This is a genomic window from Pseudoalteromonas sp. BSi20495, assembly GCF_000241185.1.
Taxonomy (GTDB): domain Bacteria; phylum Pseudomonadota; class Gammaproteobacteria; order Enterobacterales; family Alteromonadaceae; genus Pseudoalteromonas; species Pseudoalteromonas fuliginea.
In genome coordinates, this window is the sequence record NZ_BADY01000117.1 from 1 (window position 1) to 57,671 (window position 57,671).

A 57,671-nucleotide genomic window follows, 5' to 3' on the forward strand; every position below is an offset into this window, starting at 1 on the left:
ACGGTATAGATTTACTGCATATAGCTTTCTGGCAAATCAATTTGTGCCACACCCGACTCAACAGCAGCAAGAGCAACCGCTCTTGCTATACGTGGTAATAAACGTGGATCCATCGGTTTTGGAATAATATATTGAGCACCAAATTCCAGCTTATCAACACCGGCAGCTTTTAGGACCTCTGCTGGTACAGGCTCTTTTGCAATACTACGAATCGCTTCTACTGCTGCTATTTTCATTTCATCGTTAATTGCACTTGCGCGCACATCTAGTGCACCACGAAAAATAAACGGGAAACACAAAACATTATTCACTTGGTTTGGATAATCAGAACGCCCTGTCGCCATAATTAAATCGTTGCGTGCGCTGTGTGCAAGTGCGGGATCAATTTCAGGGTCGGGGTTTGAGCACGCAAAAACAACCGGCTTATCAGCCATCAGTTTTAAATCATCGGCTGCTAACAAATTAGGCCCAGATACACCAACAAATACATCAGCATCAGCAATAACATCTTGCAACGTACGCTTATCCGTATTGTTAGCGAATAGTTGTTTGTACTCGTTTAAATCATCACGACGAGTATGAATAACGCCTTTACGGTCAAGCATGTAAATGTGTTCACGCAGTGCACCACACTTAATTAACAGTTCCATACAGGCAACTGCAGCCGCACCAGCACCTAAACATACTATAATAGCCTCTTCTATCGATTTCTCTTGCACTTCAAGTGCATTCAACATACCAGCGGCTGTTACAATTGCAGTGCCGTGTTGATCGTCATGAAAAACCGGAATACTACAGCGCTCAATCAATGCCTTTTCAATTTCAAAACACTCTGGGGCTTTAATATCTTCAAGATTAATACCACCAAATGTATCGGCAATATTAGCAACCGTGTTAATAAAGTCTTCTGTTGTTTTATGCTTCACTTCGATATCAATAGAATCAAGGCCTGCAAAGCGCTTAAATAACAGCGCCTTGCCTTCCATTACAGGCTTTGATGCCAAAGGGCCTAAATTACCCAAGCCCAAAATTGCAGTACCATTAGTGATAACTGCAACCATATTACCTTTACCGGTATATTTATAAGCATTTGCAGGATCAGCAGCAATTTCACGCACAGGTTCAGCAACACCTGGGCTATATGCTAAAGCTAAATCTTGAACCGTTTCGGCAGGCTTGGTTAGCTCAATGCTGATTTTTCCTGGAACGGGATGAGAATGGTAATGTAGTGCTTGTTCACGAAAGTCTGACATAACGCGATTGTATCCTGCAATTTAAGTTAAAGTGAGAGGTGTTGTCTGGGTTACGATACCCTTATTATTTTTAAATTCCAAGCAATATCAGGTCTATCCTGTTATATGCTAGATTCATTAATTTTAAGAGGTTTTTCAGTAACTTTGCGAAGATATAGCGACATTTCATAAATAGAAATTCATATAAAAAGCATTTTTAGAGGTACTTTTAGCCGCGAGCCATTTTCTCTAAAAACGACTATCAAATTTTTAGTATAAATAACTATAAACAGCTTAATAGTCTACTTTAAAAACATTTATCTTCACGTTAGCTACATTTAACAACTTAGTTAAAAAATGAACACTTCAAAATATAGAGACTATTACGTACTTTGTCTGCAAAGGTTTATGCATACTCAGAATAAGAACAAGAAATAGTTATGCAAAGGAGATAACGTATAAATAGGCAGGAAAAGCACGTAAAGATAAATTTCAGGCACAAAAAAAGCACCCTAAGGTGCTTCTTTTAACTAAATAGCAAAAATTACTTCTTGCTACCAAGTGCACCGAAACGCTTGTTGAAACGATCAACACGTCCGCCAGTGTCTAAAACTTTTTGCTTACCAGTGTAAAACGGGTGACACGCAGAACATACGTCTAAGTGAATGTTTTTACAAAGAGTAGAGCTTGTTTCGAATTCATTTCCGCATGAACATGTTGCTGAAATTACTTCGTACTTAGGGTGAATACCTTCTTTCATAGAAACCTCTAGTTAAGGCCGCATCGCTCTCCAAACCCGTAGTTTGGTACCATACGTCGTTAAAACAAATTTGTTGGTGGCGGATTTTATCCAACAACTACCGAGCACACAAGGTTTAATTATAATTTTTTGCTAAAAAAGTAACCAAATAATAAAATGACTATAATTTGCTAGTAGGTTTTTAACTGTATATTTAGTACATTACACCATTAATTTTATTGGTTGAGTTGTTATGCGTTTTGTTGAAGTTGCTATTAAAGTCCCATTACCGCGCACCTTTGATTATAAAGTAGATGAACAGCTCTCAGGCTTGGTTTCTGATCTGAAGCCCGGAATGCGCGTTTTGGTACCCTTTGGTAATCAGCGTAAAGTGGCTGTTATATTAGCAGTAAAAAAGAGTACTGAAGTACCCGAGAGTAAAATTAAAAGCATTTTTGAAGTTATCGACGATACCCCAATATTATCTAGCGAACATTTAGATCTCCTTAGTTTTACAGCGCGTTATTATTGTTACCCACTCGGCGAAACGATTCATATAGCTCTGCCTAGTGCACTACGCCAAGGTGAATCACCAGACAAAACAAGCATTAACATGGTAATGCTTACCGAAAAAGGCGCTAAAGTACCGTCATTAAAAGCTAAAACTCAACTCAACTTATTAAAACAGTTATCACAATCAGGTAAGTCATCGTTAACCGAACTAAAAGCACTTGGCTTTAGTAAAAAAACAATAGATAGCCTCATTGCTAAAGAACTCATCACACAAACTATCGAACACGATAACCAATGGCAAAGCGTTGCGCCAACCGTCGGTAGTAAACCGGTACTTAATAAAGAACAAGCAGTGGCCTGTACAGCAATCAATCAAAGTACCGGTTTTAGCAGCTTTTTATTAGAAGGCGTAACGGGCAGTGGTAAAACTGAAGTGTATTTACAGTGCTTAGAAGAAGTATTAAAACGTGGCGAGCAAGCCCTCGTACTCGTGCCCGAAATCGGCCTAACACCGCAAACGGTAAACCGTTTTCGTCGCCGCTTCCCAGATACACCTGTTATGCTTTGGCACTCAGCACTTACCGACAACGAACGCCTACAAACATGGCGATTTTGTGAAAAAGGCAGTTGTGCGATAGTTATTGGCACACGTTCGAGTATTTTTCTGCCATTTTTAAAACTCGGTATGATTGTTGTTGATGAAGAACACGACTCGTCATTTAAACAACAAGATACCCTTCGTTACCATGCTCGTGATTTAGCCGCTTATAGAGCTTTTCAGCATAAAATTCCGCTTATATTGGGCAGCGCCACACCAGCTTTGGAAACGCTCCACAAAGCACTTAATAACAAATATCAGTTATTAAGCTTAACCGAGCGCGCGCAAACAGCCACCGACAACCAGTTCAAATTACTCGATATGAAAGGTCAACCCGATCAAGCCGGTATAGCCCATGCTAGCCTTGCCACTATGCGACAACATTTAAACCGCGGTAAACAGGTTATGGTGTTTTTAAATCGTCGAGGTTTCTCACCCACTCTTATTTGCCATGAGTGTGGCTGGCTAAGTGAATGTAAACGCTGCAGTACCAGCGCCACTTTTCACAAAGCGATTGGGCAAATGATCTGCCATCACTGTGGCGACCAGTACCCTGTTCCTCACCAATGCCCTGATTGTGGCAGCACGCAAATATTTCCTAACGGCAAAGGCACAGAGCAAATTGAAGAGTTTTTATCAACCGAATTCCCTGATACACCCGTTACTCGCATAGACCGCGATTCAACTCGCCGTAAAGGTAGCCTTGAAAAAGCACTAGATGAAATAAACCTAGGCGGCGCACGCATTTTAGTGGGCACACAAATGCTTGCCAAAGGCCATCACTTTGCAGATGTGAGCCTTGTTATAATTTTAGATGTAGATAGCGGCTTATACTCATGCGACTTTAGAGCAACAGAACATTTAGCGCAATTAGTCACCCAAGTAGCGGGGCGTGCTGGACGTTCAGGAGAGCCTGGTCAAGTGTTATTACAAACACACTTTCCAGAACACCCTCTTTTGCAAGACTTAGTTAATAATGGTTACCAAGACTTTGCCCGCTTTGCACTGAGTGAGCGCGATGATGCTGACTTACCGCCCATTACAAATATGGCCATTGTGCGTGCACAAGGACATAGTATTAAACTAGTAGTCGATTTTTTGACGGATTTGGTTCCTGTGAATGGGGTATCTGGTATACAATTGCTCGGTCCGATCCCTGCCCCACTTGAAAGAGTCGCAGGTATGTATCGTTTTCAATTGCATATTCAAGCGCAAGATCGTCGCATATTACATCAGTACCTTGCGCAAATGGTTGATTATTTAAGCTCAAGCAAACTTGCACAAAAAGTGCGTTGGAGCTTAGACGTAGACCCTATAGACATGATTTAGGTTAAGGCCAAAATAACGCTATGGCACAGCACGATTACATTAACAAAAAACCAGCAAATAGAAAAACACTAAAAAAGCACCCACTAAAAACCATTTCCAATTTTTTTAGTGAGCATTGCTATTTTACTTGTAGGTGGTTTCGTTTACGGATTATGGTTTATTAAAAGTAATGCCGATCCAAAACTTGTCGAAAAGCAAGCTCACCCAACTGCGCCTGAAAAAGTAGAAGTTGTTATTCCACGCACGCCGGAATTTATTAAAGAAATTAGAAACCACGAAATTCAAGTTGAAGTAAAAGAGCTTGAACAAAAAGGTCCTTATGTTATGCAATGCGGTTCGTTCAGAACTCATGCACAAGCTGAATCGTTAAAAGCTAAAATAGCATTCGCAGGGCTCATTTCTGAAATAAAACAGGCTGAGGGCAGTAATGGTACTTGGTATAAAGTGCGCCTAGGTCCTTATAAAACCAAACGCCAAGCTGAAAGTGATAAAAACAAACTTAAACGTGTAAAAATAGTCGGCTGCGGAATTTGGGGCTGGACTTGAAAATAAACCATTCACCCATATAACCTCTTCATAATCGTTTTTTACGAGTTGCCTCTGCAGCTCGATGATGAGGAATAACATGACTACTATCGTAAGTGTACGCCGTGGCGACAAAGTTGTAATTGGCGGGGATGGCCAAGTGTCTCTTGGTAACACCGTAATGAAGGGCAACGCCCGTAAAGTTCGACGTCTTTATAATGGCAAAGTAATCGCTGGTTTTGCCGGCGGTACTGCTGATGCCTTCACTCTTTTCGAACGCTTTGAAAGCAAATTAGAAATGCACCAAGGAAACCTAACTAAAGCCGCAGTAGAAATGGCTAAAGATTGGCGAAGTGACCGTGCACTTCGAAAACTCGAAGCACTGCTCGCTGTAGCAGACGAAACAGCCTCTTTAATTATTACCGGTAACGGTGATGTGGTTCAGCCAGAAAATGACCTAATTGCAATTGGCAGTGGTGGTAACTTTGCCCAATCAGCAGCAACAGCCTTATTAGAAAATACCGACTTAAGCGCTCGTGAAATAGTAGAAAAAAGTTTAACTATTGCAGGCAACATCTGCGTATTTACTAATAACTTCCAAACAATCGAAGAATTATAATAGGAACTATTATGTCTGATATGACCCCAAGAGAAATTGTTCACGAGCTAGATCAGCATATTATAGGTCAGGCTAAAGCTAAAAAAGCAGTAGCTATCGCGCTTCGTAATCGCTGGCGTCGTATGCAATTAAATGAAGATTTACGCAGCGAAGTAACACCAAAAAATATTTTAATGATTGGTCCAACCGGCGTAGGTAAAACAGAAATTGCACGCCGTTTAGCAAAATTAGCGAATGCGCCATTCATTAAAGTAGAAGCGACTAAGTTCACTGAAGTTGGCTATGTTGGTAAAGAAGTTGAGACAATCATCCGCGATTTAGTCGATGTATCAATTAAAATGACTCGCGAACAGCAGACTAAAAAGTTTAAACATCGCGCCGAAGAAGCAGCAGAAGAGCGCATTTTAGATGCCCTTTTACCTCCTGCAAAAGACCAATTTGGCGAAAGCCAACGCGACGATAATTCATCAACACGTCAAACATTCCGTAAAAAGCTACGTGAAGGTCAGTTAGATGATAAAGAAATTGAAATCGATTTAGCACAAGCACAACCAAATGTAGAAATTATGGCGCCTCCTGGTATGGAAGATATGACCAACCAGCTACAAAGCATGTTTCAAAACATGGGCGGCGATAAGCGTACTAAACGTAAACTAAAAATCAAAGAAGCCTTCAAACTATTAACGGAAGAAGAAGCCGCTAAATTAGTAAATCCTGAAGAGCTAAAAGAGCAAGCTATTTTTGCAGTAGAGCAAAACGGTATTGTGTTTATTGATGAAATAGACAAAATTTGTAAGCGCGGCGATTCGTCTGGTCCAGATGTGAGCCGAGAAGGTGTTCAGCGCGACTTGCTACCGCTAATTGAAGGCTCAACAGTAAACACTAAACACGGCATGGTTAAAACTGACCATATGTTGTTTATTGCCTCTGGTGCGTTTCAGATGGCAAAGCCATCAGATATGATCCCAGAGCTACAAGGTCGCTTACCGATTCGAGTAGAACTTGAAGCACTTACTGCAGATGACTTTAAACGCATCCTTACAGAGCCTCATGCATCGCTTACTGAGCAACAACGCGAGCTACTTAAAACTGAACAGGTATCAATTGAGTTTAGTGATGATGCAATTGAGCGTATTGCTAAAGCAGCTTGGCAAGTTAACGAAAAAACCGAAAACATCGGTGCTCGTCGTCTTCATACTGTAATGGAAAGATTGATGGAAGAGATTTCATACGATGCTTCTGAAAAAGCAGGTTCGTCTTTAGTAATCGATGCCGCTTATGTTGAAAAACACTTAGGTGCACTTGTTGAAGATGAAGACTTAAGCCGCTTTATTCTATAAAACGAATATAAACGTTATACTAAAAGCCTCCATATTGGAGGCTTTTTAATGGGATATATTAAATGAAACACGTAACAAAAGTGCATTACCACAGTGTGAGTAAAAATCTAGATGTTTACTTTGATGATGACAGCCAAGCCGTCTTTAGCTGTGAATTTTTACGTGTTCACTCCCCTTCTGCTGAAGTGCAAGGCCATGGCTCTGGTCCAATGAAGCTAGTACTTAATAAGCAAGATGTAGGAATAAAAAGTATTGTACCTGTTGGACACTATGCCTTGCGCTTAGATTTTGATGATGGCCATAATAGCGGGTTATTTAGCTGGCACTATTTTGCAAAACTGCAAGAGCAGCACGATACATTGTGGGCTGAATATTTAGAGCGTGTAATTGAGCTCAAGCAAAGTAAAGACAGTGTACCAATAAAGTTTATTCCTTAAACTTTATTGGTTATTTTTTACAAGCTTTATTTATACCTTAAACTTATCAATCGCGCTAAATAACACACGAGCCTGCTCAGATACTTCTTCACTTGTTTGTGCATTGTTCGCGGCATGCCCTGATGCATCTTGAGCAATATCACGAATACGCACTACATTTTTATTAACCTCTGACGCCACTTGGCTTTGCTCGTCAATTGCGACGGCTATTTGAGTACTCATTTCCATTATAGTTTGTACATCTTCCGTAATTGCACCTAATAATTCTCCAGCTTTAATCGCTTGCGAGGCACTTTCATCGCCTTGTGAACGACACTGATGCATAATACTCACAACTTCTTGAGTGCGCTGTTGTAATGTATTAATAATCCCTTCAATCTCGCTAGTAGACTCTTGTGTACGTTGTGCAAGTGAGCGGACTTCATCTGCTACTACGGCAAAACCACGACCATACTCACCAGCTCGAGCAGCTTCAATTGCAGCATTAAGTGCGAGTAAATTTGTTTGCTCAGCAATACCACGGATCACATCAAGCACAGAACCAATTGTCTCCCCATCTTTTTCGAGCTGTGATACCACACTCGATGCATTCCCAAGGGATTCAGATAGGTCTCTAATATGCTTAACCGTTGAATCCACTTCATTACGCCCTTGCTGTGCACTTAAGTTGGTCGATTCCGCTTTTTTGGCTGCTGCTTCGGTATTATGAGAAATATCTTGAATAGTCGCCTGCATTTCAGTTGCCGCGGTTGCTACCATATCTGCTTCATGAAGTTGCTCTTGCATACCTGAACTTGTTGCTGCAGTGCTTTCTGATAAATGCTCAGTGGCTACATTAAGCGTATTTAAAGCCGTGTTGACTTCATTTATTAAGTTTCTAAAGTCACCAATGAGGCTATTAAAATCGATTGTCATGGTGGTAATTTCATCTTTACCTGTTTGCTCTATCATCACACTTAAATCATTATTACGACGAATGTCGTTAATGGTGTGATAAACACGCTCTATAGGTACAATGATTGAGTGACTGGTAAAGTAAACAAGCGCTAGAACAATCACACCTGCAATTACAAAAACCAAAATGGCTAAAAATTGTGCTTGCTCTACACTCTTTTCAACTTGTAGTTTTGTTTCTTTAACAATTTGAGTAACAATTACATCGCTTTTATTGACGCTTTCTCGCATCACACCTAACGCACCAGAATTAAGGTCTAAGCCTAATGCTGTTTGCGCTTGTACAAGTGTTTCAAACTCATTTTGATACATATCAATCAAAGGGGTTATTTTTGCTTTGTAGCTGCTTAGCAGATCAGTCGATGCTATCTGTTGCTTAAACGTATTTATGCCTTCATTAAATCGCTCTAAGTATTTAATATCAAATCTCAGCATAAAATCTTTTTCTGAGCGCCTAAGTTGCAACATAGATGATAAAAGCTTGTAGTCTTGCTGCTCTTTCAGCAGTACTTCGACTTCATGCACAGCAGCTCTGAGCTTACCATATAAGCCATCTTTAGGATTCAGCCCAATCTCTTTTTGTAATTTAACAACAGTATTAAAATCATTGTTATAACTATTAATTAGTTGCTCAAAATGCTCAACCTGAGCAGCAGAAATATCTTGTTGGCTCATTGATTGCTTTAATTTTGTAATTTTACTACTTAACTGCTTAAAATCAGTTTCAAATTCAGTTAACGCTTCTTCGTGCTTATAAAATAGAAAATTTTTCTCATGTTTACGCAGTGCTAGTGCATGTACATTAAGTTCTTCTGCTAATTGAATAGTCTTATTTAAGTTTAAGGTTGTACGTGATTCAAAAATGATCACACATAAAAGAATCACCATAGCTAAACCAACAACAACTGCGTTTAATTGCAAACGTCGTTTAATAGTTAAGTTTTGTAAAAAAATCATCGCAAACGCCTTTATTAAATATGCTTTAATATTATAGCTTATTGAGTCAAAGCAACTAATTAAATTAATAGATTTTTATTTTATATAGTTATTTAGTGTTGTTAATTTTAGTTTTCATCATTATAAATTCACACTTCCCCATAAACCTTTATGTAATGAGTGTGTATTATTCCATTGTTTTTTAAGCAGCCAAAAAATTAAAGGTGCGGGATCACTGGGATAATTAATCTGTTTATTTTGTGGCGCAGTATTCCAATCATCAAGCGCTTGGGGATTTAAATAACTCATTACATGTGCCATACCCATTGCAAGTAGCGTTTGTGCATTAGCGCCTTGCTCAAACTGCCCGTCTAAAGGTTTTAATAATAATTTTTTTCCTAATTTTAATGCTTCACTAGCAAGCTCAAACCCTGCGTTTCCTATTACGCCACTTGTATTTGCTAAATCATTTAAAAAGCCAGTGCGTGAAGGGGAACGCAAATGTATATGTCCAATAGATTGATTACAGGCGTGCGGGTGATAACAATAAAACTCTTTTTCGGGGAAGTCTTTTAAATAATCTATAATGCTGTCTAAATTTTCGAAAGGTAAATACACCAATACTTTATTCATAACCGCCACTGGATTGCCATGTTGATGATTAGCGATAAAAGGGGGAATAATATTATGCGCGAAAGGCTGCCAATGAACACCTAAATACGTATTGGCTGGTGCGTAGTATTTAATAAGTGACTTACGTAAAATCCCGCGACTAAACATAGGCACACTACTGGACAAAAATGCGGCCTGATGGCTAATTCCAACAACCGGAATTCCAGCCCTTTTTGCAGCCCATGCAGAAACTGGCTCAAAGTCATTGAGTACAAAATCATACTGTTTTACATCGAGCGACTTTATATCTGCAAGCAATTTACAAGGGCGCGCGTTGCTAACTGTTCGATAGCTTTTTACTTGACCATTTTCTGTATCAAAAGATAACCCCCGAAAACTTTTATACTGCCCAAACTCTTGCATATCAAAGTAGTCTTTTTTAGCACGTCCTGAAAAAATATAATCAACATCAATTCCTAATTCCTTAAAACCACTTGCCATGACCCGAGCGCGAGTAATATGACCATTCCCAGTACCTTGAATACCATATAATATTTTCATTCAGGCACCACTAATGCTAAAGAAAATATCGCACATGAACTACCAACCACAGCACCTAGAATAATATCCGCGGGAAAATGAACCCCGAGTACAACTCGAGAAATTGCCACTCCCGAGGCCCAGCCAAATAATAGCCAAGTATATTCAGGAAAAAAATGGCTTAAGATCACCGCGACTAAAAATGCGGCTGCACTGTGCCCTGAAGGTAAACTAAATTTATCACTAGGTACTATGTAAGCGTTTGTAACTAAACAATCGCACGGCCGAACCCGAGCAAAACGATTTTTAGCTAAAAAGTAGATAGGTCTTTCTATCGCAAATCCGAGTAGCAAAGTTACTGGTAATAACTGATATGGTTCATTGTTACTTAACCACCATACAGCCCCACATATGAGTAGATAAAGGCCACCATCACCACTTTTTGATAGTCCAAATGCGATTACTTTCAGCCATGAAGGCGATTTACAATTAAACAGAGTTAAAAATAATTGCTCATCTATTTGAGCTACTTTTTTAAGCATATTATTACCATCCATCACTTACTCCTAGCTGCATAATATATGAACACTGTTTTAGCTTAGGTGTTGTAAATAACAATTGCGTGACGCTTTTAAGACACTATTGTTGCTTTTATTGATTCCCTTCTTATTTTGCCTAAATTTACTGCGATTAAGTCGTTGTTATTGCTTATGAGGAGGGTATACTGAGGTATAAATTAATGTACCTTTTGAGGATAAAATAATGGATTACAGCACTTCTGATTTATGCGACCACTTTGCTGATGTGGTTGACGTGCTAGAACCAATGTTCATCAACTTTGGTGGTCGCCACAGTTTTGGTGGTCGCATTAAAACGGTTAAATGTTTTGAAAATAATGAACTGATCCGCGAATTACTTTCTCAAGATGGTACTGGCTTAGTGCTTCTTATTGATGGCGGTGGTTCAACTCGTCGTGCGCTTATCGACATCGAAATAGCCGAACTTGCACTCGAAAATAACTGGAATGGCATTGTTGTATACGGCGCAGTACGTCATGTCGATGAGCTTGAAGAACTTGATTTAGGTATTCAAGCAATTGCCTCAATACCGGTTGCTGCCGACAGCGAAGGTGCTGGCGAAGACGCAATAGGTGTTAACTTTGCTGGTGTATCATTTTTTGATGACGACTTTATTTATGCTGACAGTACTGGCATTGTTTTATCTGCTGAAGAACTAGAATTGGAAATCGTAGAAGCATAACGTGACCAATCATTTAAAGGTATATGATGAAAGCGCGGTTAAAGCGATTTGCTCTATCCGCGCAAACGAAAAAAAAGCTTGGCAAGCAATGGCCTTGCTCGATACTCAAGTTAATGTGCAACAAGCACTTATTGATGCCGCACAGTTTGGTATTCGCTATGTATTACTCGGTATTTGCGAAGATATTGGCCCCAAAGCAAACCTAGGAAATGGCGGTGCAGACGAAGCGTGGCCGGCTTTTTTAACGCGTTTTTTAAACCAACCTCATAATCAATTTATTGCTACACAAAAAGTACTTTTATTAGGTGAAGTCAATGTTGATGATCTAATGGCAAAAAGTAAGCAGCTTGATAATCAACAGCCTAAACAGTTAAATCAATTACGAAATTTATGTCAGCAACTCGATGAACGAGTAGAAAATGTATTATCCCTTGTATTTAAAGCAGGTCTTGAGCCAATTATTATTGGCGGGGGGCATAATAACTGCTTAGGTATTATTCGTGCTTTAAGTAAATATAAAAATACACCGGTTAATGCCATAAATTTTGATCCTCATGCCGACTTTAGAGACTGTGAAGGCCGTCACAGTGGCAACGGTTTCCGTTATGCCTACAACGAACAGCTCTTAAATAATTATCACGTGATTGGTTTGCACGAACTGAAAAACAATCAAGCTATTCTTGAAGCTATGGCTAACGCTAATTTTAAATTTAATAGCTACCAATCGATAAAAGTGAGACGGGATATTACACTCACTCAAGCCGTTAATAATGCACTAAATAGCTTTGATAACTTACCACTTGGAGTTGAAGTAGATTTAGACAGCATTTCTTACATGCCAGTAAGTGCCTATACGTGCAGTGGATTTAACGTGGACGACAGTGAGCACTTTGTGCATTTAGCCGCTAAAAACCGTCAGTCTCAGTATTTACATTTATGTGAAGCTGCACCAAATCAGCATCCAAATAACGTTGAGAATGGCATGCAACACTGTGGGCAAGTAATTAGCGCGCTAGTGAATACCTATTTACAAGCTAAAGAAGGTCTTTAGTAAACGCCTTACTTTTATTGAAATAAAAAATACTGCTATTTACCGTGAAGTAGGAGGAATATATTCCCCTTGTGTTAACTGCCACTGCTTTAGCCAGCTCATTAAACCAATACTACTCAATGGATGACCAAAGTAATAACCTTGTGCAGCATAAGCATTTAAACTTTTAACAAATCTCAGTTGCTCAAACGTTTCTACACCCTCAAAAATAACTTTAGTCTTTTGCTGGTTATGCATTTCAACCATGCCACTAATTAAACTGCGTATATTATTTTGATTGCTAAAATCAGCAGTTAACGACGGTGCAACTTTAATATACTCAACAGCTAAATTGGGTAATTTAGACAGTAGTACTGGATTATCGCCGAGCCCATCAACACAGACTTTTAATCCAATGTTATTGAGCCTAGCAATCATCGCCCTACCTTTATTATCTAAATTGGTAAAAATGTGTAACGGGCATTCAACAATTAAATCCCCTGCCTCTAGTTGATGCTCACTTGTGATGCGGTCAACAAACTCAACAAACTCTTCATTAAGCATTTCAGGACCAAATACATTAATACTAAGCGGTATTGCTATCCCTTCTATACGCAATGCCATTGCGAGTTCTGCCGCACGCTCTATCACAAAAGTAGCTAATGGATAAGCTAATCCTGCAATTCTAATATCATCAATAAATCTATTTGCAGATAAAATACCTTGCTTTGGATGCTGCCAACGTAACAACAGTTCTAAAAATTCTATTTTTCCATCATCATTACGAATAACTGGTTGAAAATAGAGCTCTAGTTCACTTGAAAAGTCGATATTTGCTAACTCTTTTAAGCGTGCTTGTTGCTCAAGTTGCTCTACCATCATTTGCTGATGATACGGGACCACCTTTCGTTGAGGGTGACTATCAAGCGCTAAATATGCGTAGGAGATTAAATCATCAAAATTATTTTCTTGTGCCCCGCAATCCACATAACTTGCTCGTGCGTTAACCTCTACGGTACAGTTTGCAACGTTGAAAGGTTTTAATGTTGCACCAAGAATGTGTTCTATAACGTGCTCATGAAGATGATTTTGAGTCGCCAAACTACAAATAAAGGCAAAGTTAAGTCCACCTAAATGCGCCAGTTTTTCTTGCGACCCTAAATCAACAATCTCATCGTTTTCTAATAGTTTTTTTATTCTATTTGCTGATTGAGTCAGTAATAAGTCACCGAAATCTCGCCCTATTTGCTGGTTAACTTGTTCAAAGCCCTCTAGGCGAATAATGACTAGTGCTGCCTTTATGGGTGTATCATCACACCAGGCATAATAGCCTTCTCGTAACTTTTTTCTGTCTGCAAAGCTAGAAAGAGGTGAATTTTCAATAAATATTTCTTGCGCTTTATCTTCGACAATCACTTCCTCAGCCAATTCATCTTCACTGATAAAACCGGCAACAGCTAAGAATAAAATAGCGATAACAATCCAAAATAAAGGGATTGCTAATAATAAATGTGCAGAAAAAAGTACAACAAATAACAAACTAGCAAACGAGCTGATGATGATCATAGTCCAATTACTACGCTCAAACGCCTGCCACAAATGAAAACAAAACCCAAAGGCAAGTAAAATAGCTAACCAAGCAGTACCCAGACTTAAAATTGCTAAACCAACAGCAGCAATGCATAGGTAGCTAAACTTCATACCGCTATTTTTTATAGTAAATAAGGACGCGATCATCGCCATTAACAAGGCACCACTAAAAAATATCGGGAAGTTACTGTCGGTTAAAAAACTCAAATTAGCACCACTTGTACTCGCTAAAAAATTCAATAAAAGCATGTTTATTATGGACGAAATTAATACTAACTAAGTTTACCCAAAATCCATAAGTTTAACAGTCTATTTACGCCAAATTGGTAACTTAATTGTGACGGATGATTTATTTGCCAATGCGCAATGTCAGCTCTTGCGCCAACCTTTAAAACACCACGCTCATCTAACCCTAGAGCCTTAGCTGCATTTCGAGTAACACCAGCTAATGCTTGCTCAGGTGTTAATCTAAATAATGTGCACGCCATGTTCATCATTAAGTGCACTGAACATAGGGGGGATGTACCGGGGTTAAAATCACTCGCAATAGCTATCGGTACTTTATATTGATTAAGTAATTCAATAGGTGGGAATTTAGTTTCTCTTAAAAAATAAAATGCGCCTGGCAATAACACCGCTACCGTCCCAGCGTCTGCCATAGCTTTTACACCCTCTTCGTCAAGATGCTCTATATGATCCGCCGAAAGGCCATTGAACTGCGCCACCAGCTCAGCACCATGTTGATTAGATAACTGTTCAGCATGGCATTTTACTGGGAGGTTATGCTTTTTAGCTGCCTGGAAAACACGCTTGGTTTGCGAATAACTAAAGCCTACATTTTCACAAAATACATCGACTGCATCAGCAAGATTATTAGCCACTACCTGATCAAGCATGTCAGTACATACCAAATCAATATATTCATCAGCACAGCCTTTGTATTCAGGCGGTAGAGCATGCGCCCCTAAAAAAGTAGTTTTAATATCAATAGGGTGATGTTCACCTAATAAACGAGCGACTTCTAATATTTTTATCTCGTTTTCAGTATCTAGTCCATAGCCTGATTTTATTTCAACGGTTGTTACACCTTCTTTTAACAACGTATTTAAGCGATCTTTTGCATCAACAAATAGCTGTTCACGATCGGCTGCTCTTGTGGCTTTAACCGTACTTGCTATGCCACCGCCTTGTGCTGCGATTTGCTCATAACTTACACCCTGCAAGCGCTGTTCAAACTCTTGCGATCTTGAACCTGCAAATACTAAGTGCGTATGACAGTCTATTAGGCCTGGCGTTAACCATTGTCCTTTTACACTCAATGTCGGCGTTGCAAACACATCAAAACTAGGCAATATTGATTGCTTTCCAATCCACGCAATTTTACCATTTTTAATGGCTATAGCAGCATTTTCAATTGCGCCATAAGGGGCATTTATATTGCTATCCATAGTGGCAATATTGGCATCAGTTAAAAGTAAGTCGATTTCTTCTAACTCATAATTTTGTGTTGTGCTTTGCATATTGCAGCCCTTTTTACATCGTGAATAATGAAAATATAGTCTAACAATCCACCTTGTATATACAAGATAATTGTGTCATCTTATTTATATAGTTTATTTTTAATGTAACCATAAATTTAATGACGACACCTAAATTTGCGCAAATAAAACAATTCATTGTCGATAAAATTCGCAGCGGTACGTGGCAAGAAAACCAACGTGTTCCCTCTGAAAACGAACTAAGTAGTCAATTTAGTGTAAGCAGGATGACAGCCCGCAGAGCACTAAGCGAATTAACCGAGGCTGGTATTTTAACCCGCAGCCAAGGGTTAGGTACATTTGTAGCTACATTTAAATCGCAGTCATCGTTACTTGAAATAAAAAATATTGCTGATGAAGTAAAAGAGCGTAACGGCAACTACACCTGTAGCGTACTCATACTCGAATCAATAAATGCAGTCGCACCTATTGCCATTGCACTTGGTGTTGAGGTTGACAGTGTTGTATATCGAAGTGTACTTGTGCATAACGAAAACGACAGCCCTTTGCAGCTAGAAGAGCGTTTTGTAAATCCTGCCCTTGCGACTGGCTACTTACAACAAGACTTTAGCATGCTTACACCTCATGAATATCTATCTAGTGTTGCCCCACTTACCCAAGCAAGGCATACCGTAGAGGCTATTATGCCAAACAGCGAGATGTGCCAATGGTTAAACTTATATAACGAAGAGCCATGCTTACAAGTTATTCGACGCACATGGTCTATTAACGGCATTGTAAGCTTTGCGCGCCTTGTATCACCAGGCAGTAAATATCGCTTAGGTGGTCACTTAACATTTAAAAAATAACAAACAATAGCGCTTACTGCGCTTTTTTTATAACAAATCACCTTGTATATACAACAGGAGAAAAACATGAACAACCGACTCGACACAAGTCGCGTAATACGTGCACCTCATGGCGATAAAATAAGTGCTAAAAGCTGGCAAACTGAAGCAGCTAAGCGCATGCTAATGAATAATTTAGACCCTGAAGTAGCAGAACATCCTCATGCACTTGTTGTATATGGTGGTATTGGCCGAGCGGCTCGTGATTGGCCAAGTTATGACAAAATTATAGAAACCCTCGATAGACTCGAAAGCGACGAAACCCTGCTTGTACAATCAGGAAAACCCGTTGGTGTATTTAAAACCCACTGTAATGCCCCTCGCGTGCTTATTGCTAACTCAAATCTTGTTCCACACTGGGCAAATTGGGAGCACTTTAATGAGCTCGATAAAAAAGGCTTGATGATGTACGGGCAAATGACGGCGGGTTCTTGGATTTATATTGGCTCGCAAGGCATAGTACAAGGAACTTACGAGACCTTTGTAGCTATGGCAAAGCAACACTTTGCAGGTAGCGCTAGTGGTAAGTGGGTATTAACAGGTGGTCTTGGTGGTATGGGCGGTGCGCAACCACTTGCAGCTACAATGGCTGGCTTTAGTGCACTGGTTGTTGAATGTGATGAAAGCCGTATCGATTTTCGTATAAAAACAGGCTACGTTGATGTAAAAGCAACAAGTCTTGAACACGCACTGCAATTAATAACCGATGCATGTGTTAAAGGTAAAGCCCTCTCAGTGGGTTTACTAGGTAACGCTGCCGATATTTTTAGTACACTGGTTAAAACAGGCATTACCCCTGATGTAGTCACAGATCAAACATCTGCTCACGATCCATTGAATGGTTACTTACCACAAAACTGGACAATGGAGCACGCTGCAAAAATGCGTGAGCAAGATCCAAAAGCCGTAGTAAAAGCCGCTAAACAATCAATGGCAGTCCAAGTTAAAGCTATGCTGGCACTACAAAAAGCCGGTGCCGCCACTACTGATTACGGTAATAATATTCGTCAAATGGCGTTTGATGAGGGTGTTACCAACGCATTTGATTTTCCTGGATTTGTACCTGCCTATATTCGCCCTTTATTTTGTGAAGGTATTGGACCATTTAGATGGGTAGCATTATCGGGCGACCCTGAAGATATATATAAAACCGACGCTAAAGTAAAAGAACTTATTCCTGATGATGCACATTTGCATAACTGGCTTGATATGGCGCGGGAACGCATACAATTCCAAGGTCTACCTGCACGTATTTGCTGGGTTGGACTTAAAGATAGAGCGCGCCTTGCACTGGCCTTTAATGAAATGGTTAAAAATGGCGAACTTAAAGCCCCTATCGTTATTGGTCGCGATCACCTCGACTCTGGCTCAGTTGCAAGCCCTAACCGCGAAACAGAGAGCATGAAAGATGGCTCAGATGCAGTGTCGGATTGGCCATTACTCAACGCACTGCTTAATACCGCAAGTGGCGCTACTTGGGTGTCACTTCATCATGGTGGCGGTGTAGGCATGGGATTTAGTCAGCACTCTGGTGTAGTTATTGTTGCCGATGGTACTGATGAAGCTAAAGAGCGTATTGCTCGCGTACTGTGGAATGACCCTGCAACAGGTGTAATGCGCCATGCTGATGCCGGATACGACATAGCAAAAAACTGCGCTAAAGAACAAAATTTAGACCTACCTATGTTAAACGAGGAATGATCATGTTCGAACTTACTCTCACACCCGGATCACTTGATTTAAACACACTAAGAAAAATTAATAATTCAGCGGTAAAGTTAAGCCTTGCAAAACATGCCGAGTCGCAAATAGCAGCAAGCGCGCAAACCGTTCAAAACGTTATTAATGAGCACCGCACTGTATACGGGATTAACACCGGGTTTGGGTTATTAGCTAATACCAAAATAGCCGACGACGAACTTGAATTATTACAGCGCTCCATTGTGCTTTCACACGCTGCGGGCATTGGCGAATACATGGATGACAGCACAGTAAGGTTAATGATCACCTTAAAAGTAAACTCGCTTTCGCGCGGCTACTCGGGTATTCGCCTGCAAGTAATCCAATTTTTTATGCAGCTGCTTAGTAGCGAAGTATATCCGTGCGTGCCTAAAAAGGGCTCTGTGGGGGCATCGGGGGATTTAGCCCCTCTTGCGCATATGTGCCTACCTTTATTAGCTGAAGGTCAAATGCGACATAAAGGAAAAATAATTAGTGCAGCACAAGGGTTAAAAATAGCGGGGCTTGAACCTCTTACCCTTGCAGCTAAAGAAGGCTTAGCATTATTAAATGGCACACAAGCGTCGACTGCGTTTGCACTACAAGGCCTATTTAGAAGCGAGAACTTATATGCACAAAGCTGCGTTATCGGCTCGATAAGCATAGAAGCTGCAATGGGTAGTCGCGCGCCATTTGATGCACGTATTCATGATATTCGTGGTCAGCGCGGACAAATAGACACCGCTCAAGTATTTAGAGAGCTACTCGATACGCACTCTCAAATTAGTGATTCCCACGTAAATTGTGAAAAAGTACAAGATCCATACTGCCTTCGCTGCCAACCTCAAGTGCTAGGTGCTTGCCTAACTCAGATACGCCAAGCCGCAGAAGTATTGTTATGCGAGTCAAACGGTGTAACCGATAATCCGCTAGTTTTTGCCGATGTAGGCGACATAATATCGGGAGGTAACTTTCATGCAGAGCCAGTTGCAATGGCCGCCGATAACTTAGCTATCGCAATTGCCGAAATTGGTGCTTTAGCAGAAAGGCGAATTGCATTACTTATCGATTCAAACCTATCCAAATTACCGCCATTTTTAGTTGAAAACGGCGGGGTAAATTCAGGTTTTATGATTGCTCAAGTTACCGCTGCAGCGCTTGCGTCAGAAAATAAATCATTAGCGCATCCGGCTTCGGTCGATAGCTTGCCTACATCAGCAAATCAAGAAGATCATGTCTCTATGGCAACCTTTGCAGCAAGGCGCTTAGATGAAATGGCTAATAATACCCAAGGTGTTTTGGCAATAGAATGGTTAGCATCGGTTCAAGGGCTAGAATTTAGAAAGCCGCTTGAACCATCAAATAAAGTGCAAAGCGCTAAAGCATTATTACGCGAGCATGTGAGTTATTATGATAAAGACCGCTACTTTGCTCCCGATATCGAAGCTGCTAATACATTACTAAGTGAAGGTAAGCTATGCGACTTCATAGAGAGTAGTCCCCTGCCTTCAGCATATTAAATACCATATTGGTAAGTAAAGCCTAGCGCTTCAATAGCTGAGCCAATAACTTTGCGCTCAGCTTTATCATCACTGGTAAAGCGTGGTAACTCGCCACCATGTTCTGCACACTTCACTGCGTAGTATTCAGCTTTTGTTGGGTGCGCAGGATTAACAACATTATAAATATTTTGCCCTACTTGCCAATGCTCTATCACCGCAAAAATAGCATTAATTACATCTTGTTGATGCACCATATTTACTACTTGCTCACTTGATGTATTAAGCTCTTTGCCTGCCACAAAACGACCAGGTTCTCTATTAGGGCCTAGTAATCCAGCTAAACGCAGCACTTTCCCGTCTTGCTCAAGTACTTGCTCTTCTGCCTCATAGAGCTTTATTTGGCGCTCGTTTGTGCATGAAATATCGCAACTTTCGCTATATACACCAGGCTCTTGATCGTATACCCCGGTTGATGAGCATAATAAAAAGCCCTTTGCGTTTAACTCCTTTGAGAGCTTAAGCGCTGCCGTGAGTGTTTCAGGATAGTTACTTTCACTGTGCCTGCTACGTGGTGGAATAGCACATACCCAATAAGCATTTTGTAAATCAACTTGATGTCTTAATTGTCCATCTTCAAGTGTAAACTGACGCTCAAAATCAAACTCGTGTATATCTGTTCTATGCGTTCCTTGTACTTGCCAATCAGCTTTTTGCGCACTTACGCATAAAGCATGTCCTAACCAACCTGCACCTAACACTACTAATTTATTACTTTTATTTGTCATTTTCACCTAAGCCTTTACTTTAAAAGGAAAACAAGTGTAAACCTCTAACTTTAATTCAAATTAAAACTAGATATGATTATAACTACTCTACTAAATCAAAAGCGTATGTGCACTGATGTAAATAATTATTATACAAAAACCAACCAATCATCTTTGAAGTATTGTTGTTGGTTAATCAAATAGATTAGGTGCAAAAATAGCGCGTTTAGAATCCATATCCATGCGTTAAATTTAAGCATGAATGTCCCCTTGTTTTTAATTTATTTAGCACCATATCTTTACAGTTCGCTACTATTTTTACTGTAATTGAGTAATACAAAGTTATTTTTACGAACCAGATCAAATTTTTCGATTTTATACACAGATCTTTTTATTGAGATAGTTTGTTGTTTGGCAGAGTCTGGTATAGTAGCGCACGTAATAAACAGTGCTTTTTGAGCGGTTTAATACAATATTGCTAATTAATATGTTCTAAGTGTTATTTAAAAGCACATATTAATTACCAATTGTTAAAAATGGGTTAGCCGATACTCGGCTGACAAAGAATACATTGTAACGGTTTTATCATGATATCTAATTTATTTACCAAGCTTTTTGGTAGTCGCAATGACCGCACTATTAAAAACTTAAGAAAGACGGTCGCGCTAATCAATGCGCTAGAAACGCAACTTGAAGCGCTTTCTGATGAAGATTTAAGAGCTAAAACAGCTGAGTTTAGAGAACGTTACGATAACGGACAAGGCCTTGACGATATCCTACCTGAAGCTTTTGCTGTGGTACGTGAGGCGTCAAAGCGTGTAAATGGCATGCGTCATTTCGACGTGCAGTTATTAGGTGGTATGGTTTTACATCAAGGTCGCATTGCAGAAATGCGTACCGGTGAAGGTAAAACACTAACAGCTACCCTACCAGCTTATTTAAACGGCTTAACAGGCAAAGGTGTTCACGTAATTACTGTGAATGACTACCTTGCTAAACGTGATGCTGAAACCAACCGTGCGTTATTTGAATTTTTAGGCCTTACTGTAGGCTGTAACGTACCGGGTATGATGCCACAGCAGAAGAAGCTAGCTTATACTGCTGACATTACGTACGGTACAAATAACGAATTTGGTTTTGACTACCTTCGCGATAATATGGCTTTTAGCATTGATGAACGTGTTCAGCGTCCATTATTTTATGCCGTAGTCGATGAAGTGGATTCAATCTTAATTGATGAAGCGCGTACTCCGCTTATTATTTCAGGCCCAGCTGAGGACAGCTCTGAGCTATACACTGAAATAAATACCATCGTTCCTTTACTTGAACTTCAAGAAAAAGAAGACGAAGAAGGAGTTGAAGGCGATGGCGATTACACTATTGATGAAAAGTCTAAGCAAGTTCATTTAACAGAACGTGGTCAAATTAAAGTAGAAGAGCTACTTACTGAACGCGGCTTAATTGAAGAAGGCGATTCGCTTTACTCAGCAGCAAGCATTACGCTACTAAGTCACGTTTATGCGGCCCTTCGTGCCCACAAGCTATACCAAAAAGATGTTGATTACGTAGTAAAAGAAAACGAAGTAATCATTATCGATGAGCATACTGGTCGTTCAATGGAAGGTCGTCGTTGGTCAGAAGGTTTACACCAAGCTGTTGAAGCTAAAGAAGGTGTAAATATTCAGAACGAAAACCAAACACTTGCATCTATTACGTTCCAAAACTACTTCCGTTTATACGAAACATTAGCAGGTATGACAGGTACTGCCGATACTGAAGCTTTTGAGTTTCAATCTATCTACGGTCTAGATACTGTTGTTATGCCAACTAATAAGCCAATGGTTCGTGATGATCGCGCCGACTTAGTTTACCTAACGCAAGAAGAAAAATACGAAGCAATTTTAATTGATATTAAAGACTGTCAAGACCGCGGACAACCGGTACTTGTAGGTACTATTTCAATTGAAAGTTCTGAGTATTTATCGCAGTTTTTACGCAAAGAAAAAATTAAGCACAACGTACTTAATGCCAAATTTCATGCGCAAGAAGCAGATATCGTTTCAGATGCTGGCCTACCAGGTACAGTAACAATTGCAACCAACATGGCCGGTCGTGGTACCGATATCGTGTTAGGTGGTAACTGGAACAGTGAAGTTGAAAAACTTGAGAACCCAACTGCTGAGCAAATTGCTGAAATTAAAGCAGCTTGGAAAATTCGCCATGATGCGGTAATTGATGCTGGCGGTTTACATATCATTGGTACTGAACGTCACGAATCTCGTCGTATAGATAACCAATTACGTGGTCGTTCTGGTCGTCAAGGTGACGCCGGTTCTAGCCGTTTCTACTTATCGATGGACGATGCACTAATGCGTATCTTCGCTGGTGAACGCATGACTAACATGATGCGTAAACTAGGTATGCAACGCGGTGAAGCAATTGAACATCCATGGGTAAACCGTGCGATTGAAAATGCACAGCGTAAAGTAGAAGCACGTAACTTTGATGTTCGTAAGCAATTGCTTGAGTACGATGATGTAGCAAACGATCAACGTCGCGTTGTTTACTCTCAACGTAATGAGCTACTTGAAGAAGGCGATATTTCAGAGACTATCACAGCAATTCGTGGTGATGTTCTTGCTAGTGTAATTGATCAATACATTGCACCACAAAGCCTTGCTGAAATGTGGGATATTCCTGGCCTTGAAGAGCGTTTAAAACAAGACTTCTTACTTGAGTTGCCAATCACTCAGTGGTTAGCAGATGACAATAAACTATACGAAGAAAAACTTCGTGAGCGTATTGAGCAGGCGGTTGAGCAGTCATACAAGCAAAAAGAAGAGCAAGTTGGCGATTCTGTTTTACGTCAATTCGAAAAAGCGATTATGCTACAAAGTCTTGATCAGCATTGGAAAGATCACCTTGCTGCTATGGATCACTTACGTCAAGGTATTCATTTACGTGGTTACGCGCAAAAGAATCCTAAGCAAGAGTATAAGCGTGAATCGTTTGAGCTGTTTTCTGAAATGCTTGAAAACTTGAAAGTAGATGTTGTAAGCATCCTAAGTAAAGTACAAGTACGCGCAGAAGAAGATGTTGAAAAAGTAGAAGAGCAACACCGTAAAAGTGAAAATGCTCCTCGCGAATACCAACATGAAGAAGCTGAGCAAGTAGGTGGCGAAGCGCCAGCACCAGAAACAGCTACTGTAATGGCTCGTACAGAACCAAAAGTAGGTCGTAATGACCCTTGTCCTTGTAAATCAGGTCAAAAATTCAAACAATGTTGCGGTAAATTAAAATAGCCCAGTATTGTTATTAGCTTATTAAAAAGCGGCGCTAGCGTCGCTTTTTTTTATGGAGTTTTAAAGTAATGACTATAGAAATTGTACATGTAGCTGTTGGTGTTATTAAGAAAAATAACGCTATATTCATTTGTAAACGCGCAGATGAACAACATCAAGGCGGTTTATGGGAATTTCCTGGTGGCAAAGTAGAAACTGGAGAAAGTGTGTTTGTTGCACTTAAACGCGAGCTTATTGAAGAAGTTGGATTAACTATTCACAGCTCTAGCCAACTGATGGTGATTGAACATGACTACGGCGATAAATGCGTTAAATTAGATGTACACGTAGTAAGTAACTTTAGCGGTGAGGCACATGGCGCTGAAGGGCAACCTAGCGAATGGGTAGCAATTAGTGAATTAGAAAATTATGATTTTCCTGAAGCGAATGCTGAAATTATCGAAAAAATAGTTGCCCGATACGCATAAAAAAGGGCATAGGTGAGCACAATGAATATCTCAATACAAAATAAGCTAAGCGAACTGTTAGCACTGCCCCCTGAGTTAACTCAAGTTAGTGCGATTGGTAGCGGTCATATAAATAGTACATGGCTACTTACAAGTATTGATAAACAATTTATTGTGCAAAAACTTAATACTGAGGTATTTAAAAACCCTGCTCAGTTAGTGAGTAATGCAAGACTAATTGAGCAGCATTTAAATACCAAACAACTACAAAGCAACTACCCCCTTGAAACAGTTAAGCATATAGCCATACAAAACAACGAACACTTAATAAAAATTGATAATGCGTATTATCGCGTCCTTAATTATATTAGCGGTAGCTACAGCGAAGACGTTGTTAAAAATACCCAGCAGAGCGAGCAAGCGGCTTACGCCTTTGGCGTATTTGCTCATGCATTACAAGATTTTAATGCGCAACAGTTACACACTGTAATCCCTGATTTTCATAACTTAGCGATGCGCTTTGAGCAATTAAATACCGCAATCACAAATAACTCTGTAAATAGAGTAAAGCACTGCGCTGACGAAATAGAATATTGCTTAACGCAGCAGCATTTAATTACTGAGCTTAGTCAGGTAGCTAAGCAAATACCGCTTAGAGTGTGTCATAACGATACAAAAATAAATAATATGCTGTTTTGTAATACAACTCACAAAGCAAAAGCAGTGATTGATTTAGACACCTGTATGGCGGGATTTCGGCTTTATGATTTTGGCGACATGGTACGCACTTTCTGCTCCCCCGAAGCAGAGGATTCAACAAACTTACGCAACGTTGTTATTCGAAAAGATATATTTTCAGCCATTGTTAAAGGCTATGTAACGCCATTAAAAAGTAGCATGAGTACAAAAGAACAAGAAAGCCTGCTGCTAGGCGCTAAAATAATGCCGCTCATGTTAAGTGTGCGCTTTTTAACTGATTATTTAAATAACGATGTGTACTTTAAAGTGGCTCATGCAGAGCATAATTTAGAGCGAGCACAAAACCAACTCGCGCTTTATAAAAACGTACTCAGTAACGAAAAATGGATGCACCAATGCTTAATGAGCTAAAGCTTATTTAACCTGAACTCTGGTTAAGAGATTTATTAACGTATTGAATCATGGTGATATTTAAATTTATTTTCTCTAGCCAGAGATTTTTAGTGAAAACAAGGCGAATTTACGCGTCAATAGCTGGCCTATTGCAAGTAAATTCAACGCAGTTAGCGCTGAAAATAGCTGCTTGAGATAGATTTATTATCCATAGTTCAGGTTATTTACAAATTCAAGATACAAAAAAACCAGTAAGCTAAAAACTTACTGGTTTTTTGTTAACTTTAAATCGGTCTATTTAGTAAATTACCAGATTTTTACGCGATCTTCTGGTTTGATATACATTTTATCACCTTCTTTTACGTCAAACGCTTCGTAAAACTCAGGCATATTCGACAAGATACCGATTACACGGTAGTGACTTGGTGAATGAGGGTCTGTTAATAAACGATTACGTAACTCTTCATCGCGATAGTTACGACGCCAAATTTGTGACCAACCCATAAAGAAGCGTTGATCGCCTGTGTAACCATCAATCACTGGTGATTTTTTATCACCTAAAGACAGCATATACGCTTTATGCGCAACCGTTAAGCCTCCTAAGTCACCAATGTTTTCGCCAAGCGTTAGCTCGCCATTAACACTTGCATCTTCAAACGGTTTATATTCGTTATACTGTGCAACTAAAGCCGCTGTACGCTCTTCAAATTGCTTAAGGTCAGTCTCACTCCACCAGTTACGTAAGTTGCCATCACCGTCGTATTTAGCACCTTGGTCGTCAAAACCATGACCAAGCTCATGCCCAATTACTGCACCAATTGCGCCGTAGTTTACAGCATCATCCGCTTCTAAATTAAAGAATGGCGGTTGTAAAATAGCGGCTGGAAATACAATTTCGTTGTTTACTGGATTGTAATACGCATTGACTGTTTGCGGAGTCATGTGCCACTCAGAGCGATCAACTGGTTTACCCAATTTAGCAATCATGTCTGCGTATGCCCATTCGCTATAACGAATGTAATTGCCTACTAGCTCATCTGAGTTAATATCTAGCTCTGAGTAATCTTTCCACGTGTCTGGGTAACCAATTTTAGGTGTAAATTTGTCTAGTTTTTCTTTCGCTGCAAGCTTTGTTTCAGGGCTCATCCACTCAAGATTTTCAATAGCAACGCCATAACCTTTAATTACGTTATCAACTAGCTCTTCCATGCGTGCTTTAGCTTCTGGCGGGAAGTTATCTTTAACGTATACCTTACCTAAAATTTCACCAAGTACACTGTTAGATGCATCAACCGCTTGCTTCCAAAGAGGTGCTTGTTCTTCTACGCCACGAAGTGTTGTGCTGTAAAAGTCAAAGTTAAGGTTAACTAAATCTTCACTAAGTAGCTCTGCATAACCACTTACAAAATGAAATTTTAAGTAGTTTTTCCACGTCGCTAAATCAGTGTCTTTGTAAATAGTAGCAAGTGCTTCTAAGTAGCTTGGTTGACGTACAATAATGTCACTTGCACTCACGCCTGCATCTTTAAAGAATGCAGCTAAATCAAGGTCACCCATCAACTTGCTTGCATCTGCTACTGTCATCTTGTTATAAGATTTAGTTGCATCACGGCTTTGCACACGGCTCCACTGAGCATCAGCTAGTGTTTTTTCAAATGCAAGTACGCTCTTAGCTGCTTCTGCTGCATTTTTAACGCCTGACTTTGCTAAAACATCAGTGATATATTGCTCGTAAGAAGCGCGAATTTTAGTGAATTTTTCGTCATCTTTTAAGTAATAGTCACGATCTGGTAAACCAAGACCCGACTGAGATAAATACAATGCATACTCGCTTGAATTTTTAGCATCGTTATTTACAAACCAACCAAACGGTAAAGTACCGCCTTGTTTTTGAATTTTAGCCATTAAACCCACTAAATCAGCTTTAGATTTAACGCTATCAATTGTATCTAATGACGGTTGTAATGGCGTAATACCTAGCTCATTACGCGCATCTTTATTCATATAGCTTTTATAAAATGCACCAATTTTGTACTCATCACTGCCTTTTTTAGCGGCTTTGTTTGCGGCTGCACTTTCAAGGGCTATTTTCATCGCTTTTTGCGACTCATCATATAACTGCGAAAAAGAACCGTAGTTAGATTTATCACCTGGTATTTCAGTTTTAGCTAACCAATGACCATTTACATGGTAGTAAAAATCGTCTTGTGCGCGTACTGAACTATCCATATTAGCTAATTCAATACCAAGCTCTAGTGGTTTTTCAGCGGGTGCTGTTACTACTGGAGTGTCGGTTACTTTAGTTTCTTGTTGTTTTTCACCACAACCTACCAAGCCAAGCGCAAGTGCGATACTTGCAGCAGCCATTGTTACTTTATTCATAATTATTCCGTTTGTTAGTTAGAATTAAATCATACCAATCTGCTTATGTATGGGGTCTATTTAACGTTAAGAAAATTACGCTAGAACTAGGCAAAAGTTTTTGTATCTAGTTGTTCTAAATAAAAAATTTTTAACGACGTTATAGTGCAATTTAATTCGTTAAATTGATCAAAGATTTATGCAGGTTGGTATCACATACCAACTCCATTAAATTCTTGAATATAGCAGGAGTAAAAATAGCACTGCCTGTACGCTTTTACTTAATGGAATGGGTATCAAGGGAGCTTTAAATAATAAAGCACACCACGCAGTATCATAAACCTCATTAGACCAACAATAAAATGGAATATGTAACAAAGTATTTTGAATGCGGTGAGCTGCCAAATTAGCCCCACCAATAACAAGATAGTGGGTAGTTAAGGCTTGCTTTTATTTTTTCCGTGAAGCGCTAAACGCTCTAGTTTTTCTTTTAATGAAGGGGGCGCAGACGATGCTATCGCGTTTAAGTAATCCGCTGTTTGCTCACTCATTTTACGTGAGTTGGTAACTGCAGGACTGCCCGACTTATTCGCTGTACTTAATCTTTGAGTTGCTTGAGGGTTTGCAGTTATTTTTATTTGTCCGAGCTCTGCCATTCCAGCTGCTCTAAAGTGTGAAAGCATATCCATTTTTAAATAATTAAGCCTAAGCGCGATAGGTGCAGATACCGCCTCTATCATTAGCGTGCCGTCTCGGTAATTACTGACTCGGCATTTATCACCCAATTTAGGACCTAAAAAATCTTTAAGTAGTGTTTGCTGTGTATCAAGTGCTTGGCTTTTGCCTGCATAAGCCGATAAACGATTATTTAACCCCGCCATAATATCGGTTAGCGGTTTTGGTGCATATCTATCTTTAGCCATTTTACACCTCGTAAAAGCTCACTTAGACCCAGAGATAATACTCTGGGTCTAAGTATACACTGCGTATTAGTACTACGCGCCAGCTATTTGCATTTGCTCTATTAATACTGAGCCAGTTTGAATACCACCACGACGCTCTATGTCACCACCAATAGCAGATATGCCTTTAAACATATCTTTTAAATTACCAGCAATGGTAATTTCACTTACAGGATATTGGATTTCACCATTTTCAACCCAAAAACCAGCAGCACCACGAGAGTAGTCACCCGTTACGGTATTTACGCCCTGCCCCATTAGCTCTGTAACTAATAAGCCAGTGCCCATCGTTTTTAATAGTGCAGTTAAATCGTTATGAGTTTGCTCAACAAGCCAGTTATGTATACCGCCAGCATGTCCTGTTGGCGTCATGTTCATTTTACGCGCGGCATAACTTGCTAATAAATACGTTTGTAACTCGCCGCCTTGAATAATTTCTCTATCGAATGTTTTAACACCTTCGCTATCAAACGGTGACGATGCCAACCCTTTTAAAATATGTGGGCGCTCAGCAATATTCACACAATTACTAAATACCTGAGTGCCTAAGCTATCAAGTAAAAAACTTGATTTACGATAAAGCGCGCCACCACCAATTGCCGACACCAAGTGACCAAACAATGAATTTGCAATATCGGCTCTAAAAATAACAGGCACTTTCATTGTGCCTAACTTTTGGCTGTTTAATTTAGCCAAAGTTTCAGCTGCCGCTTCAAGACCCACTGCCGCCGCATCATTTAAACCAGCCTGATCGCGTGCAACCGTATAAGCAGAGTCGCGCTGCATATGCTCGCCATCTTGACCTATTACCATAGTACTAATACTGTGACGAGTACGTGGAAAGCCTGCAATTAAACCGTGGCTGTTACCATAAACACGTAATCCCTGATGCGATGAAAAACTCGCACCATCAGAGTTAACAATGCGCTCGTCTGCATTTAATGCAGCTTGCTCAGCAGCATGACAAAGCTCAATACCTTCCTCAGGACTTACATCCCAAGGATGGTATAAATCTAAATCTTTAGGATTAAATTCAAGTAACTCTTTATCAGCAACGCCGTTGAATGGATCATCCGATGTAAATTTGGCTATATCAATCGCTTTTTCGACTACCGTGCGCAATGTTTTTGGATTTAAATCAGCCGTCGACGCCGAACCTTTATTGTTACCAACATATACACTAATGCCTAAGCCGCCATCTTGGTTAAACTCAATGGTTTCTACTTCACCCATTCGTGTGCTAACCGATAAACCAGACGTGCTAGACATAGCAGCTTCTGCAGCTGTAGCACCTAATTTTTTAGCATGTTCGAGTACTTCTGATACCGCATCTTTAACTTGCGATATTTGAGAATAAATTGGATCGTTTTGTTGGCTTTTCATAAATTAAGTCCTGAGCCTTAGAGGCATAATGCACGCATTTCTTATATTTAAATGCTAACACACTCAATGCATCACATCAGCTAATATTCCTAAGTATCATATTCATGTATAATGGTAAAAGTTATTTTTATTTAAGAGCACCCCATGGCAAAGAAAAAAGGCAAGCCTGCTGAAATTGAAGAAGAAATTGAATATGTATCAAGAACGGAGCTTAAACGCGAAGCGCAAGAGTTTCATCAGTTAGGTACTGAAATTGCCAAAATGGGTAAAAAACAGCGCGAACGCCTGCCATTAAATGACGATTTAAAAGAAGCGATGGTTGTTGCTGATAAAATAAGTAACAAAAGCGACGCGTACCGCCGCCACTTAAACTACATCGCTAAAACACTGCGTACTGTAGAAAACATTGATGATATTAAAGCGATTATCGATGTAATGCTTAATAAAAATAACCAAGCTGAAGTATTGGTCAAAAAAATTGAGCAACTACGTTCAGACCTAATTGAACAAGGTGATGACCTTATCAATGAGACTATTGAGCAGTTCCCGTCTCTTGATCGTCAGCAAATGCGTCAATTGGTTCGTAATGCGGCAAAAGAAGCGAAAGCTGAAAAGCCGGGTAAAGGTTATAAAGAGTTATTTCAATATCTCAAAGATGCCCATACTGTTACGTATTAATTAGACCGCATTAATTGATATTTTATTAAAAAAGGTGCTTCGGCGCCTTTTTTGTTATAGATCAAACCGCCTCACTGCGTACTTTTTTATAATCCCCCCTAAATAAATACTTAGGTGCGCGTGATGATTAAACTTCCACAATGGGATGAAACCCTAATAAACAAATATAATGTGTCTGGTCCGCGTTATACCTCTTATCCCACGGCTTTATCACTGCGTGACGGGTACCAGCAACAAGACCTACTAAGCGCTATAGAATCATCAACAAGTCGCTCTCTTTCTTTATATATTCACATCCCGTTTTGTAGTCAGCTGTGCTACTACTGTGGTTGTAATAAAATAATTACCCGCCATCAATCTAAGGCAGATACGTATCTCGACTTTTTAGCAAAAGAAATTACTGCCCAAGCGCCTTTATTTAAAAGCTACACGGTTGAGCAATTACATTTGGGGGGTGGTACTCCCACCTTTTTAACCGCAAAACAAATGACCCGTTTAATTAAGCTTTTAGAGCAACACTTTAATTTTACAAGCACAACAGAGCGCGGCATTGAAATAGACCCACGCTCACTTGCCGATAATATGCTTGTTGATTTAAGAATACTTGGCTTTAACCGCGTCTCGTTTGGTATACAAGACTTTAACGATGACGTACAACTTGCTGTTAATCGCCCGCAAAATGCAAATATCGTTAAGCAATTAATTACACAAGCTCGCGAGCTGGGGTTTCAATCTATTAATGCAGATATGATTTACGGGCTTCCTCTGCAAACACCAGAGAGCTTTAGGCAAACTATAGAGCAACTTATTGAGCTAAGCCCTGATAGAGTATCAGTGTTTAACTATGCGCATTTACCAGAGCGCTTTGCCGCACAGCGTAAGATTAAAGATACCGATTTACCCAGTGCACATAACAAGCTCACCATGTTTAAAAATACCTTGGAGCAAATGACGCAGGCAGGCTATCAATTTATTGGTATGGACCATTTTGCAAAAACTGATAATGAACTAGCTGTTGCGCAAAATGAAGGCAAGTTACATCGTAACTTTCAAGGTTATACAACCCATGGAAATTGTGATTTATTAGGTTTAGGCGTGTCATCAATTTCGCAAATTGGCACTGCCATTTTACAAAATCAAAAAGAATTAAAACATTATTACCACAGCATCGAAACACAAAGCGGCAGTGCTCTTAATAAAGGAATGCACTTAACACATGATGATGTAATTCGTGCTGATGCAATTAAACAGCTCATTTGCCAATTTGAATTAAATATACAAGACTTTAGTGAAAAACACGCGCTTATATTTAATGACTACTTTGAGAGTGCATTAGTAGCGCTTGCGCCACTTATAAAAGATGAACTAGTCACTATAATTGATAATAAGATTAGCGTAACACCACGCGGAAACTTATTCATTCGTATTATTTGTATGTGCTTCGATGCTCATTTACAAAAACAAATAAATGCGACGCGTTTTTCACGAGTGATTTAACTGATACTAATTTAATGCAATTAGTATGAAAATTTTTACGCATAAAAAAAGCAGACCAAGGTCTGCTTTTTTTGAGTACTCGAAAAACTAAAGCTAGTTAAAAACTACTTTATCGCTGCCAGGAGCGGCTTTAAATTCAATGATAATTTTAGCGCAATCGGCTTTAACTTCATCTTTAAGTGTTTCTTCTGCGTGCCAGCGAGCCTTATCTAACTTAAAAATCTCTTTTTTAGAGTATTTTTTACGTGCATCGTGCGTCGGCATCTCTTTAACTACCTGGTACATTTGATGAATGCCAGGATACAGCGCCGTTAAATCACGCTCGCTCTCAAAGCCATATTGAGACATAAGTACCCAAATACGTAAACAGCCTTCAGAAGGCTCACACTGCTCTTCATTCATTGCACGCGCAATTAAATGAATACTATCGGCTAGTTTTGCATTTCGCTCTAAGCGAGACTTTTCAAGCTTTTGCTTTTTCTCAGTCTGCGCCTTCGCAATTAACTTTTTTTGCGCATTTAACTTATACAATAACTGACCTGCATAAAATGCCAAGCCAGCTATAATAGCAGCGCCTAAAAGTAAGGCTAAAATTACCGCGGTACTCATTAATTACCCTTATTAATTACTTGTCTTCTTCATCATCTAGCCATTCATTTGCTAGATCATTTGATAAATACTGATCAAAGTCAGAATTTGACTTGTCTTCATCACTAAAGTCATCTTCAAGCTCTGGTTCATCTTCGTCTTCAAGACCTAACAATTCACATAAAACTTGATGACGAGCAATGCGGCTATTAAAATATTTAGCATCTTTGCCTGTTAGTAATTCACCACCTTCATGGCGCTCAACTAATTTAAGTAAACGCACATCGTTCTCAAGCGCTTCAAGCTCTTGCTCTGGTGTAAACTCTGGCTGTACAACTTTTTTAAGCTCAATAGTTGGCTTCAGGTTACGTTTCATTTCTACTTTTGGTTCAACAGCAGTTGCAACCAATGGCACTGGTTTTTTACTACCAATACGCTTATCTCTAGAACCTGATTGTGAATTTTGGCTATCACCATTTAATGCATCCGGTGCATTACGCGAACCAGGCTTAGCGCCTTTGGTTTTTTTAACTCGTTGCTCTTTTAACGCACGCATCTCTTTAAGCTTATCTTGGCTTAAACGTACAGGTCCATTTGCTGGGCTTTTGCGTGACTTTTTCGTTCTACTCATATCTTGATCGTCTCACTTAAGAGGTTTTGAGCGAGGCGCAAATTAATGGGCATCGCAATGCTGGCATAGCCAGAAGAATTCAGTTTGCGCTTCAGAGGTTGGGCTTCTCTGTGTTATAGCGCCTAAACTAGCTTACTGCTAGTTATTAAACGGTGGGTATTGTAACAGGACAAATAAAAAGGCGGTAGAGAAAACATCTCTACCGCCTGCTAATCTGAGCGCCATTATCTGGACACTTCTCCCTTCGACTTTTTTTAGTCTTTATTATTTTTATTATTATCAGTCCGTATTGTTATTATTTTTACGTTCCTTGTAGCATTCCATTTTGTTTTTATTATTAAACTTCCATGAGTTTTTATTATTATCGGTCTTCCTGACTCTTTTTTATTATTTCCTTTAGTAGCACCAATCTTGTGCTATGTAGTCGTGCCGCGCTACTTTCCTTATAGCTATTTCCGTTTTTTTATTGTTTTTTTTGCGACAGGGGTTAATCTACTCGTTAATAATTTTGTTACAACTAATTTATATCTTTTTTCTTACACTACATACATTAACAAATTTAACTTATTTTAAATTACAATGAGTTAATGAAAAAAAAATATTTAAAATAAGACTTTTCTCACACCACTGCATGGTCAATGTCTTACAAAGCATAACGGTAATATCGCTAATTTCGGACACAAAAAAAGCAGCTTAAGCTGCTTTTTTATACATATTGTAGTCTATTCATTAATTAAAAATAAATAAATACGACTTTAGTGTAAACCACCTAAGTACTGAGAAAGTACTTCAATGTCTTTATCTGTTAATTTTTTTGCAATATCGCCCATCATGCCATTTAGGTCATTATGACGAGTACCATCACGGAATTTTTCAAGTTGAGACTTGATGTATCCTGGATGCTGAAAAGAAATTTTTGGAAACTTAGCAAGTGACGAACCGTTACCACGTGGACCATGACATGCTGCACATGATGGAATTCCACGCTCTGCATCGCCTGCTTTAAAAAGCATTTCGCCAACATCAACGACATCTTTAGGTGTAGCACCTTCGGTCATGTTCATTGAAGAAAAATAAGCTGCTAGATCTTTCATGTCTTGCTCGCTAAGTGGCATAGCCATAGCGCTCATTACTGGATCCATACGCCCTTCTTTGCCGCCTGACGTCATACCTAATTTTAAATCCTGAAGTTGCTTAAGGATATAATCTGGATGTTGACCTGCAATTTTAGGGTAAATATTAACCGGCGCATTACCGTCTGGGCCGTGACAAGCCGCACACGTTGCTGATTTTTCTTTACCTGCGTTTACATCGCCATCAAATGCTGTTGCGTTGCTTGCTGACAACGCACCAAGCAATATTGTTAAAGATAGTGCTATTTTTTTCATGGTGAATTCTCTGTTTCCGACCCTGTATCATCTACAATCGTGATGCTGTAATACATATATTCTACACGATAATAAATTCTCTGGCACGTTTTCTACACATATTAAGCTTATAATTTACAGGGTTTTGACTTAGATTAAGCTTTAACATGTTTTAAATGTACCATAGGTACTGTTTTTAGGTGGTTAAATACGCTTTTTAATACATCCTTTATAGTATAAAATACGTGCCCTGAGTGAATTTGGTTTACTCAACGTTATTTTTTTAAGTTTTAGGAGAGCCTGTGCTCAAATCTCGTATCAAATATAATACTGCGTCTTTCGTAACAAGCGCTCCCGACATTACTAAATTACCTGCTGATACGGGAATTGAAGTTGCGTTTGCCGGTCGTTCCAATGCAGGTAAGTCGAGTGCATTAAATGCATTAACCGATCAAAAGCTAGCACGTACAAGTAAAACACCTGGGCGTACCCAGCTAATCAATACATTCGATTTAGCGGATGTTGACGATATGCGCCTTATCGATTTGCCAGGCTATGGCTTTGCTAAAGTACCAATCGAAATGAAAAAGAAATGGCAAAAGTCGTTAGGCGAATACCTACAAAAGCGTCAAAGCTTAAAAGGTATTGTTATTTTAATGGATATTCGTCATCCATTAAAAGACTTAGACCGTGATTTAATTAACTGGGCAATTGGTAGTGAAATTCCAGTATTAGCACTATTAACTAAAGCCGACAAACTAAAGCAAGGCCCTCGTAAATCACAAGTACTGCAAGTTCGCCGTGAATTAAGCACGCTTGATGGGGATATTACAGTTCATGCATTTTCATCATTAAAAGGCACGGGTTTACCAGAAGTAGCTAAAAAGCTAGATGAATGGTTTTTAGGACCTGTGATTGCTATACCACCTACTGATGAAGTAGTCACTGACGAAACTAACCCAGAGGCTTAAGATCTGGTGTTAGGATAAATAAAACTGCTCTTTGGCAGATTTAATAAAATAGCCGAGCTTATCAGACTCGGCTTTTTCAGCCCACTGATAAAATACACTGCGTGAAACTCGCGCACTACAACCATACGGTAGCTTTAAATAAGGCACCTTTGAACCTTTGTAGTCTTTTATATGCAAGGGCTGCTGAGCGCTAACCAGCCACTGCCTAGCTAGATTATCAATACAACACAACACCTGTCCTTGCGCTGTATTTTCAAAACGCCAATCAACAATAATAAACGGCGCATCATCAACCGTTATTGTTATTTTTTCGACAGGTGTTTTTAAATAAAATTGCTCACCTTCTTTACACAATACAGAAGCAAACAACTTCACCATGGCTGGGCGTGTTATTTCGCTGCCATCGTAAAACCATTTCCCTTCATTATTAATAACAATTGGCAACTCCCCACAATGGTTAGGCTGCCAACTATTAAAAGGTTTGCTTGGCTCGCTTAATCGCTTGCTAAGCTCACTTAAAGAAATCACTGTTTTTTAAGTGTAATTGCAAACGTAACAGGTACTGCTGTTGCAATTGAAGGTAAACCCGCTAATTTTTGCAGTTGTTTAACGCCTTCAGTTACACCAAAATCACTACTATTAATAATAATAGGTGTTAATGATGATACGGTTAAATCGCCACTTTGCGTGCTATTAACGAGTACATCAATAGCCAATGATTTTTTATTACCATGAAAATCAAGTTCCGCTTCAATACCTTTCAATACATATTGACCAGATTTTTTAAGATTACTCAGCTCTTTAGTTAAATTTGCAGTTAAAACAGCATTGGGGAATTTAGCTGCTTCAAATAATATTGCTGTTAAACGCTCATTACGAATAGGAATTAGAGTTTCGGCTGATGTTAAATCAACATTAACGCTAAACTCACCTTTATCAGAAAGCATACCTTCAAGGTTAGTAAAATGGTGAGCTTCAGCAATCGAATCTTTTTTAATTGAAACAAAGCTTAGTTGGCTTTTATCATTCACTAGCTGCCAATCGGCCTGAGCAACATTAGAAATAACTAAACTTGATAAAGAAAAACCTGCAATAGCTAATGCTTTAAACATAACGCACTCCTTAGTAATAAAATGAAAATAATAATATTACTTTGATGGTATCACCTGCGATGTACCCAAACCACCTCGAAATGACGAATGAATAATACAATAGGTATAGCGCAATAAATAATTTTTTAGATAGGATTTTCAGGTGTAAAACAAAAAACGGCCCACCAAACAAGTTGGTAGGCCGGTATAGCAAACTGGGGAGAAGCTATCAATTTGTTGCACCCTTTCAGATGCATCATCAACAGGATGTCCTACAGGATAGGACAGGCGGGACTTTAACAAAAGCACGCATTAAAATACAATCATATTCCTGTAAAACAGCTCGAATTGACGAACATATAACGATTTAATACAAATAGTTGCTTAAATTAACCTTATTTTAACTAAAGCTTGCACATAGCTAATTGAATCGCTGTTATTCGCCCTTTTACTTAAACATAAAAAAAGCGCCAAAAGGCGCTTTAATTAAAATGCTCAAATTGCATTAATGGGCTTGTTCCCAGTTGTCACCTTCGTCGGCTTCAACAATAAGTGGCACATCAAGCGCTGCAGCTTGCGACATCAGTTCACAAATATGTTTTGTATATTCTGGTGCGCAGTCTGTTTTAATTTCAAATACTAATTCATCGTGTACTTGCATTAGTAGCTTAATCGTATTTGGCGCCTGTTCGTGTACCCAACGGTTAACACTCAGCATTGCTTTTTTAATAATATCGGCGGCAGTACCTTGCATTGGTGCGTTTATAGCAGCACGTTCGGCTCCTTTCCTGCGCGCGCCATTACGTGCGTTTATTTCTGGTAAATGTAGGCGGCGACCAAATATTGTTTCAACATAGCCATTTTCAGCTGCTTTTTCGCGTGTTGTTTCCATGTACTCTAATACACCAGGAAAACGCTCAAAGTATTTATCTATGTAATGCTGCGCTTCATGGCGTGGCACATCTAGTTGACGTGCTAAACCAAATGCCGACATACCATAAATTAAGCCAAAGTTTACTGCTTTCGCCTTGCGGCGCATATCGGTAGTTACATCATCAAGCTCTACACCAAATACTTCAGCGGCAGTTGCACTGTGTACATCTAAGCCGTTAGCAAATGCATTTAATAAACCTTTGTCTTGTGAAAGGTGCGCCATAATGCGCAGCTCAATTTGACTATAATCGGCAGCGACAATTTTATAACCATCTGCAGCTATAAACGCTTCACGAATTCGACGCCCTTCTTCTGAACGAATAGGAATATTTTGTAAATTAGGATCGGTTGAACTCAAGCGCCCCGTTGCAGTAATTGCCTGATGATAAGACGTATGTACACGCTGGGTTTTCTCATTCACCATTAATGGTAATTTATCGGTGTAAGTTGATTTAAGCTTTGATAAACCACGATGCTCTATAATTACTTTAGGTAGTGGATAATCATGAGCAAGCTCTTGCAATACTTCTTCTGCGGTAGAAGGTGCACCTTTAGGTGTTTTTTTGATGATAGGCAGGCCAAGCTTTTCAAACAACAATACTTGTAGTTGCTTAGGAGAGCTTAAATTAAATGGTTCGCCTGCTATTTCAAATGCTTCTTTTTCAAGTTCAATTAAACGCTCGCCTAATCGTTGGCTGTGCGCTGCAAGCATATTGCTGTCTATTGCTACACCGGTTCGTTCAATATCAGAAATCACACTAACAAGTGGCATTTCTATATCTTCGAATACAGATTTTAGCTTTTCATCAGCCGCTATTTTTGGCCAAAGCACTTCATGTAGGCGCAAAGTAATATCGGCATCTTCTGCAGCATAAGGCGCAGCTTTTTCAAGTTCAATTTGGTTGAAGGTAAGTTGCTTTTTACCTTTGCCAGCAATATCTTCAAAGCTAATATTTTTATGGCCTAGATATTTAAGTGCTAGCGAGTCCATATCATGGCGTGTACCCACACTATTAAATACGTATGACTCAAGCATGGTGTCAAACTTAATACCATTTAGCGCAAAACCTGCATTCGCTAATACACTTTTGTCGTATTTAAGGTTTTGCCCTACTTTAGCTTTGTTTTCATCGGCCAAAATTGGACCTAGCTTTTGCATTACAAATTCAAGGCTTAGTTGATCAGGCGCACCTGGGTAGTCATGCGCTAGAGGTAAATACACAGCTTCACCCGCTTTTACGGCAAAACTCATACCCACTAATTGCGCTTTCATGTAATCAAGGCTGGTAGTTTCTGTATCAAATGCAAATAACTCGGCACTATTTAATTGCTCTATTAACGTATCAAATTGCGCTTGCGTTAAAATAGTTTCGTAATGAGCATCTTCTACTTTTGGTAATTCAGTGGCTTCGGTAGGTACAGCTAGATGTGTTTCTGCATCTTTAGGGTTATCTAGCAACTCAGCTAACCAACGACGGAATTCGCACTCACCATATAGTGCAATTAATTCGTCTTTATTTGGCTCTTGTAGTTTGAACGTATCAAGATCTGATTCGACTTCAACATCGCACTTAATTGTTGCAAGCTCGTAGCTTAAAGGCAGATGATCGAGAGCTGCAGCTAACTTTTCACCTATTTTACCCTTGATCTCACTTGCGTGATCCATTACACCTTGCAACGAGCCATATTTTTCTAACCACTTAACCGCCGTTTTAGGCCCACAACCTTCAACACCCGGAATATTATCGACCTTATCGCCCATTAATGCTAAGTAATCAATAATAAGTTCAGGGCCTACACCAAACTTTTCAACCACGGTAACGGGATCTGAAATACTGTCGGTCATCGTGTTTATTAGCGTAACGTGTTCATTAACAAGCTGTGCCATGTCTTTATCGCCAGTAGAGACGAGTACATGTCGTTTTTGCTCTGATGCTATACGTGCAAATGTACCAATAACATCATCGGCTTCAACACCTTCGATGCTAATTAGCGGAAAACCCATCGCTTTGATAATACTGTGTATTGGTGCTATTTGTGTGCGTAAGTCATCAGGCATAGGCGGACGATTTGCCTTATACTCGCTATACATGTCGTTACGGAACGTTTTGCCTTTTGCATCAAATATAACCACCATGTGTGAGGGATCATATTGTCTGATCAAGCTTTTAAGCATGTTGATCACGCCATAAATAGCGCCCGTAGCCTCACCTTTAGAATTAGTTAAATGCGGCGGAGAATGATAAGCACGAAATAAATATGACGAGCCATCAACTAAAATAAGTGGGTTTTCGGGGATCTGAGCCATGGTGAATTTGGATCCTAAATGCAAAAAATTAAGGTGATTGTAAGCATGCCATAAGGTAGGAAATAAAACGACTGTGAATTATCAATCATTGTCTCATTTCAACTTGAGCAAGCTGTGGATAAGTATGTAGATAACAGCCACAAAAAAATCTTCCAAAGCATAATGCAATGCCTAGAAAATACTTTAACTACATGTTTTTAATTTAAAAAAGATAATACGAGGTTCTTTTTTTATTCTTTTAGACCAATGTGGAAAAAGGTTTTTTAACGACTACATCCGCTGTTACTCACTTCGATTATAGTCATCCAACCCAATAACCGGACGAGTATTCTAGCATAATGGATCAAAGATCATAGCGATCCTTTATACTTTTTTTCATTAGCTATAATCACCAAAAGATATATACCGCATTACAACTTACCTAGCGTACAATTTTCACACTGAAATTAATTTAAATAGACAATTTAGTACATGTTAAACTTCAAACTATAAGCTTAATAAATTTAATTAAGGAATATAAAAGCATGAAAAAAGTAGCTGTAATATTAGCAGGAAGTGGCGTATACGATGGCAGTGAAATTAATGAAGTAGTTTTAACGCTATTACACATAGCCAAAAATGGCGGGGCTTATCAATGTTTTGCACCTGATATTGAGCAACTTCATACCATTAACCACTTAACAGGCGATGTTATGCCTGATAAACGCAATGTATTAACAGAAGCTGCTCGTATTGCACGGGGCGACATAAAATCCCTGATTGACCTAGATGTAGCTCAATTTGATGCGTTAATTGTACCTGGTGGTTTTGGTGCGGCTAAAAACTTATGCGACTTTGCAATTAAGGGCACAAAAGCAAATATCAATCAGGACGTACTTAATACTTGTAAAGCATTTGCTAAAGCAAAAAAACCTGCTGGGTATATGTGTATTGCACCCGCTTTGATCCCATTTATTTACGATAATGCCCAACTCACTATTGGTAACGATGTAGATACAGCACAAGCACTAAGCACATTAGGCGCCAAACATATTAACTGCGCAGTGGATGATGTAGTGATCGATGAAGCAAATAAGCTAGTTACCACTCCTGCTTACATGTTGGCACAATCGATTCTTGATGCGGATGCGGGGATCGCAAAACTAGTTACTAGCGTATTAACAATGAATTAATTTTGATCTTAAGATCTAAGAAGTTAATTATATGACTGATTACGCTTATTAAATTGCTCAACAAAAAACAATAAATAATTAAATTTTATTGCGTTAACGCAAAAAGTAGTCAGTTTTATTAATAAAAACGTCTCTTAGCATTTTATAAATTGGCTCAGAGAGTTATAATCGGTTTAATTTCCGTCATCTATATCGTGATTGATCACGTTCAAATCGAAGTGAGCAAGGCAAAATGAAAAAATTAACAGCTGCTGCATTATTATTGCTAGCAACCACCGCATACGCACAGCCATATGATAACTCTATGACTGAAGATGCAATTAAAAAACGTCTCGCGCCGGTTGGTGCTGTGTATCTTGAAGGTGATAAAGCAGCTGTTGCTGCAGTACCTACAGGCCCACGTTCTGGTGAGCAAGTATATCAGGGGGCATGTTTTGCATGTCATGGCACTGGTGCACTAGGCGCGCCAAAGTCAGCTGACGATTGGGCTCCACGCATAGCTAAAGGTAAAGACACTTTACTTGGGCATGCAATTAATGGTTTTAATGCAATGCCGCCAAAAGGCACTTGTATGGATTGTTCTGATGATGAGATAAGCGCTGCAATCGATTTTATGACATCTAAATAAGTATTTGTAAAATAAAAAAGGTTTACCTATGGGTAAGCCTTTTTTAATACCTTTTTAACGCTTTTAGCGCCTTAATTAGGGTAATATCCACTTGACGATCGCCGCTAAAAATGAAATTATAAGGCTAATAACTATACAATAATAATAGTCGGTTAACGTCATTGGAAGATAAACTCTCAGCATCGAGTAAGTTAGCGTATCAAAACAAGCGCCTTAAAGTGCTACTCGAAAAGTACAAACAATCCCATCACCTACAAAATGCGCTGATCCAACTATCAGAGCAAGCTAGTACTGTTGCTGAGTTAACTCTGTTATATCCCGCTATCCATGACATTTTACAAAAATATGTGCCTAGTAAAAGTTTTTATGTCGTTTTATCGAATCAAGACACACAATCATTAGAACTTTCTTACTTTTCAGATGAAAAAGATGGAATTGCAGTTGCACTCAACCAAACAAACAGCTTTGATGAAGGCGCGACTGGCTATGTATTTAAACAAGGCAAAACAACCTGTTTTACTAAGCAGCAAATGCAAGACGCAGCTGCAAAAGGTTTATTTAAAGCATTAGGCACCCCCGCCGAGCATTGGGTTGGCGTACCTGTTTATCAGGAAAGAAATATCATTGGTGTGCTCGCTGCACAAAGTTACGATACTCGAAAAGGTTACAGTGACCAGCAAATACAATTGCTTGAGGTTATGTCACTTTACTTAGCAACAGCAATAGAGCGTGTTAAAAAGCGAGAGCTATTAGAATCAGAAGTTAAAATTCGTACCCGTGCACTCACTCAGAGTAATGACGCATTAAACCTAGAAATAGAGCAACGAAAACGCGCACTTCAACGTCAACAAATTCTATTTAAAATTTCAGAATTAGCGACTCAAGCTAAAAACCTTAACGATGCTTACGTTAAAATACATGAAATAATAAAAACAATTACCTATGCAGAAAATTTATATATTGCACTTTATGATAAAGAATCTGGCTGGATCAGCTTTCCTTATTGTGTTGATGAATTTAAAGATAATACGCAACCAAGACGCTTTGCTAAAGGCTATAGTGAGCTAGTTATAAGCACCGAAGAAACACAACTTATACATCCGTGCAGAGCAAAAAAATTAATAGAGAAAGGCGTAGTACAACGAGCTAAACCAGTAAAAAAAGAGCAAATGGCCACCAGTTGGTTGGGTGCTCCACTAAAGACCTCGCAAGGAGTTATGGGTTTAATTGTTTGCCAAGCCTATTACAACAAACATATTTTTAACCAAGATGATTGCGAACTTATCACCTTTGTATCGCATCAAATTGCAGCTGTATTGCAAACCAAACTAGCTAACCAAGCAATAAAAAAAAGCCACCAAGAGCTAGAGTTTCGGGTGAGCGAAAAAACGAAAGAGTTACGTCAAACTAATTTACATTTACAAATGCAAATGGAAGAGCGAAAAAAAATAGAACAGCAGCTTTATCATGATGCACATCATGACTCTCTCACTAGTTTGCCTAATCGTAGTTTATTTTTAACACAACTAGAAAAAACGCTACAACATTTTCAACGCTTTCCTGAACATCATTTTGCTGTGTTATTTATAGATTTAGACAAATTTAAAGATATAAACGACCAGTTAGGACATCATGCCGGTGATCAATTTTTAATTAGTGTCGCAGAGCTATTTTCTCAGTGCATACGCGAGCACGATTTACTTGCTCGCTTAGGCGGGGATGAATTTGTTATTTTATTAACGCATTTAACCGAGCCACAGCAAGCGGAAGACGTTGCAAATCGTATTATTGATTTAATGAAGAAACCATTTAGTTTAAAAGGTACCTCTCTTCAAAGCGGCGCGAGTATAGGAATAACCTACTCAAAGCACGACTATACACACACAGACGAAATTATTCGCGATGCTGATGCAGCTATGTATTATGCAAAAAATTCGGGCCGAAATCGCTACGAGTTATTTCATCCACTCTTGTCACAATCAGTATCACAGCAAGAATTACATATATTGCATCATTTAGATGCATTACCAATGAGCTTTAGAAGCTCAGAAATTATTACCTTAGATGAGCAACATCAATCTGAATCATTATTTGAAGCATTTGGTGAACACCCAATACTTGGTTTTACTAGCTTTGATATTTTGAAAAAGTTTGCATCCGACAAAGAACAGCATCTTGAGGTAGAATTACAGCTACTACAACGAGCTTATGCACAAGCGCTTGAAGCTAATGTAAGTATGGCACTTGTGCCCTGCTCTTGCCTGTTATTAGAGCCTCATGAATTTACTTTATTCACCGAAGTACTGAGCAAACAAATTGGCCAAAGCCAGCTTTGTCTATTATTTGATGAGCAAGAAATTCGCCATGCATGTGCTACACAACTCGAAAATCTAAAAAAACTTCCCCAGCTTGGCTACTCCATTGGATTAAACAATTTTGCTAGAGATAGATGTGAACTTAATTTATTAACCGACGTTAACTTCGACTATTTATTACTAAGTTCAACATTTAGCAAGCGTATTCTACAGCAGGAAAGCTATGATTTTCAGTTACAAGGCGTATTAGCAATAACTAAACTTAAAACAATAAAGGTAATAGCCAAGGGCCCATCAATACTCAACTTTAGAACATTATTAGATAAACACGGTTTAGCTTTTTTTGTCGGTAAACAACATTCTCTTGTTTGCGCTGAGCAATCTCCAACAAGCACAACGCAATCACAGCTCAGCTAAGAAATTACCCTTTATAGTAGTTAATTACTCAGGTTTTTTATTAAACATAGCCCGTAAATTAGCGACTCTTGCTTGGCCTTTTTCCATGCGCTCTGCTTGCGTATTTGGCGCCTTTTTGTTTTCGAACGCGAGATCGTCCTGCGGTAACTCTTGTACAAATCGGCTTAACTCAGTTTGTGAGGTTTCACCAAATTGACGACGAATTTTTGCATAAGTAAGTGTTAACTCCTGCTGTGCGCGAGTAATACCAACATAAGCTAAGCGGCGCTCTTCATCTACGTTGTCCTCATCAATACTGACCTGATGCGGAAGTAAGCCCTCTTCCATACCCACCATAAATACGTATGGGTACTCTAAGCCCTTTGATGCATGTAGTGTTGATAAGTGCACTGCATCAGTTTCATCTTCTTCTTCGTTACGCTCAAGCATATCGCGAAGGGTTAGCTTACTAACAACCTCAGCCAATGTCATTGGTTCGTTATCGGCATCACCGGTCAACATATCGGTGATCCAGCGATATAGCTCGGATACATTTTTCATGCGCATTTCAGCGGCTTTTGCGCTAGGGGACGACTCGTACAAATACGCCTCGTAGTTAATATTACGCACCAAGTCTTTAACTGCTTCAAGCGTGTCGCTTCGTACCGCGTTATCAGATAGCTCAACAACCCAACGAGCAAACCCAGCAAGCGCATTAAAGCCACGCCCTTTTAATCTGTAGCCTAAATCGTTATCAAAGCAAGTAGCAAACAAGCTCGCATGTTTTTCATTAGCAAGCGTACCAAGCTTTTCAAGGGTAACCGTACCTATTTCGCGTCGCGGTGTATTTACGATACGTAAAAAAGCATTGTCATCATCTTGATTAACTAGCAAACGTAAATACGCCATAATATCTTTAATTTCTGAGCGAGCGAAAAACGACATACCGCCACTAATTTTATAAGGGATACGGTTACTCATTAGTGATTTTTCAAAGCCACGTGCTTGATGATTACCACGATATAAAATCGCGTAATCTTTATAGCTGGTTCGCTTCATAAACTTATGTGAGATTATTTCAGCAACTACGCGCTCAGATTCATGCTCTTCATCGCGGCACCCTATTACTTTAATCGGCTCACCATAACCTAGTTCACTAAATAACTTTTTCTCTATGTCATGTGGGTTATTGGCAATTAAAATGTTAGCCGCTTTTAGTATTCGCCCTGCACTTCGATAATTTTGCTCAAGCTTTATTAGTCTGAGCCCTGGGTAGTCTTTACCTAATAACACTAAGTTTTGCGGACGTGCACCACGCCAAGAATAAATTGATTGGTCGTCATCACCTACCACGGTAAAACGGGCACGCTCGCCTACTAGCAATTTAACAAGTTGATATTGGCTTGTATTGGTATCTTGATACTCATCCACCAGCAAATATTTAAAGCGTTGCTGCCAACGCTCACGGGAAGTGGCATTATTAGTGAGTAACAAGGTAGGGATCATAATTAAATCATCAAAATCCAGTGCGTTATATGCACGTAGCTGATTTTGATAGCGAGCATAAAGCTGTGCAAACAAGGCTTTTTGCGCATCGCGCGCTTCACGTATTGCTTGCTCTGGCAGTACTAATTCGTTTTTCCAACTACCAATTTCCATTTTAAGTAGTTTGAGTAGGTCTTTGTCTTTTTTTAGTTCGTCTTCGGTGAGCTCACTAAGAAGCTGATTAGTATCTTGATCATCAAATAACGAAAAGCCAGGTTTAAACCCCAATGTGCTTAATTCTTTTTTATTATTTCTAAACCGAGTGTATGAAACGTTGATACCCATAAACCTTTAGCGTCTTGCTTACCGAGCGTTTGCAGTACTCGCTCACGCATTTCTTTAGCTGCTTTATTGGTAAAAGTAACGGCGGCTATATTTCGTGCTTTGTACTCACATTTTTTCACTAAATAAGCGATTTTATTCGTAATAACACGGGTTTTACCAGAGCCTGCGCCTGCGAGTACCAAGCATGGACCACTAATATATTTTACGGCTTCATCTTGTTTAGGATTGAGTTTCATAACGACCAAAGAAATTTAAAAGACGTGCAATTTTAACGTAACCATTACTGCGAGCATAGCAATTGCCTTAATTAATTAAGGTAAAGATGATCATGTGTTAAATACCGTGGGTATAAGGTAATATTAGTTATTATCATTTAGGCAATGCCGAAGGGACAAATATGATCAACCCAGCAAAACTTGAAGAAATTGCTAAGCAAATTACTAGCAATATGCCACAAGGTGTAAAAAACCTAGCAGACACACTCGAAGGTAAAACAAAGCAAGTTTTACAAAACAAGCTTGCTGAGATGGACTTTGTGAGCCGTGAAGAATTTGATGTGCAAAGCCAAGTACTTATTCGTACTCGCGAAAAGTTAACCGAACTTGAAGCTAAAGTTGCATTGCTTGAGCAACAACTTAGCACTGAGACTGATACTGAATAATTACAAAGGCAGCTTAGGCTGCCTTTTGCGTTTTACTAAGTTTATTCAAATAGCTCATCAAGTACGTAATAAAATAACTTAGTCTGTTGCTCTAAACTCACACTCAGCATTTTTTGCGCAACTTGCTCGCCAGTTATTGGTTTGTAACGCTTTAAAAATGGAAGTCGTGTAATAACAGGAAAAATAATACTGCCTATTTTTTCTGCCACTCTAAATTGCTCACGATCACCTAACAATAAAGACGGTTGAAAAATGCTGACTTTATCAAAAGCGAGTGCTTTTATATGCTGCTCAAGCTCACCCTTCATTTTTAAATAAGGGCTATTGCTGTGCGTGTTCGCCCCGCTTGATGACACTAAACAATAATGCGTAACGCCATTACATGCCGCTAACTGCGCCGCTATAAACTGATAATCAAAATCAACTTTACGCTGAGCTTGTATCGATCCAGCTTGCTTACGGGTGGTGCCCAAACACGAAAACAATACGTCACCTTTAAACAGCTCAACGTATTGAGTTAATTTTTCAAAATCAATAACATGATTAACTAGCTTTGCGTGTAAAATAGGCAAAGCCCGACGGCTCAACGTAACCACTTTAGTATAATGCTCGCTATTAAGTAGCTTATGGAGCAACTCATTACCGACCAAACCTGTAGCACCAATTAATACCGCCGTTTTAGTCATGAATTTATTTACTCTCACCCACTTTATTAAGTACGTGTTGTACTGCTCTTTTATAGCTTTGCGTTTCTTCGCTCGCGCACGTCACTACAGATTCTAGATCATGAAGATGCCCGTTTTCTAAACCATACACCCAACCATGAACGCTTAGCTCTTGGCCACGCTCCCACGCATCTTGCACTATATTAGTACGGCATACATTACGTACTTGCTCTATTACATTTAGCTCAATAAGGCGGCTTAATCGTTCGCTTTCTGGCATTGCGTCAAGTTGTTCAAGGTGCTTTTCTTTTACATCCCCTACATGGCGTAGCCAGTTGTCAATAAAGCCAAATTTTGCATTGCTTAAAACGGCTTGTACGCCACCACAACCGTAATGCCCCACAACCATGATATGTTTTACTTTTAAAACCTCTACAGCGTACTGCATAACCGATAAACAGTTATGATCGGTATGTACAACCACGTTAGCAACGTTACGATGTACAAATAATTCGCCTGGTAGTAAATCAACTATTTGATTAGCAGGTACACGAGAGTCTGAGCAACCAATCCATAAATATTCAGGATTTTGTTGCATAGATAAAATTTTAAAAAACTCAGGGTCTGCTTCACTTGTACGAGCAGCCCAACGTTTATTGTTATCGAATAAATTTTTTAACTTTCTCATTGCATCTCTTATTAAGTCGAGGGCGGAAATTTAGTGGATATTAGCAAGAATCAAAATATTGCGAGGCGTTAACTGCTTTTCACAAAACGTTTTAACGCTTACTTGATAGCCTTGCTGTTGCAAATATAAAGCACGATCGAGCACAAGCCAAACCTCAATTGCCCTTCTGAACACATGTCGAACCAGTTCAACGCGATCAGTTATTTTTTTTCGAGCCTGCCCAATAGATAAATATTTATTGTAATCAGTATCTTGAGGTATGTTTAGTGTCTTTTTTTCTGCTGCCCATCCGCAAAATGATTTAAACGAATCTGAGAATATAGCTTTATTAACCGAAGGAACACTTACGTAGTGTTGTTCGCCAGTAATCGACTTTCTTAGTGCATCAAAACCGAGTCGCCATTCTAGTTCTGTTTTGCGCACTTTTTCTAAACGAGAAGGCGCAGTAACAGTTTCTTGTAAAGCGAGCTTTAAATCGCGGTGTGTTAGGTTTAGTCCACTTTGTTTTGCAACCTCACTCATTGCAAGGTATTCATTAGCCGTAAATAAATGATAACAACAAGGTGAAAAACTAATTTGTTGTACTTTTGCTAAACTTGCTTGGCGCATAAATGTTTGGTGTAAACCTCCACATGCGTGAAGTGCTACAGCATGCATATCTGTATTAAAAAATTGAGTGATATCGTCTTTTAATACATTTGCTTGGCTAAAGTGCATTACCAAGCCTTGTTGCTGTACACTTTTTTGTCCTTGCTCGCATAAGCTTTGTTGCAGTTCAATACTATGCACATTACTTGCGCCATTAAACGCAAGCATTCGCCCTAAGTGCCCTTTACCGGCGCACCATTCTAAAACTGGTTGCTTAGTATTAGGTAGTGCAGATACAAAATCTTTTAACTGCTCAAATTTACGGCCTTTAATGCCGTTACTCAGCCAAAAAGGATAATCAACTTTCGCGTGTGCGGTGCTAGGTAATTCGCATAAATTAGCGAGCTCATCAAGTTGGTTTATATGATTGCTAAAAAATTGATATAGTTTATCTTGATCATTATCAAGTGCGATTACTTGATCATCCGTTAGATTATTGAGTGTATCTTGCAGATCTCCCCAAGGAATCGCGTCAAAATCAAACGCAGTGCACTGCCAATAATGACGATTACGCATGAGTAATGAATCAAGTGCAAAAAATTGTTCCGCTAAAGTCATAACTGCTTAAAGTATAAAAAAGACAATTAATTATACCAGCTCGATGAACTCTCATTAAGTGGTTATTTTTTGCTGAATATTAAACGTAAATACAGAGGAATAGAAACAATACTAATAATCATCGCAGCAATTAACATCCACGATAACTGCACTTTTTCGGGTTCTTGATATTTATATATAAAATTCGCTTTCACCTCATCAAATTCATTTTGCTCAATTGCATATAGATCAGCAATTAAACGCCATTTTGCTATCGACATATGCCCTAAACTGGTCGTGGGTGGCGTTATATAATCCCTTAGTACTTCGGCCTCAAAAGCGAGCTGATGAAAACTTTTACTCGGTGCATATCTTTGCTGGGTTACCGCAATAGCTTCATCCATATTCATCATTGCATAGCGCCAGCCTTTTAGGCTTGCTTGATAAAACTTTTCCACCGTTTGCGGATTTTTTTTAAGCATACTTTCGCTGGTAAATAAAATATCTCCATATACATCCATACCATAACGCTGTGGGCATATAAGCCGGTGAGATACGCCTTGCTGAGTCATGTAGTACGGCTGGTTAGTAACATATACTTGCATAGCATCTAGCTTGTTTTCAATCCAAGCCTGATCTGGATTTTCGCCATCGTAAAGTTTGAGTTTACCGACATCAACGCCACTGCGTTTAAGCATAATAAGTAGTTCGGTGCCATCATTTTTGCTCACCGCAGTGATACGTTTATTAACAAAGTCACGTGGATGAAAAATATCAGACGTGTCTTTAACCATCCAGCAGTAAGGTGAAAACTGTAATAAGGCAGCCATAGCAACAAGAGGTTGTCCATTAATACGTTGCTGTAAAATGCCTGAATGTCCGACACCAAACTGTGCTTCTCCATTGGCAACAGGACCAAAAGTATCAGGCATCATTGGATTAGCTGGTTTTATAGTTACATCAAGGCCTGCTTCATTATAAAAGCCTTTTTGCTCTGCCATATAATAACCGGCAAACTGAAACTGATGCGTCCATTTTAGCTGTAATGTAACTGATTCTTGCGCCACTATGTGACTACAAAAAAAACACAATACAAAAATTAATCCTTTTAATAGCAACCAAGTGCCCTCAAAAAGTATGACGATTACCTGTAACTATATGTAAAATTTGCGATAAAGCAAGCACCCTAGTTAGGTGCCTGCCTTTAAAGAAGGACTATACAGAGGCGAGTTTTTCGGCTTTTTCTGCTTGCGGCTTTGATGTTAAAAATTGGCTAAAGCACGGATTTTGTGTTTCATCTTGTACACTGTAACCTAAACGGTTTAAGTGCTCGTTAAACATCTCATACTGACTTGGCTCAATAGCAAAACCTGCCAGTACATTCCCCATAGAACCACCGTGATTACGATAATGAAATAAGGTAATGTTCCAATTACTACCTAAAGTATCTAAAAAGCGTGCAAGCGCACCTGGATATTCAGGAAATTCAAAGCGAAGTAAGCGCTCATGTAATTGCTCTGGTGCTTTTCCGCCAACCATATAGCGCACATGTAATTTAGCGAGTTCGTTATCCGACAGGTCGCAAAATTGGTAATCATTATTTGTTAAGTCTTGCTTTAGCTCATTAAGCTCTTGCTCGCCTTGGCGCAGGGCAATACCTACAAATATTTGTGCTTCACCAGGTCCTGCATAACGGTAGTTAAACTCAGTAATAGCACGGCCACCTAAAGAAGCACAAAACTGTTTAAAACTGCCTTTTTCTTCTTTAATAGTAACCGCTAATAACGCTTCGTTTTTTTCACCCAGCGCAGTGCGCTCTGCAACATAACGCAGGCGATCAAAGTTTAAATTAGCACCCGAAAGCACAGCCGCTAAATGTAACCCTTTTAACCCTGACTGTTGGCTCCACTTTTTAAGCCCTGCCGTTGCAAGTGCACCTGAAGGCTCTGCAATTGCACGGGTAGATACAAAAATATCCTGCATGGCAGCACATATTTCGTCGCTGGTAACGGTTATAACTTCATCACAAAACTTTTGCGCTAAGCGAAATGTTTCAGTGCCAATAATTTTAACCGCTACGCCATCGGCAAAACTGCCAACGCGATCAAGCTCTACCGGTTTACCGGCTTTAAGTGCAGCTTGTAAACATGCACTTTCATCGGCTTCTACGCCAATTACTTTTATATCTGGACGCAGCGATTTAATATAAACCGCCATACCAGCAAGTAAGCCACCGCCGCCAACAGGAATAAACACAGCATCAAGCTCGTTTAATTGCTGCATTAACTCGCGCGCCACAGTACCTTGACCAACAATGACGTCAGGGTCATCAAATGGTGGAACAAATATACCGTTTCGTTGCTCTGTAAGCTCAAGCGCATGTGCTTTTGCGGCATCAAAATGATGCCCATGTAGCACAACTTCACCGCCAAGCGCGCGTACCGCACTTACTTTTATTTCAGGCGTTGTTACTGGCATTACAATTGTAGCTTGATGCCCTAAGTGAGAAGCACTTAGTGCAACCCCTTGAGCATGATTACCCGCAGAAGCAGTAATCACTACTGAGCCTTTAGGTAATTTATTTAATTTGTTATACGCACCGCGTAATTTAAATGAATACACGGGCTGTTGGTCTTCACGCTTTAACCAAACATGGTTACCTAATTTAGCACCAAGCTCAGCCATTTCGCTGACCTCGGTAACTTTAGCCAAAGGCTCCATGTTTGCTTGAATAATAGCGCGAAAATAATCGAGCTCTTGAGAGACCATAATTAACTAAGCGCCTCCAATTTAGCTAAGTCGCGCACTGCGCCTTTATCAGCACTTGTTGCAAGTAATGCATAAGCCTTTAAAGCAGACGATACATAGCGCTCACGATCTACTGGTTTGTACGCCAGTTTTCCGCGTGCTAATTGTTTTTGTTTACGTGCTTCAAGCTCTTCATCACTTAACGCTAACGTAATTTCACGGGTTGCGATATCAATAATGATTTTGTCGCCATTTTCAACATAAGCAATTGCACCACCACTTGCTGCCTCTGGTGACACATGACCAATTGATAAACCCGAAGTACCACCCGAAAAGCGACCATCAGTAATAAGTGCACATTTTTCAGCTAGGCCTTTTGATTTTAAGTAGCTAGTTGGGTATAGCATTTCTTGCATACCTGGCCCGCCTCTAGGCCCTTCATAACGAATAACAACAACATCACCGGCTTTTACTTCGTTATTTAAAATCCCTTCTACTGAATCATCTTGTGATTCGTATACAATGGCGGTGCCTTCAAAATGTAGCATTTCATCAACTACGCCAGCACTTTTTACAACACAACCATCAACAGCTAGATTACCCGAAAGCACAGCTAAACCACCGTCTTGGCGAAAAGCGTGTTCAACGCTTCGAATACACCCATTCACACGGTCATTATCGCCCTCGTCCCAACGACACTCTTGGCTCATTGCTTTAGTTGTACGAATGCCCGCAGGACCCGCACGGTAAAATTTGCGCGCCGCTTCGTTAGTAGGATCTGTTGCATCCCATTTTTTAACAAGCTCGGCCATAGTTGACCCAGCGACATGATTAACCGACATATCAACTAAGCCCGCTTTACCAAGCTCGCGTACAACTGCCATCATGCCACCAGCACGATGTACATCTTCAATATGATACTCTGGTGTTGCTGGTGCCACTTTACATAAAAACGGTGTTTTACGAGAAAGCGCATCAATGTGCGACATATCAAAATCAACGCCCGCTTCTTGCGCTGCAGCAAGTAAATGTAATACCGTATTTGACGAGCCACCCATTGCAATATCAACAACCATTGCATTCATAAAGGCTGTTTTGTTAGCAATAGCACGTGGCAATACATCTTGATTATCTTTTTGATAATACTCACGACATAAATCAACAATACGAGCCCCCGCTTCAACATAAAGTTGTTTACGGTCTTTATGAGTAGCAAGCGTCGTGCCGTTACCTGGCAATGCTAAACCTATTGCTTCTAGCAGACAGTTCATTGAGTTTGCAGTAAACATGCCTGAACACGAACCACATGTTGGACATGCAGAGCGCTCAACTTGTTCTGAATCTGCATCACTTACCGATTCATCAGCGCCTTTAACCATGGCATCGACTAAATCAAGTTTAATGTCGATGTTAGCAAGTTTAGTTTTACCCGCTTCCATTGGGCCGCCCGATACAAATATTACCGGTATGTTTAAACGTAGCGCTGCAAGCATCATCCCAGGAGTGATTTTGTCGCAGTTTGAAATACAAATCATCGCATCGGCGCAGTGACCATTCACCATGTATTCAACCGAGTCAGCAATTAAATCGCGTGAAGGCAGCGAATAAAGCATACCGCCGTGTCCCATCGCAATGCCATCATCAATAGCAATGGTATTAAATTCTTTAGGAACGCCACCCGCTTGGGTTATCGTCTCACCCATAAGCTCACTAAGCTGATTAAGGTGTACATGCCCTGGTACAAATTGTGTAAACGAGTTAACTACGGCAATAATCGGTTTACCAAAATCAGAGTCTGTCATACCTGTTGCGCGCCATAATGCTCTTGCGCCTGCACGTTTACGTCCTTCAGTTGTTGTTGCACTTCTTAATTTAGCCATAGTTACCTCAGTTTTTGCCGCAATATAAGCGGGCATTCCTCATTCTAAAATTGGTGAATAACCGAGAGACTCAGTTACTCGTAAATTATTTTTTAATTCGTAATTACACAGCCTGTTGTTGCTGTAAATTTTGTAAAGTGACTTCTTTGACATCCACCAGCTTATTTAACTGGCTGGTTAATAGGTAAATTGGTTTATCACTATCTACCGTCATGTCTACATTATAAAAACCATCATCCATATTGAGCTGAAAATGCGTAAGGTCAAAACCACGATGACGCACCACTCGTAAAAAGCGCTCTACCGCTATACTTTGGCTTTTTAATGCAATAGTTAGGCTATGTTTCATTTTGCTTTCTCCGTCATCATTTCGTCGTTAGCAGCCCCAGGTGGTACAAGTGGCCAAACATTTTCTTTATCATCAATACAGGCATGTACTATGTACGGCCCTTTACTATTAACTAATGCAGTTATCGCATCATCAACTTGATTAGCGTGAGTTATTGTTTGCCCAGGAATACCAAATACAGCGGCTAATTGAACAAAGTCTGGGTTATCCGACAGGTTAGTTTCAGAATAACGCCCTTCAAAAAATAGTTCCTGCCATTGGCGAACCATCCCTAAACGTTGGTTATCTAAAATTAATATTTTTACAGGTAAATTATTACGGCGAATCGTGGCCAACTCTTGAATATTCATCATTATTGAGCCATCGCCCGATACAGTAATAACAAAGTCATCAGGGCGTGCTACTTGCGCGCCAATAGCCGCAGGTAAACCAAAGCCCATTGTGCCTGCACCACCACTACTTAAATGATTACTCGGGTGAGTAAACTTCATGTGTTGTGCTACCCACATTTGATGCTGACCCACATCGCAGCACACAACCCCTGTATTTGGCATGCGTTGGCTTAGTTGGTTTAATAAGTACGGTGCAAAAACCTTCTCACCTGGGTAGTCGTAACGCCACGCATGCTTAATATTCATTTCTTTATTTGTGTCACACCACGCTTTAGGGGTTACAAAGCACTCCAGTGCGGGTAGCGACGTTTTTAAATCAGCAATTAATGAAGCTTTAGCAGGTTTTCGCTTACCGACTTCAGCAGCATCGATATCTAAATGGATTACTTTAGCTTTAGCTGCAAATTTAGCTAAGTTACCTGTTACGCGGTCATCAAAGCGCGCCCCTATACATACAAGTACATCACATTCTTGTACTGCGATATTAGCAGCTTGACCACCATGCATACCCAACATACCTAAGTAATGTTCGTAATCTGGTAACACACTACCCAACGCTTTAAGTGTTGATACAGCTGGCATCTGCGTTTTATTTAAAAATTGCATTAGCTCGTCTTGCGCATCAGCGGCTTGTACACCACCACCTACATACGCTACAGGCTGTTTAGCCTCACTCAACAATTGATTAGCAATAGCAACTTGCTTTAAATCTAACTCTGGTAAGTATTCATCAGCTGCTAGCCAAGGTTTAAAAGGGACTTGCGCCATTTGAATATCTTTTGGGATATCGACAAGTACAGGACCAGGGCGGCCGCTTTGCGCTAAATGAATCGCTTCTTGTAATATCTCTGCTAAGTCTTCAGCTCGTTCTACCATGTAGCTGTGCTTAGTACACGAAAGCGACATACCTAGTACATCTATTTCTTGAAACGCATCTGAACCAATAGCTGCAGTAGGCACTTGGCCAGTGATCGCCAATAATGGTACTGAGTCCATCATCGCATCAGCAAGAGCGGTTATTAAATTAGTTGCACCTGGGCCCGATGTTGCAAAACATACGCCTAATTTACGTGTGCTGCGAGCATAACCAACTGCTGCAAACCCTGCACCTTGCTCATGGCGAGTTAGGTAGTGTTTGACTGGCGCGCCATACAGCGCATCGTAAATTGGCATAATAGCTCCGCCTGGGTAGCCAAATACTTCATTTACGCCGTGTTTGGCCAATAAGTCGATTGTTAGTTCTGCGCCTGTCATTAATAAACCCTCATTCCTCAGTGACAACCCAATTACATTTTTACGCTAAAAACTTTGCCCTTAAAACTAAAAAGCCCTCCGACGGTTAAGTGCGGAGGGCTTTTTTAATGCTTAAGTTTTTAAAGCACTACGAAGCCCTCGCGGGAATAATCACCACGATAATAATCAGGACTAGGTTAAGTGCGTTTGTAAGCATGTAATTAATACCAAATTTTGTTCAATTATCGCGAAGGTTATTCCTTCGCTCTCTTTTTATATTAGTACCGCGCTAGGCCCTTTAAGTCAACACCAAAGTTAATCTAACAAAAAGACTAAAAGGCAATTTATCAGGTTTTAAAATTCATTATACAAGCTGGTAGTGGTTTTTTTATGCTCTAATTTTAATCTCAGAAATTCACTATTCTTATATCCCTTATTTAAGGTTTGATTAATTTTTGAGAATATTTTTATAAATAAAATTATTTATCACCTTCAGGTAATGCGTAGGTTCTCTTAAGCGACTCTTAAGTGTTGTTGCATAGCATGGCGTTGTTATTTTAAACGAGCCTAAATATGAACGTAATTAGTCAAACACCAGCACAAAAAAAGCCAAATCGTAGTAAGCGGTTTTACATTCACTGTAGTGCAAATGCCTTTGTAGTGATAATTGCCTGTTATTACTGTTTAGTTATAAACATTCCTTTTATTCAAGGTTCGTTTAGCGCCATCACCTCCCTTGCATCTTTTTCATGGCTATTTTTACTTTCAGTGCCACTGCTTTTGTTATGCCTTTTAATTATTTTCTTTTCAATAGTGTCGGTCAGGTGGTTACTAAAACCAATTAACTACCTTTTACTGATAATTTCGAGTGCCGTACTTTACGGCTCATTAAATTACGGCGTCGTGTTTGACTATTCGATGATTCAAAACACGTTTGAAACAGACTCAAGTGAAGCGTTGAGCTATTTAAATCCGCAGCTCATAGGCTTTTTACTACTGTTTTGTGCGCTACCTGTTTTTATATTAAGCAAAGTAAAAATACACTTTACCCGCCCTCACCAAGAAGCAATTAGTCGTATAAAACTTATTGTTGCCTGCTTAACGCTAATTGCTTTAGTGGTCGTAAACTTTTACGCCGACTACGCAGCCACTGGCCGCAATAACCGCATTTTGAAAAAAGAACTCATCCCATTTCAGTATCTCTCTAGCGGTTATAAATATGTGCGCGATCAGCTGCTGTATACCAATATGGAATTTAAAAATATAGATGCAGCACCCTCTCTTATTGCGCCTA

The 57,671-nt window shown here is 39.6% G+C and carries 45 protein-coding genes and 2 pseudogenes (1 of these 47 running past the window's edge); 21 read left to right on the plus strand and 26 right to left on the minus strand.

What is annotated here, in order from left to right:
• Positions 1-11 precede the first annotated feature (11 nt).
• Together P20495_RS06010 and rpmE are read right to left on the minus strand one after the other, a co-directional pair.
• Positions 12-1,253: a malic enzyme-like NAD(P)-binding protein gene (locus tag P20495_RS06010; RefSeq protein ID WP_008137651.1), complete on the minus strand. Its 1,242-nt coding sequence runs from the start codon at positions 1,251-1,253 to the stop codon at positions 12-14.
• 523 nt (positions 1,254-1,776) lie between these two features.
• Entirely contained in the window at positions 1,777-1,992 is a 216-nt protein-coding gene (gene rpmE, locus P20495_RS06005; protein ID WP_007377245.1) for a 50S ribosomal protein L31, read from the minus strand.
• Positions 1,993-2,224: 232 nt separating this feature from the next.
• Between rpmE and priA the strand changes: the two genes are divergently transcribed.
• The 5 genes and pseudogenes from priA (at position 2,225) to P20495_RS05980 (ending at position 7,332) form a co-directional block, all read left to right on the plus strand.
• Complete coding sequence (gene priA / locus P20495_RS06000) at positions 2,225-4,411, plus strand: primosomal protein N' (RefSeq protein ID WP_008137654.1); 2,187 nt, start codon at positions 2,225-2,227, stop codon at positions 4,409-4,411.
• A gap of 20 nt (positions 4,412-4,431) precedes the next feature.
• Positions 4,432-4,957, plus strand: a pseudogene (locus P20495_RS05995) (SPOR domain-containing protein).
• Positions 4,958-5,036: 79 nt separating this feature from the next.
• On the plus strand, positions 5,037-5,555 hold the full coding sequence (hslV, locus tag P20495_RS05990) for an ATP-dependent protease subunit HslV (RefSeq protein ID WP_002958366.1): 519 nt from the start codon (positions 5,037-5,039) through the stop codon (positions 5,553-5,555).
• Between the two features lie 11 nt (positions 5,556-5,566).
• Positions 5,567-6,895: an HslU--HslV peptidase ATPase subunit gene (gene hslU / locus P20495_RS05985; protein WP_007377248.1), complete on the plus strand. Its 1,329-nt coding sequence runs from the start codon at positions 5,567-5,569 to the stop codon at positions 6,893-6,895.
• A gap of 62 nt (positions 6,896-6,957) precedes the next feature.
• Positions 6,958-7,332, plus strand: a complete 375-nt coding sequence (locus P20495_RS05980) for a gamma-butyrobetaine hydroxylase-like domain-containing protein (protein WP_008137660.1) — start codon at positions 6,958-6,960, stop codon at positions 7,330-7,332.
• 30 nt (positions 7,333-7,362) lie between these two features.
• On the opposite strand, the gene P20495_RS05975 is transcribed toward P20495_RS05980, so the two are convergent.
• The 3 genes from P20495_RS05975 to P20495_RS05965 form a co-directional block, all read right to left on the minus strand.
• Positions 7,363-9,243 carry a methyl-accepting chemotaxis protein gene (locus P20495_RS05975; RefSeq protein ID WP_008137662.1) on the minus strand — a complete coding sequence of 627 codons (1,881 nt, stop codon included), beginning with the start codon at positions 9,241-9,243 and terminating at the stop codon, positions 7,363-7,365.
• A gap of 120 nt (positions 9,244-9,363) precedes the next feature.
• Positions 9,364-10,395, minus strand: a complete 1,032-nt coding sequence (locus P20495_RS05970; RefSeq protein ID WP_007377251.1) for an MJ1255/VC2487 family glycosyltransferase — start codon at positions 10,393-10,395, stop codon at positions 9,364-9,366.
• Positions 10,392-10,931, minus strand: coding sequence for a phosphatase PAP2 family protein (locus P20495_RS05965; RefSeq protein ID WP_008137665.1), 540 nt, complete (start codon positions 10,929-10,931; stop codon positions 10,392-10,394). Before P20495_RS05965 ends, P20495_RS05970 begins: the two co-directional genes overlap by 4 nt.
• A 205-nt stretch (positions 10,932-11,136) precedes the next feature.
• Here P20495_RS05965 and rraA point away from each other — a divergent pair, with 205 nt between their 5' ends.
• Together rraA and P20495_RS05955 are read left to right on the plus strand one after the other, a co-directional pair.
• A complete protein-coding gene (gene rraA / locus P20495_RS05960; protein ID WP_007377253.1) occupies positions 11,137-11,634 on the plus strand; it encodes a ribonuclease E activity regulator RraA in 498 nt (165 codons plus the stop codon).
• A gap of 1 nt (position 11,635) precedes the next feature.
• A complete protein-coding gene (locus tag P20495_RS05955; RefSeq protein ID WP_008137667.1) occupies positions 11,636-12,685 on the plus strand; it encodes a formimidoylglutamase in 1,050 nt (349 codons plus the stop codon).
• Positions 12,686-12,724: 39 nt separating this feature from the next.
• On the opposite strand, the gene P20495_RS05950 is transcribed toward P20495_RS05955, so the two are convergent.
• Both P20495_RS05950 and hutI read right to left on the minus strand, forming a co-directional pair.
• Positions 12,725-14,407 carry a GGDEF domain-containing phosphodiesterase gene (locus P20495_RS05950; RefSeq protein ID WP_193371860.1) on the minus strand — a complete coding sequence of 561 codons (1,683 nt, stop codon included), beginning with the start codon at positions 14,405-14,407 and terminating at the stop codon, positions 12,725-12,727.
• 119 nt (positions 14,408-14,526) lie between these two features.
• Entirely contained in the window at positions 14,527-15,774 is a 1,248-nt protein-coding gene (gene hutI / locus P20495_RS05945; protein ID WP_008137671.1) for an imidazolonepropionase, read from the minus strand.
• 119 nt (positions 15,775-15,893) lie between these two features.
• Here hutI and hutC point away from each other — a divergent pair, with 119 nt between their 5' ends.
• From hutC to hutH, 3 genes are all read left to right on the plus strand, one after another.
• Complete coding sequence (gene hutC / locus P20495_RS05940) at positions 15,894-16,601, plus strand: histidine utilization repressor (RefSeq protein WP_007377257.1); 708 nt, start codon at positions 15,894-15,896, stop codon at positions 16,599-16,601.
• Between the two features lie 66 nt (positions 16,602-16,667).
• Complete coding sequence (gene hutU / locus P20495_RS05935; protein WP_008137675.1) at positions 16,668-18,341, plus strand: urocanate hydratase; 1,674 nt, start codon at positions 16,668-16,670, stop codon at positions 18,339-18,341.
• A 2-nt stretch (positions 18,342-18,343) separates the two neighbouring features.
• On the plus strand, positions 18,344-19,879 hold the full coding sequence (gene hutH / locus P20495_RS05930; RefSeq protein WP_008137679.1) for a histidine ammonia-lyase: 1,536 nt from the start codon (positions 18,344-18,346) through the stop codon (positions 19,877-19,879).
• On the opposite strand, the gene P20495_RS05925 is transcribed toward hutH, so the two are convergent.
• A complete protein-coding gene (locus P20495_RS05925; protein WP_008137681.1) occupies positions 19,876-20,646 on the minus strand; it encodes an NADP-binding protein in 771 nt (256 codons plus the stop codon). The genes hutH and P20495_RS05925 overlap by 4 nt on opposite strands.
• A 566-nt stretch (positions 20,647-21,212) precedes the next feature.
• Between P20495_RS05925 and secA the strand changes: the two genes are divergently transcribed.
• From secA to P20495_RS05910, 3 genes are all read left to right on the plus strand, one after another.
• A complete protein-coding gene (gene secA, locus P20495_RS05920; RefSeq protein ID WP_007582061.1) occupies positions 21,213-23,927 on the plus strand; it encodes a preprotein translocase subunit SecA in 2,715 nt (904 codons plus the stop codon).
• 68 nt (positions 23,928-23,995) lie between these two features.
• Positions 23,996-24,394, plus strand: a complete 399-nt coding sequence (mutT, locus tag P20495_RS05915; RefSeq protein ID WP_008137684.1) for an 8-oxo-dGTP diphosphatase MutT — start codon at positions 23,996-23,998, stop codon at positions 24,392-24,394.
• Between the two features lie 21 nt (positions 24,395-24,415).
• Entirely contained in the window at positions 24,416-25,483 is a 1,068-nt protein-coding gene (locus tag P20495_RS05910) for a phosphotransferase enzyme family protein (protein ID WP_008137685.1), read from the plus strand.
• A 288-nt stretch (positions 25,484-25,771) separates the two neighbouring features.
• On the opposite strand, the gene P20495_RS05905 is transcribed toward P20495_RS05910, so the two are convergent.
• The 3 genes from P20495_RS05905 to pmbA form a co-directional block, all read right to left on the minus strand.
• A complete protein-coding gene (locus P20495_RS05905) occupies positions 25,772-27,847 on the minus strand; it encodes a M13 family metallopeptidase (protein WP_008137686.1) in 2,076 nt (691 codons plus the stop codon).
• A gap of 416 nt (positions 27,848-28,263) precedes the next feature.
• Positions 28,264-28,749, minus strand: coding sequence for a DUF721 domain-containing protein (locus tag P20495_RS05900; protein WP_007377265.1), 486 nt, complete (start codon positions 28,747-28,749; stop codon positions 28,264-28,266).
• A gap of 72 nt (positions 28,750-28,821) precedes the next feature.
• Positions 28,822-30,171, minus strand: a complete 1,350-nt coding sequence (pmbA, locus tag P20495_RS05895) for a metalloprotease PmbA (protein WP_008137687.1) — start codon at positions 30,169-30,171, stop codon at positions 28,822-28,824.
• A gap of 144 nt (positions 30,172-30,315) precedes the next feature.
• Here pmbA and yjgA point away from each other — a divergent pair, with 144 nt between their 5' ends.
• On the plus strand, positions 30,316-30,849 hold the full coding sequence (gene yjgA, locus P20495_RS05890; protein ID WP_008137688.1) for a ribosome biogenesis factor YjgA: 534 nt from the start codon (positions 30,316-30,318) through the stop codon (positions 30,847-30,849).
• Between the two features lie 123 nt (positions 30,850-30,972).
• Positions 30,973-32,346, plus strand: coding sequence for an oxygen-independent coproporphyrinogen III oxidase (gene hemN, locus P20495_RS05885; RefSeq protein WP_008137689.1), 1,374 nt, complete (start codon positions 30,973-30,975; stop codon positions 32,344-32,346).
• A gap of 93 nt (positions 32,347-32,439) precedes the next feature.
• Here the strand turns inward: hemN and P20495_RS05880 are convergent, their stop codons facing one another.
• The 3 genes from P20495_RS05880 to P20495_RS05870 all read right to left on the minus strand — a co-directional run bounded on the left by P20495_RS05880 (position 32,440) and on the right by P20495_RS05870 (position 34,953).
• Positions 32,440-32,955, minus strand: coding sequence for a DUF2489 domain-containing protein (locus P20495_RS05880; protein ID WP_008137690.1), 516 nt, complete (start codon positions 32,953-32,955; stop codon positions 32,440-32,442).
• A 16-nt stretch (positions 32,956-32,971) separates the two neighbouring features.
• Positions 32,972-33,565 (minus strand): Der GTPase-activating protein YihI, encoded by a 594-nt coding sequence (gene yihI, locus P20495_RS05875; protein WP_007377270.1) that lies wholly within the window; start codon positions 33,563-33,565, stop codon positions 32,972-32,974.
• 755 nt (positions 33,566-34,320) lie between these two features.
• Positions 34,321-34,953, minus strand: coding sequence for a cytochrome c (locus tag P20495_RS05870; protein WP_007377271.1), 633 nt, complete (start codon positions 34,951-34,953; stop codon positions 34,321-34,323).
• 281 nt (positions 34,954-35,234) lie between these two features.
• Here P20495_RS05870 and yihA point away from each other — a divergent pair, with 281 nt between their 5' ends.
• Complete coding sequence (gene yihA, locus P20495_RS05865) at positions 35,235-35,903, plus strand: ribosome biogenesis GTP-binding protein YihA/YsxC (protein ID WP_008137691.1); 669 nt, start codon at positions 35,235-35,237, stop codon at positions 35,901-35,903.
• A gap of 9 nt (positions 35,904-35,912) precedes the next feature.
• On the opposite strand, the gene P20495_RS05860 is transcribed toward yihA, so the two are convergent.
• The 3 genes from P20495_RS05860 to polA all read right to left on the minus strand — a co-directional run bounded on the left by P20495_RS05860 (position 35,913) and on the right by polA (position 40,235).
• The gene (locus P20495_RS05860) at positions 35,913-36,431 is read right to left on the minus strand and encodes a DUF1285 domain-containing protein (RefSeq protein ID WP_008137692.1); all 519 of its coding nucleotides are present in this window, start codon (positions 36,429-36,431) and stop codon (positions 35,913-35,915) included.
• Positions 36,428-37,015, minus strand: a complete 588-nt coding sequence (locus tag P20495_RS05855) for a YceI family protein (RefSeq protein ID WP_008137693.1) — start codon at positions 37,013-37,015, stop codon at positions 36,428-36,430. Before P20495_RS05855 ends, P20495_RS05860 begins: the two co-directional genes overlap by 4 nt.
• Positions 37,016-37,499: 484 nt before the next feature.
• Positions 37,500-40,235 (minus strand): DNA polymerase I, encoded by a 2,736-nt coding sequence (gene polA / locus P20495_RS05850; protein ID WP_008137694.1) that lies wholly within the window; start codon positions 40,233-40,235, stop codon positions 37,500-37,502.
• 524 nt (positions 40,236-40,759) lie between these two features.
• Here polA and elbB point away from each other — a divergent pair.
• The 3 genes from elbB to P20495_RS05835 all read left to right on the plus strand — a co-directional run bounded on the left by elbB (position 40,760) and on the right by P20495_RS05835 (position 44,767).
• Positions 40,760-41,407, plus strand: a complete 648-nt coding sequence (gene elbB, locus P20495_RS05845) for an isoprenoid biosynthesis glyoxalase ElbB (RefSeq protein WP_008137696.1) — start codon at positions 40,760-40,762, stop codon at positions 41,405-41,407.
• A 232-nt stretch (positions 41,408-41,639) separates the two neighbouring features.
• Entirely contained in the window at positions 41,640-42,035 is a 396-nt protein-coding gene (locus tag P20495_RS05840) for a cytochrome c5 family protein (protein WP_007377277.1), read from the plus strand.
• Positions 42,036-42,196: 161 nt separating this feature from the next.
• Positions 42,197-44,767 (plus strand): diguanylate cyclase domain-containing protein, encoded by a 2,571-nt coding sequence (locus P20495_RS05835; protein WP_008137697.1) that lies wholly within the window; start codon positions 42,197-42,199, stop codon positions 44,765-44,767.
• A 24-nt stretch (positions 44,768-44,791) separates the two neighbouring features.
• Here the strand turns inward: P20495_RS05835 and rep are convergent.
• A pseudogene (gene rep / locus P20495_RS22695) lies at positions 44,792-46,812 on the minus strand (DNA helicase Rep).
• A 161-nt stretch (positions 46,813-46,973) separates the two neighbouring features.
• Here rep and P20495_RS05825 point away from each other — a divergent pair.
• Positions 46,974-47,237, plus strand: coding sequence for an accessory factor UbiK family protein (locus P20495_RS05825; protein WP_007377280.1), 264 nt, complete (start codon positions 46,974-46,976; stop codon positions 47,235-47,237).
• A gap of 41 nt (positions 47,238-47,278) precedes the next feature.
• On the opposite strand, the gene P20495_RS05820 is transcribed toward P20495_RS05825, so the two are convergent.
• The 8 genes from P20495_RS05820 to ilvG all read right to left on the minus strand — a co-directional run bounded on the left by P20495_RS05820 (position 47,279) and on the right by ilvG (position 56,398).
• Positions 47,279-47,923: an NAD(P)H-binding protein gene (locus P20495_RS05820; protein ID WP_008137703.1), complete on the minus strand. Its 645-nt coding sequence runs from the start codon at positions 47,921-47,923 to the stop codon at positions 47,279-47,281.
• Between the two features lie 4 nt (positions 47,924-47,927).
• Complete coding sequence (can, locus tag P20495_RS05815; protein ID WP_007377282.1) at positions 47,928-48,590, minus strand: carbonate dehydratase; 663 nt, start codon at positions 48,588-48,590, stop codon at positions 47,928-47,930.
• 30 nt (positions 48,591-48,620) lie between these two features.
• Entirely contained in the window at positions 48,621-49,796 is a 1,176-nt protein-coding gene (locus P20495_RS05810; protein WP_008137704.1) for a methyltransferase, read from the minus strand.
• 62 nt (positions 49,797-49,858) lie between these two features.
• Positions 49,859-50,893: an ABC transporter substrate-binding protein gene (locus tag P20495_RS05805; protein ID WP_008137706.1), complete on the minus strand. Its 1,035-nt coding sequence runs from the start codon at positions 50,891-50,893 to the stop codon at positions 49,859-49,861.
• A 97-nt stretch (positions 50,894-50,990) separates the two neighbouring features.
• Positions 50,991-52,544, minus strand: coding sequence for a threonine ammonia-lyase, biosynthetic (ilvA, locus tag P20495_RS05800; protein ID WP_008137709.1), 1,554 nt, complete (start codon positions 52,542-52,544; stop codon positions 50,991-50,993).
• Between the two features lie 2 nt (positions 52,545-52,546).
• Positions 52,547-54,403 (minus strand): dihydroxy-acid dehydratase, encoded by a 1,857-nt coding sequence (ilvD, locus tag P20495_RS05795; protein WP_033016146.1) that lies wholly within the window; start codon positions 54,401-54,403, stop codon positions 52,547-52,549.
• A gap of 103 nt (positions 54,404-54,506) precedes the next feature.
• Positions 54,507-54,752 carry an acetolactate synthase 2 small subunit gene (ilvM, locus tag P20495_RS05790; RefSeq protein WP_008137711.1) on the minus strand — a complete coding sequence of 82 codons (246 nt, stop codon included), beginning with the start codon at positions 54,750-54,752 and terminating at the stop codon, positions 54,507-54,509.
• Positions 54,749-56,398 (minus strand): acetolactate synthase 2 catalytic subunit, encoded by a 1,650-nt coding sequence (gene ilvG, locus P20495_RS05785; RefSeq protein WP_008137713.1) that lies wholly within the window; start codon positions 56,396-56,398, stop codon positions 54,749-54,751. The genes ilvM and ilvG overlap by 4 nt, the downstream gene beginning before the upstream one ends.
• Positions 56,399-56,950: 552 nt before the next feature.
• Here ilvG and P20495_RS05780 point away from each other — a divergent pair.
• A protein-coding gene (locus tag P20495_RS05780; protein WP_008137715.1) for a phosphoethanolamine transferase crosses the window boundary here: on the plus strand, positions 56,951-57,671 show its beginning. The gene runs 950 nt beyond the window's last position; only the first 721 of its 1,671 coding nucleotides appear in the window; the start codon lies at positions 56,951-56,953; the stop codon falls past the right edge of the window.

Excerpts from the sequence above, each read along its gene's own strand:
- P20495_RS06010 (WP_008137651.1), bottom strand. The coding sequence starts at position 1,253 with ATGTCAGACTTTCGTGAACAAGCACTACATTACCATTCTCATCCCGTT.
- rpmE (WP_007377245.1), bottom strand. The coding sequence starts at position 1,992 with ATGAAAGAAGGTATTCACCCTAAGTACGAAGTAATTTCAGCAACATGT.
- priA (WP_008137654.1), top strand. The coding sequence starts at position 2,225 with ATGCGTTTTGTTGAAGTTGCTATTAAAGTCCCATTACCGCGCACCTTT.
- hslV (WP_002958366.1), top strand. The coding sequence starts at position 5,037 with ATGACTACTATCGTAAGTGTACGCCGTGGCGACAAAGTTGTAATTGGC.
- hslU (WP_007377248.1), top strand. The coding sequence starts at position 5,567 with ATGTCTGATATGACCCCAAGAGAAATTGTTCACGAGCTAGATCAGCAT.
- P20495_RS05980 (WP_008137660.1), top strand. The coding sequence starts at position 6,958 with ATGAAACACGTAACAAAAGTGCATTACCACAGTGTGAGTAAAAATCTA.
- P20495_RS05975 (WP_008137662.1), bottom strand. The coding sequence starts at position 9,243 with ATGATTTTTTTACAAAACTTAACTATTAAACGACGTTTGCAATTAAAC.
- P20495_RS05970 (WP_007377251.1), bottom strand. The coding sequence starts at position 10,395 with ATGAAAATATTATATGGTATTCAAGGTACTGGGAATGGTCATATTACT.
- P20495_RS05965 (WP_008137665.1), bottom strand. The coding sequence starts at position 10,931 with ATGGATGGTAATAATATGCTTAAAAAAGTAGCTCAAATAGATGAGCAA.
- rraA (WP_007377253.1), top strand. The coding sequence starts at position 11,137 with ATGGATTACAGCACTTCTGATTTATGCGACCACTTTGCTGATGTGGTT.
- P20495_RS05950 (WP_193371860.1), bottom strand. The coding sequence starts at position 14,407 with ATGGCGATGATCGCGTCCTTATTTACTATAAAAAATAGCGGTATGAAG.
- hutI (WP_008137671.1), bottom strand. The coding sequence starts at position 15,774 with ATGCAAAGCACAACACAAAATTATGAGTTAGAAGAAATCGACTTACTT.
- hutC (WP_007377257.1), top strand. The coding sequence starts at position 15,894 with ATGACGACACCTAAATTTGCGCAAATAAAACAATTCATTGTCGATAAA.
- hutU (WP_008137675.1), top strand. The coding sequence starts at position 16,668 with ATGAACAACCGACTCGACACAAGTCGCGTAATACGTGCACCTCATGGC.
- hutH (WP_008137679.1), top strand. The coding sequence starts at position 18,344 with ATGTTCGAACTTACTCTCACACCCGGATCACTTGATTTAAACACACTA.
- P20495_RS05925 (WP_008137681.1), bottom strand. The coding sequence starts at position 20,646 with ATGACAAATAAAAGTAATAAATTAGTAGTGTTAGGTGCAGGTTGGTTA.
- secA (WP_007582061.1), top strand. The coding sequence starts at position 21,213 with ATGATATCTAATTTATTTACCAAGCTTTTTGGTAGTCGCAATGACCGC.
- mutT (WP_008137684.1), top strand. The coding sequence starts at position 23,996 with ATGACTATAGAAATTGTACATGTAGCTGTTGGTGTTATTAAGAAAAAT.
- P20495_RS05910 (WP_008137685.1), top strand. The coding sequence starts at position 24,416 with ATGAATATCTCAATACAAAATAAGCTAAGCGAACTGTTAGCACTGCCC.
- P20495_RS05905 (WP_008137686.1), bottom strand. The coding sequence starts at position 27,847 with ATGAATAAAGTAACAATGGCTGCTGCAAGTATCGCACTTGCGCTTGGC.
- P20495_RS05900 (WP_007377265.1), bottom strand. The coding sequence starts at position 28,749 with ATGGCTAAAGATAGATATGCACCAAAACCGCTAACCGATATTATGGCG.
- pmbA (WP_008137687.1), bottom strand. The coding sequence starts at position 30,171 with ATGAAAAGCCAACAAAACGATCCAATTTATTCTCAAATATCGCAAGTT.
- yjgA (WP_008137688.1), top strand. The coding sequence starts at position 30,316 with ATGGCAAAGAAAAAAGGCAAGCCTGCTGAAATTGAAGAAGAAATTGAA.
- hemN (WP_008137689.1), top strand. The coding sequence starts at position 30,973 with ATGATTAAACTTCCACAATGGGATGAAACCCTAATAAACAAATATAAT.
- P20495_RS05880 (WP_008137690.1), bottom strand. The coding sequence starts at position 32,955 with ATGAGTACCGCGGTAATTTTAGCCTTACTTTTAGGCGCTGCTATTATA.
- yihI (WP_007377270.1), bottom strand. The coding sequence starts at position 33,565 with ATGAGTAGAACGAAAAAGTCACGCAAAAGCCCAGCAAATGGACCTGTA.
- P20495_RS05870 (WP_007377271.1), bottom strand. The coding sequence starts at position 34,953 with ATGAAAAAAATAGCACTATCTTTAACAATATTGCTTGGTGCGTTGTCA.
- P20495_RS05855 (WP_008137693.1), bottom strand. The coding sequence starts at position 37,015 with ATGTTTAAAGCATTAGCTATTGCAGGTTTTTCTTTATCAAGTTTAGTT.
- polA (WP_008137694.1), bottom strand. The coding sequence starts at position 40,235 with ATGGCTCAGATCCCCGAAAACCCACTTATTTTAGTTGATGGCTCGTCA.
- elbB (WP_008137696.1), top strand. The coding sequence starts at position 40,760 with ATGAAAAAAGTAGCTGTAATATTAGCAGGAAGTGGCGTATACGATGGC.
- P20495_RS05840 (WP_007377277.1), top strand. The coding sequence starts at position 41,640 with ATGAAAAAATTAACAGCTGCTGCATTATTATTGCTAGCAACCACCGCA.
- P20495_RS05825 (WP_007377280.1), top strand. The coding sequence starts at position 46,974 with ATGATCAACCCAGCAAAACTTGAAGAAATTGCTAAGCAAATTACTAGC.
- P20495_RS05820 (WP_008137703.1), bottom strand. The coding sequence starts at position 47,923 with ATGACTAAAACGGCGGTATTAATTGGTGCTACAGGTTTGGTCGGTAAT.
- can (WP_007377282.1), bottom strand. The coding sequence starts at position 48,590 with ATGAGAAAGTTAAAAAATTTATTCGATAACAATAAACGTTGGGCTGCT.
- P20495_RS05810 (WP_008137704.1), bottom strand. The coding sequence starts at position 49,796 with ATGACTTTAGCGGAACAATTTTTTGCACTTGATTCATTACTCATGCGT.
- ilvA (WP_008137709.1), bottom strand. The coding sequence starts at position 52,544 with ATGGTCTCTCAAGAGCTCGATTATTTTCGCGCTATTATTCAAGCAAAC.
- ilvD (WP_033016146.1), bottom strand. The coding sequence starts at position 54,403 with ATGGCTAAATTAAGAAGTGCAACAACAACTGAAGGACGTAAACGTGCA.
- ilvM (WP_008137711.1), bottom strand. The coding sequence starts at position 54,752 with ATGAAACATAGCCTAACTATTGCATTAAAAAGCCAAAGTATAGCGGTA.
- ilvG (WP_008137713.1), bottom strand. The coding sequence starts at position 56,398 with ATGACAGGCGCAGAACTAACAATCGACTTATTGGCCAAACACGGCGTA.